Origin of the sequence: Massilia brevitalea (genome assembly GCF_030711405.1) — a bacterium.
GTDB classification, from domain to species: Bacteria; Pseudomonadota; Gammaproteobacteria; order Burkholderiales; family Burkholderiaceae_D; genus Telluria; species Telluria brevitalea.
Genome location: NZ_JAULSI010000013.1, coordinates 1 through 55,435, shown reverse-complemented (window position 1 = coordinate 55,435; position 55,435 = coordinate 1). Strand labels below are relative to the sequence as shown.

General features: G+C 65.7%; 58 protein-coding genes and 1 tRNA gene (1 of these 59 cut by a window edge). 34 read left to right on the top strand and 25 right to left on the bottom strand.

Annotation, left to right across the window (positions count from 1 at the left end; genetic code table 11):
• Nucleotides 1–2,367, bottom strand: the 5' portion of a protein-coding gene (prsT, locus tag QWL29_RS10310) for an XrtA/PEP-CTERM system TPR-repeat protein PrsT (RefSeq protein ID WP_305822800.1). 408 nt of this gene lie to the left of the window's left edge; 2,367 of the gene's 2,775 nt are visible here — the first part of the coding sequence; it begins with the start codon at nt 2,365–2,367; its stop codon lies beyond the left edge, outside the window.
• Nucleotides 2,368–2,572: 205 nt separating this feature from the next.
• Nucleotides 2,573–2,884, bottom strand: a complete 312-nt coding sequence (locus QWL29_RS10305; protein ID WP_305822799.1) for a hypothetical protein — start codon at nt 2,882–2,884, stop codon at nt 2,573–2,575.
• 57 nt (nt 2,885–2,941) lie between these two features.
• Here QWL29_RS10305 and QWL29_RS10300 point away from each other — a divergent pair, with 57 nt between their 5' ends.
• The gene (locus tag QWL29_RS10300; RefSeq protein WP_308635241.1) at nt 2,942–4,147 is read left to right on the top strand and encodes an FAD-dependent oxidoreductase; all 1,206 of its coding nucleotides are present in this window, start codon (nt 2,942–2,944) and stop codon (nt 4,145–4,147) included.
• 18 nt (nt 4,148–4,165) lie between these two features.
• Here QWL29_RS10300 and icmF read toward each other — a convergent pair whose 3' ends face one another.
• Nucleotides 4,166–7,465 (bottom strand): fused isobutyryl-CoA mutase/GTPase IcmF, encoded by a 3,300-nt coding sequence (gene icmF, locus QWL29_RS10295; RefSeq protein WP_305822798.1) that lies wholly within the window; start codon nt 7,463–7,465, stop codon nt 4,166–4,168.
• Between the two features lie 254 nt (nt 7,466–7,719).
• Here icmF and QWL29_RS10290 point away from each other — a divergent pair, with 254 nt between their 5' ends.
• Nucleotides 7,720–8,940, top strand: a complete 1,221-nt coding sequence (locus QWL29_RS10290) for an HD-GYP domain-containing protein (RefSeq protein ID WP_305822797.1) — start codon at nt 7,720–7,722, stop codon at nt 8,938–8,940.
• Here QWL29_RS10290 and QWL29_RS10285 read toward each other — a convergent pair.
• The gene (locus QWL29_RS10285; RefSeq protein ID WP_305822796.1) at nt 8,937–9,977 is read right to left on the bottom strand and encodes a GGDEF domain-containing protein; all 1,041 of its coding nucleotides are present in this window, start codon (nt 9,975–9,977) and stop codon (nt 8,937–8,939) included. The genes QWL29_RS10290 and QWL29_RS10285 overlap by 4 nt on opposite strands.
• A 358-nt stretch (nt 9,978–10,335) precedes the next feature.
• Between QWL29_RS10285 and QWL29_RS10280 the strand changes: the two genes are divergently transcribed.
• The 12 genes from QWL29_RS10280 (at nt 10,336) to QWL29_RS10225 (ending at nt 21,443) form a co-directional block, all read left to right on the top strand.
• Entirely contained in the window at nt 10,336–10,524 is a 189-nt protein-coding gene (locus tag QWL29_RS10280) for a Flp family type IVb pilin (RefSeq protein ID WP_229436074.1), read from the top strand.
• A 61-nt stretch (nt 10,525–10,585) separates the two neighbouring features.
• Nucleotides 10,586–11,152 carry an A24 family peptidase gene (locus QWL29_RS10275; RefSeq protein ID WP_305822795.1) on the top strand — a complete coding sequence of 189 codons (567 nt, stop codon included), beginning with the start codon at nt 10,586–10,588 and terminating at the stop codon, nt 11,150–11,152.
• 95 nt (nt 11,153–11,247) lie between these two features.
• On the top strand, nt 11,248–12,615 hold the full coding sequence (locus tag QWL29_RS10270) for an ATP-binding protein (protein WP_305822794.1): 1,368 nt from the start codon (nt 11,248–11,250) through the stop codon (nt 12,613–12,615).
• Complete coding sequence (gene cpaB / locus QWL29_RS10265) at nt 12,612–13,466, top strand: Flp pilus assembly protein CpaB (RefSeq protein ID WP_305822793.1); 855 nt, start codon at nt 12,612–12,614, stop codon at nt 13,464–13,466. The genes QWL29_RS10270 and cpaB overlap by 4 nt, the downstream gene beginning before the upstream one ends.
• A gap of 25 nt (nt 13,467–13,491) precedes the next feature.
• Nucleotides 13,492–15,006: a type II and III secretion system protein family protein gene (locus tag QWL29_RS10260; RefSeq protein WP_305822792.1), complete on the top strand. Its 1,515-nt coding sequence runs from the start codon at nt 13,492–13,494 to the stop codon at nt 15,004–15,006.
• 9 nt (nt 15,007–15,015) lie between these two features.
• Nucleotides 15,016–15,288, top strand: coding sequence for a hypothetical protein (locus QWL29_RS10255; protein ID WP_305822791.1), 273 nt, complete (start codon nt 15,016–15,018; stop codon nt 15,286–15,288).
• Between the two features lie 133 nt (nt 15,289–15,421).
• On the top strand, nt 15,422–16,597 hold the full coding sequence (locus QWL29_RS10250; protein WP_305822790.1) for a CpaE/TadZ family protein: 1,176 nt from the start codon (nt 15,422–15,424) through the stop codon (nt 16,595–16,597).
• 11 nt (nt 16,598–16,608) lie between these two features.
• Nucleotides 16,609–17,955, top strand: a complete 1,347-nt coding sequence (locus QWL29_RS10245; protein ID WP_305822789.1) for a TadA family conjugal transfer-associated ATPase — start codon at nt 16,609–16,611, stop codon at nt 17,953–17,955.
• Nucleotides 17,956–17,988: 33 nt separating this feature from the next.
• Nucleotides 17,989–18,966 (top strand): type II secretion system F family protein, encoded by a 978-nt coding sequence (locus QWL29_RS10240; RefSeq protein WP_305822788.1) that lies wholly within the window; start codon nt 17,989–17,991, stop codon nt 18,964–18,966.
• A 9-nt stretch (nt 18,967–18,975) separates the two neighbouring features.
• Nucleotides 18,976–19,914, top strand: a complete 939-nt coding sequence (locus QWL29_RS10235) for a type II secretion system F family protein (protein ID WP_305822787.1) — start codon at nt 18,976–18,978, stop codon at nt 19,912–19,914.
• 19 nt (nt 19,915–19,933) lie between these two features.
• Nucleotides 19,934–21,034: a LytR C-terminal domain-containing protein gene (locus QWL29_RS10230; protein ID WP_305822786.1), complete on the top strand. Its 1,101-nt coding sequence runs from the start codon at nt 19,934–19,936 to the stop codon at nt 21,032–21,034.
• A 97-nt stretch (nt 21,035–21,131) separates the two neighbouring features.
• Complete coding sequence (locus tag QWL29_RS10225) at nt 21,132–21,443, top strand: BON domain-containing protein (protein ID WP_305822785.1); 312 nt, start codon at nt 21,132–21,134, stop codon at nt 21,441–21,443.
• A gap of 36 nt (nt 21,444–21,479) precedes the next feature.
• Here QWL29_RS10225 and QWL29_RS10220 read toward each other — a convergent pair whose 3' ends face one another.
• From QWL29_RS10220 to petA, 16 genes are all read right to left on the bottom strand, one after another.
• The gene (locus tag QWL29_RS10220; RefSeq protein ID WP_305822784.1) at nt 21,480–22,244 is read right to left on the bottom strand and encodes a GIN domain-containing protein; all 765 of its coding nucleotides are present in this window, start codon (nt 22,242–22,244) and stop codon (nt 21,480–21,482) included.
• 133 nt (nt 22,245–22,377) lie between these two features.
• A complete protein-coding gene (locus QWL29_RS10215; protein ID WP_305822783.1) occupies nt 22,378–22,584 on the bottom strand; it encodes a hypothetical protein in 207 nt (68 codons plus the stop codon).
• A gap of 27 nt (nt 22,585–22,611) precedes the next feature.
• Complete coding sequence (gene ureG / locus QWL29_RS10210; protein ID WP_305822782.1) at nt 22,612–23,229, bottom strand: urease accessory protein UreG; 618 nt, start codon at nt 23,227–23,229, stop codon at nt 22,612–22,614.
• Nucleotides 23,230–23,243: 14 nt separating this feature from the next.
• Nucleotides 23,244–23,933, bottom strand: coding sequence for an urease accessory protein UreF (locus QWL29_RS10205; protein ID WP_305822867.1), 690 nt, complete (start codon nt 23,931–23,933; stop codon nt 23,244–23,246).
• Nucleotides 23,933–24,433 carry an urease accessory protein UreE gene (gene ureE / locus QWL29_RS10200; protein WP_305822781.1) on the bottom strand — a complete coding sequence of 167 codons (501 nt, stop codon included), beginning with the start codon at nt 24,431–24,433 and terminating at the stop codon, nt 23,933–23,935. Before ureE ends, QWL29_RS10205 begins: the two co-directional genes overlap by 1 nt.
• Before the next feature lie 10 nt (nt 24,434–24,443).
• A complete protein-coding gene (ureC, locus tag QWL29_RS10195; RefSeq protein WP_305822780.1) occupies nt 24,444–26,147 on the bottom strand; it encodes an urease subunit alpha in 1,704 nt (567 codons plus the stop codon).
• The gene (locus QWL29_RS10190) at nt 26,144–26,464 is read right to left on the bottom strand and encodes an urease subunit beta (protein ID WP_305822779.1); all 321 of its coding nucleotides are present in this window, start codon (nt 26,462–26,464) and stop codon (nt 26,144–26,146) included. Before QWL29_RS10190 ends, ureC begins: the two co-directional genes overlap by 4 nt.
• A gap of 9 nt (nt 26,465–26,473) precedes the next feature.
• Nucleotides 26,474–26,776 (bottom strand): urease subunit gamma, encoded by a 303-nt coding sequence (gene ureA / locus QWL29_RS10185; protein WP_305822778.1) that lies wholly within the window; start codon nt 26,774–26,776, stop codon nt 26,474–26,476.
• 9 nt (nt 26,777–26,785) lie between these two features.
• On the bottom strand, nt 26,786–27,646 hold the full coding sequence (locus tag QWL29_RS10180; protein WP_305822777.1) for an urease accessory protein UreD: 861 nt from the start codon (nt 27,644–27,646) through the stop codon (nt 26,786–26,788).
• A gap of 172 nt (nt 27,647–27,818) precedes the next feature.
• Entirely contained in the window at nt 27,819–28,373 is a 555-nt protein-coding gene (locus QWL29_RS10175) for a DUF2939 domain-containing protein (protein ID WP_305822776.1), read from the bottom strand.
• Between the two features lie 154 nt (nt 28,374–28,527).
• A tRNA-Thr gene (locus tag QWL29_RS10170) sits at nt 28,528–28,603 on the bottom strand.
• Nucleotides 28,604–28,630: 27 nt separating this feature from the next.
• Nucleotides 28,631–29,128: a ClpXP protease specificity-enhancing factor gene (locus tag QWL29_RS10165; protein ID WP_305822775.1), complete on the bottom strand. Its 498-nt coding sequence runs from the start codon at nt 29,126–29,128 to the stop codon at nt 28,631–28,633.
• Nucleotides 29,129–29,395: 267 nt separating this feature from the next.
• Entirely contained in the window at nt 29,396–30,007 is a 612-nt protein-coding gene (locus QWL29_RS10160; protein WP_056342583.1) for a glutathione S-transferase N-terminal domain-containing protein, read from the bottom strand.
• Between the two features lie 99 nt (nt 30,008–30,106).
• A complete protein-coding gene (locus tag QWL29_RS10155) occupies nt 30,107–30,868 on the bottom strand; it encodes a cytochrome c1 (RefSeq protein ID WP_305822774.1) in 762 nt (253 codons plus the stop codon).
• 23 nt (nt 30,869–30,891) lie between these two features.
• Nucleotides 30,892–32,307: a cytochrome b gene (locus tag QWL29_RS10150; protein WP_305822773.1), complete on the bottom strand. Its 1,416-nt coding sequence runs from the start codon at nt 32,305–32,307 to the stop codon at nt 30,892–30,894.
• Between the two features lies 1 nt (nt 32,308).
• Nucleotides 32,309–32,923, bottom strand: coding sequence for a ubiquinol-cytochrome c reductase iron-sulfur subunit (gene petA / locus QWL29_RS10145; protein ID WP_305822772.1), 615 nt, complete (start codon nt 32,921–32,923; stop codon nt 32,309–32,311).
• A 253-nt stretch (nt 32,924–33,176) separates the two neighbouring features.
• On the opposite strand from petA, the gene mscL reads away from it, so the two are divergent.
• From mscL to QWL29_RS10125, 4 genes are read left to right on the top strand one after another with little or no spacing between them, the layout of a single operon-like run.
• Nucleotides 33,177–33,641 (top strand): large conductance mechanosensitive channel protein MscL, encoded by a 465-nt coding sequence (mscL, locus tag QWL29_RS10140; protein ID WP_305822771.1) that lies wholly within the window; start codon nt 33,177–33,179, stop codon nt 33,639–33,641.
• Between the two features lie 10 nt (nt 33,642–33,651).
• A complete protein-coding gene (locus tag QWL29_RS10135) occupies nt 33,652–34,839 on the top strand; it encodes a Do family serine endopeptidase (RefSeq protein WP_305822770.1) in 1,188 nt (395 codons plus the stop codon).
• Nucleotides 34,840–34,859: 20 nt separating this feature from the next.
• A complete protein-coding gene (locus QWL29_RS10130) occupies nt 34,860–35,546 on the top strand; it encodes a DUF2461 domain-containing protein (RefSeq protein WP_305822769.1) in 687 nt (228 codons plus the stop codon).
• A gap of 12 nt (nt 35,547–35,558) precedes the next feature.
• Entirely contained in the window at nt 35,559–35,933 is a 375-nt protein-coding gene (locus QWL29_RS10125; protein WP_305822768.1) for a cupin domain-containing protein, read from the top strand.
• 132 nt (nt 35,934–36,065) lie between these two features.
• On the opposite strand, the gene QWL29_RS10120 is transcribed toward QWL29_RS10125, so the two are convergent.
• The 5 genes from QWL29_RS10120 to QWL29_RS10100 all read right to left on the bottom strand — a co-directional run bounded on the left by QWL29_RS10120 (nt 36,066) and on the right by QWL29_RS10100 (nt 39,020).
• Complete coding sequence (locus QWL29_RS10120) at nt 36,066–37,079, bottom strand: NAD(P)H-dependent glycerol-3-phosphate dehydrogenase (protein WP_305822767.1); 1,014 nt, start codon at nt 37,077–37,079, stop codon at nt 36,066–36,068.
• A 27-nt stretch (nt 37,080–37,106) separates the two neighbouring features.
• Nucleotides 37,107–37,550 (bottom strand): SH3 domain-containing protein, encoded by a 444-nt coding sequence (locus QWL29_RS10115; protein ID WP_305822766.1) that lies wholly within the window; start codon nt 37,548–37,550, stop codon nt 37,107–37,109.
• Nucleotides 37,551–37,669: 119 nt separating this feature from the next.
• Nucleotides 37,670–38,128 carry a protein-export chaperone SecB gene (gene secB, locus QWL29_RS10110; protein WP_305822765.1) on the bottom strand — a complete coding sequence of 153 codons (459 nt, stop codon included), beginning with the start codon at nt 38,126–38,128 and terminating at the stop codon, nt 37,670–37,672.
• 204 nt (nt 38,129–38,332) lie between these two features.
• Nucleotides 38,333–38,596, bottom strand: coding sequence for a glutaredoxin 3 (grxC, locus tag QWL29_RS10105; RefSeq protein ID WP_305822764.1), 264 nt, complete (start codon nt 38,594–38,596; stop codon nt 38,333–38,335).
• A gap of 22 nt (nt 38,597–38,618) precedes the next feature.
• Complete coding sequence (locus QWL29_RS10100; protein WP_305822763.1) at nt 38,619–39,020, bottom strand: rhodanese-like domain-containing protein; 402 nt, start codon at nt 39,018–39,020, stop codon at nt 38,619–38,621.
• Between the two features lie 95 nt (nt 39,021–39,115).
• On the opposite strand from QWL29_RS10100, the gene gpmA reads away from it, so the two are divergent.
• From gpmA to QWL29_RS10020, 16 genes are all read left to right on the top strand, one after another.
• Entirely contained in the window at nt 39,116–39,862 is a 747-nt protein-coding gene (gpmA, locus tag QWL29_RS10095; RefSeq protein WP_305822762.1) for a 2,3-diphosphoglycerate-dependent phosphoglycerate mutase, read from the top strand.
• Between the two features lie 3 nt (nt 39,863–39,865).
• Complete coding sequence (locus QWL29_RS10090; protein ID WP_370663687.1) at nt 39,866–41,305, top strand: murein hydrolase activator EnvC family protein; 1,440 nt, start codon at nt 39,866–39,868, stop codon at nt 41,303–41,305.
• An 8-nt stretch (nt 41,306–41,313) separates the two neighbouring features.
• Nucleotides 41,314–42,792 carry a S41 family peptidase gene (locus QWL29_RS10085; RefSeq protein WP_305822761.1) on the top strand — a complete coding sequence of 493 codons (1,479 nt, stop codon included), beginning with the start codon at nt 41,314–41,316 and terminating at the stop codon, nt 42,790–42,792.
• Between the two features lie 297 nt (nt 42,793–43,089).
• Nucleotides 43,090–43,851: a HesA/MoeB/ThiF family protein gene (locus QWL29_RS10080; protein ID WP_305822760.1), complete on the top strand. Its 762-nt coding sequence runs from the start codon at nt 43,090–43,092 to the stop codon at nt 43,849–43,851.
• Between the two features lie 142 nt (nt 43,852–43,993).
• Entirely contained in the window at nt 43,994–44,446 is a 453-nt protein-coding gene (gene gspG / locus QWL29_RS10075) for a type II secretion system major pseudopilin GspG (RefSeq protein WP_229436040.1), read from the top strand.
• Between the two features lie 9 nt (nt 44,447–44,455).
• A complete protein-coding gene (locus QWL29_RS10070) occupies nt 44,456–44,995 on the top strand; it encodes a GspH/FimT family pseudopilin (protein ID WP_305822759.1) in 540 nt (179 codons plus the stop codon).
• A complete protein-coding gene (gspI, locus tag QWL29_RS10065) occupies nt 44,992–45,363 on the top strand; it encodes a type II secretion system minor pseudopilin GspI (RefSeq protein ID WP_305822758.1) in 372 nt (123 codons plus the stop codon). The genes QWL29_RS10070 and gspI overlap by 4 nt, the downstream gene beginning before the upstream one ends.
• A gap of 8 nt (nt 45,364–45,371) precedes the next feature.
• Nucleotides 45,372–45,989 (top strand): PulJ/GspJ family protein, encoded by a 618-nt coding sequence (locus QWL29_RS10060; protein ID WP_305822757.1) that lies wholly within the window; start codon nt 45,372–45,374, stop codon nt 45,987–45,989.
• Nucleotides 45,989–47,128: a type II secretion system minor pseudopilin GspK gene (gene gspK, locus QWL29_RS10055; protein WP_305822756.1), complete on the top strand. Its 1,140-nt coding sequence runs from the start codon at nt 45,989–45,991 to the stop codon at nt 47,126–47,128. The genes QWL29_RS10060 and gspK overlap by 1 nt, the downstream gene beginning before the upstream one ends.
• A gap of 16 nt (nt 47,129–47,144) precedes the next feature.
• Entirely contained in the window at nt 47,145–48,365 is a 1,221-nt protein-coding gene (gspL, locus tag QWL29_RS10050; protein ID WP_305822755.1) for a type II secretion system protein GspL, read from the top strand.
• Nucleotides 48,362–48,883 (top strand): type II secretion system protein M, encoded by a 522-nt coding sequence (locus tag QWL29_RS10045; protein WP_305822754.1) that lies wholly within the window; start codon nt 48,362–48,364, stop codon nt 48,881–48,883. The genes gspL and QWL29_RS10045 overlap by 4 nt, the downstream gene beginning before the upstream one ends.
• Nucleotides 48,880–49,653: a type II secretion system protein N gene (gspN, locus tag QWL29_RS10040; RefSeq protein WP_305822753.1), complete on the top strand. Its 774-nt coding sequence runs from the start codon at nt 48,880–48,882 to the stop codon at nt 49,651–49,653. Before QWL29_RS10045 ends, gspN begins: the two co-directional genes overlap by 4 nt.
• On the top strand, nt 49,653–51,953 hold the full coding sequence (gspD, locus tag QWL29_RS10035; protein WP_305822752.1) for a type II secretion system secretin GspD: 2,301 nt from the start codon (nt 49,653–49,655) through the stop codon (nt 51,951–51,953). Before gspN ends, gspD begins: the two co-directional genes overlap by 1 nt.
• A gap of 6 nt (nt 51,954–51,959) precedes the next feature.
• On the top strand, nt 51,960–53,381 hold the full coding sequence (gene gspE / locus QWL29_RS10030) for a type II secretion system ATPase GspE (RefSeq protein ID WP_305822751.1): 1,422 nt from the start codon (nt 51,960–51,962) through the stop codon (nt 53,379–53,381).
• A gap of 4 nt (nt 53,382–53,385) precedes the next feature.
• Nucleotides 53,386–54,606 carry a type II secretion system inner membrane protein GspF gene (gspF, locus tag QWL29_RS10025; protein ID WP_305822750.1) on the top strand — a complete coding sequence of 407 codons (1,221 nt, stop codon included), beginning with the start codon at nt 53,386–53,388 and terminating at the stop codon, nt 54,604–54,606.
• Between the two features lie 10 nt (nt 54,607–54,616).
• Entirely contained in the window at nt 54,617–55,327 is a 711-nt protein-coding gene (locus QWL29_RS10020; RefSeq protein ID WP_305822749.1) for a type II secretion system protein N, read from the top strand.
• The last annotated feature ends 108 nt before the right edge of the window (nt 55,328–55,435 follow it).

Below are 55,435 nucleotides of genomic sequence, written 5' to 3'. Positions count from 1 at the left end.
GGCCATGTGCGACTCGGCCAGGTACATCTGCACCGTGGCGTCGTTCGGATTCTGCTTGGCCCAGTTGGCGATGCGCTGTTGCGCTTCCTTGGTCTTGCCGGCCCGGCGCAGGGCTTCGGCGCTGCGCATCAGCACCGTGCCCGACTTGGTGATCGCCAATGCCTTGTCATAGGCGGCCACGGCCAGTTCCGGCTTCTTCAGCGTCTGCTGCAGGTCGCCTTCGAGCAGGAAGCCGATCGGCGAGCCCGGGGTCTTCTGCTGCATGTCGCGCGTCAGCGCCAGCGCTTCGTCCTGGCGGCCGCGGCGCATGGCCAGTTCCACCTGGGCCACGCGCGCCTGCAGCAGATCGGGCTGCAGCGCGACGGCTTTCTTCAGCGCGTCGGCGGCTGCGGCGTCGTTCTTCAGGCGCGACTGGGCGGAGGCCAGGCGCATCTGCGCCAGGGCCGACTTCGGCATCATGCCGGCCAGCTTGCTGTAGCTGTCGAGCGCGCCCTGGCCGTCGTCGTTGGCCAGCTGGGCCTGGCCGAGCAGGTCGAGCATGTCGGCGCTGGTCGGGTTCGAGGCCTGGAACTTGCGCGCCAGGGTCAGGGCCTTTTTCTCCTGCTTGGTGCCGAGGTAGTGGGCGCCCAGCTTCAGCACGGCGGGAATCGCGTCCGGGTTCTCGGCCTGCGCCTTTTCCAGCCAGGTGGTGGCTTCGTCCGGCTTTTGCTGCAGCATGGCCAGGTCGGCCAGCGCGGCCATCGCACCGAAGTTCTTCTTGTCCTTCTCGAGGATGGTTTCGAAGCGCTTGCGGGCGGCGTCGGGCTTGTTCTCGCGCAGGTCGAGCTGGGCCAGGCTGGCGGCGGCCGGGAAGAAGGTCGGCTGCAGCTGCAGCGCCTTTTCGAAAGCGGCGCGCGCGGCCGCCACGTCGCCCTTGGCGAAGTACACGGATGCCTTGATGTTCTGGGTCTGCGGATTTTCAGGCTGGACCTGCTCCAGCTTCTCGGCTGCGGCCAGGGCCTTGTCGTAGTGCTTCAGGTTGAGTTCGGCCTGGACCAGGGCGGTCAGGGCGCGCGGCGATTTCGGATCGAGTTCGGCGGCGCGTTCGAGTTCGTTGATGGCCTGGGCGCTGTCGCCCTGGTTCATGCGCGACAGGCCGAGCGAGGTGTGGACCACGGCGGCGTCGGGCGCCAGCTTGGCGGCCTTTTCGAACAGGGCGGTGGCCTTGCCGAAGTCGCGCGCCTGCATGTAGGACTCGCCGGCCAGGGCCAGCAGCTGCGGGTCGTTGGTGCTGTCGAGGGCCGGGGCCAGTGCGGCGACGGCGTCGCCCGGCTGCGATCCCTTGAGCAGGGCCTGGGCCAGGAGTTTACGCGCGTACAGGTTGTTCGGATCGGTCGCCAGGTACTTGCGCAGGTGGCTCTCGGCCGCGCCATTCGCGCCCAGGTTGAGTTCCACGGCGCCGGCTAGCAGGATGCTCGGCATGTGTTCCGGTGCGCTCTTCAGGATCTTTTGCAGCGATTCGCGCGCGGCCGGGTACTTGCCTTCGGTGTAGTCGACCAGGGCCTGGGCATGGACCACGGCCAGGCTGTTCGGCGCGGCCTTGCGGCCGGCGTCGATTTCGGCGCGCGCTTCGGCGTATTTGCCCTGCTCGATGCGGATATACGCTTTTTCGACGTTTGCATTGCGGTCGGCCGGACGCAGGGCCAGCACCTTGTCGAACGCCTTGATGGCGTCGTCGCCCTTGCCGGTGGCGCGCAGCATGCCGCCGCGGAACATCCAGACGTCTGCGTTGTTCGCATCCTTGGTGATCGCTTCGCTTGCATAGCGCTCGGCCGCTTCGCCGTCGCGGTTGACCAGGGCGTAACGCGCCATGCCGGTCAGGGCTGCGCCGTTGTTCGCCTGCAGGGCCAGCGCCGCTTCATACGATTTCTTCGCTTCGTCCTGCTGGTTCTGGGCCAGCAGGGCGTCGCCGCGCAGGGCCAGCAGCGGGGCCGACTTGGCTACCAGTTCCGGTTTCAGCTCTTCCAGCGTTTCCTTGAACTTGCCCTGGGACTGCAGGGCGCGCGCCAGCTGCGGCAGCACGCGCTCGGACGGGGCGCCCAGGCTGGCCGCCTTGCGCAATTCCTTCTCGGCCGAGACCGGATCGACAGTCTCGATGTAGAGGGTGCCCAGCTGCAGGCGCGCTTCGGCATCTTCGGGGCTCTTCGCCACCGCATTCTTCAACTGGATCAGGGCGGCCTTGGTGTCGCCTTTCTGCTGGTACTGCTTGGCCTCGGCCAGCAGCGTTGCAGTGGATTCGTCGCGGCTGCAACCACCGAGTGCGCCGAGCAGGAGGGCGCTCGTCAGGGCGGCGGTGGTCAGGGTGATCTTGGAGACTTTACGGGACATGGGTTCCTCAGGGGTTGTGCAGGTGCCGTCCGAAAGGCGGGCGACGAGTTTCCTCACTAACAATAATACCTCAAGGAATGGGGTGTATCTCACACAAATCCCTGCACAATTTTATTGCTGTTGCATGCACGCGATTTCTCCTGAGAACGTTATTTCTCAGAAGAATTCTTATTCGCAGGTGGGGATGCCTGAAGGCAGTCAAAACCTAGCCGGCGTCACCCTTGCGCAAGCGGCCGAGCAGGGCCTCGACGTTCTCGCCCACCGGCAAGCCATGGCGGCGCAGCAGCTGGATGTGCAGGACCATGTTTTCCAGCACCAGCTTGGCCGACACCGCGAGCAGGGTCATCAGGCGGTCCTCGGTGCTGAAGTTTTCCATCGAGGCCGCCATCTCGCAGAGGTGGGTGGCCACCAGTTCGCGCAGGTCTTCCTCGGCGAAGGGCAGGTCGGCGAAATCGATCGGGTCTTCCTGCTCGACTTCGCGCATCAGTGCGGCGAGGTGTTCGGGTTTGATCGGCATGCGAGACTCCGTCCGTTAGCGGTAGAGCCATTCTAGAACATCCATTAGAATGGCCTGATGATGCCAAATGGAAACTCGCTGGAAGTGGGAGTCGTCGGCGCCGGAACCGCGGGGCTGGCCACGGCCATTGCCCTGGCGCGTGCCGGCCACGCGGTGACGGTGTTCGAGAAGCACCGGGACCTGGCGCCGCTGGGCGCGGGCATCCTGATCCAGCCGCAGGGCATCGCCGCCCTCGACGCGCTCGGCGTCGGCGCTGCCTTCCATGCGGCCAGCGTGCCGGTGACGCGCCTGATCGGTACCTGCCAGCGCAACTGGCGCATCGTCGATATCGACTACGGCCAGGGCGAGGCGCGTGGCGTCAGCCGGACGGCGCTTGCGCAGCTGCTGCTCGATGCGGCGCTGGCGCTGGGTGTGCAGGTGCGCTATGTCAGCCCGGTCGAGCGGGTCGTGGTGCACGGCGCGCAGGCTGCGGTCCTGACATCGGGTGAGGACAGGCGCTTCGACCTTGTGGTGATCGCCGACGGCGCGGCCTCTACATTGCCGGCCCAGGTCGGGCTGGCGGTGGCGTCCACGGTCTACGAATGGGGCGCATTGTGGGCCATGTTCGACGTGGACGACTGGGCCGGCCAGGCCCTGCTCGAGCAGCGCTACGGCGGGACGCGCAAGATGTATGGGCTGATGCCGACTGCACGCATCGGCAATCGATTGCGCCTGTCGCTGTTCTGGAGCCTGCCTTGCGCCGGCTATGCCGCCTGGCAGGCGCGGCCCATCGAGGACTGGACGGCCGAATTGCTGGACCTGTGGCCGGAGTCCTTGCCGGTGGTCGAGCAGATCGTCGGCCACGAGCAGTTTGCGCTGGCCACCTACCGCCACGCACGCGCCCAGCGTTTAGCCAGCGGGCCGGTGTGCGTGGTCGGCGACGCGGCGCATGCGATGAGCCCGCAGCTGGGGCTGGGCAGCACGCTGGCGGTGCAGGATGCGCTGGCGCTGGCCACTGCCGTGGCGGAAGAGGGCGCCATCGCCGGCGCGGCGCTGTATTCGACCGAGCGCCTGTGCGCGGTGCGCAACTACCAGCTGTTCAGCAAGGCGCTGACGCCCTGCTTCCAGGCCGACGGTAACGGCTTGTGGCGCGATTTGCTGTTCGGGCTGGGCCTGAAGCTGCCCGGCATTCCGCAGCTGATGGTGCGCAGCATCGCGGCGCCGCCCCAGCAGCAGGCGAAAAAAATCCCCGCGCCGGCCACGAGGACCTTGCGCGGGGAGTGAGTCCGGCAGGCGCCGGACTTACATATTGCGGCGGTACTGCCCACCCACCTCGAACAGCGCGGTCGTGATTTGGCCCAGCGAGCAGACGCGCACGGCGTCCATCAGCTTTTCGAACACGTTCTGGTTGTCGATCGCGGCCTGCTGCAGGGCGGCCAGGGCGGCAGGCGCCGCGCTCGCATTGCGGGCGTGGAAGGCTTCCAGGCGCGTCAGCTGCGACTGCTTCTCGTCATCCGTCGAACGCGCCAGCTCGATCGTGGCCGGGGCTTCCGCGCCCTTCGGATTGCGGAAGGTATTGACGCCGATGATCGGCAGCGAGCCGTCGTGCTTCTTGTGCTCGTACAGCATCGACTCCTCCTGGATCTTGCCGCGCTGGTAGCCGGTTTCCATCGCGCCCAGCACGCCGCCGCGTTCGGCGATGCGCTCGAATTCCTGCAGCACGGCTTCTTCGACGAGATCCGTCAGTTCGTCCATGATGAAAGAACCCTGGTTCGGATTCTCGTTCTTGGCCAGACCCCATTCGCGGTTGATGATCAGCTGGATCGCCAATGCACGGCGTACCGATTCGTCGGTTGGCGTGGTGATCGCTTCGTCGTAGGCGTTGGTGTGCAGCGAGTTGCAGTTGTCGTAGATCGCAATCAGCGCCTGCAGCGTGGTGCGGATGTCGTTGAAGTCGATCTCCTGCGCGTGCAGCGAGCGGCCCGAGGTCTGGATGTGGTACTTCAGCTTTTGCGAGCGGTCGTTGGCGCCGTACTTGTCGCGCATCGAAACGGCCCAGATGCGGCGCGCCACGCGGCCCAGCACCGTGTATTCCGGGTCCATGCCGTTCGAGAAGAAGAACGACAAATTCGGCGCGAAGTCGTCGATGTGCATGCCGCGCGCAAGATACGCTTCGACAAACGTGAAGCCGTTCGACAGCGTGAATGCCAGCTGCGAGATCGGATTCGCGCCGGCTTCGGCGATGTGGTAGCCCGAGATCGACACCGAGTAGAAGTTGCGCACCTGGTGGTGCACGAAGTATTCCTGGATGTCGCCCATCACCTTCAGCGAGAACTCGGTGGAGAAGATGCAGGTGTTCTGGCCCTGGTCTTCCTTCAGGATGTCGGCCTGCACGGTGCCGCGCACGTTGGCCAGCACCCATTCCCTGATCTTCGCGGCTTCGTCGGTGGTCGGCTGGCGGCCGTTATCTTGAACGAACTTCTCGATCTGCTGGTCGATGGCGGTGTTCATGAACATCGCCAGGATGGTCGGGGCCGGGCCGTTGATGGTCATCGAGACCGAGGTGCTCGGGCTGCACAGATCGAAGCCGTCGTACAGCACCTTCATGTCGTCCAGGGTCGCGATCGAGACCCCCGAATTGCCGACCTTGCCGTAGATGTCGGGACGCAGCGCCGGATCGGCGCCGTACAGGGTGACCGAGTCGAAGGCGGTCGACAGGCGTTTTGCGTCCATGCCGGTCGAGACCAGCTTGAACCGCTTATTCGTGCGGAAGGCATCGCCTTCGCCGGCGAACATGCGGGTCGGGTCTTCGCCCTCGCGCTTGAAGGCGAACACGCCAGCCGTGAACGGGAAGGAGCCCGGCACGTTTTCCAGCATCAGGAAGCGCAGGACTTCGCCGTGGTCCTCGAATTTCGGCAGCGCGACCTTGCGGATGGTGGTGCCGGACAGGGTTTTTTGGACCAGCTTGGTGCGGATTTCCTTGTCGCGGATTTTCACCACATAGTCGTCGCCGGCATAGGCGGCCTGCATGTCGGGCCACATGGCAAGCAGCTTCTTCGCATTCGCGTCCATCGCGTTGTCGCGTTCCATGATCAGGTCGTCGAGGACCACTTCACGGTTGGCGGCGGCCAGCATGCGCTTCGTTTCGCTCAGTTGCTGGCGCTCGCGCGCGAGCTTTACCTGCTTGCCCGTGTTGCGATGGTAGCCGCGCACGGTGTCCGAAATCTCGGCCAGGTAGCGCGCGCGGGCTGGCGGCACGATCACGTGCTTGCCACTCGAATGCTTTTGCTCGGGTGCGGCCAGTTTCGAGGCTTCCAGCTTCAGGCCGAGTTCCGCCAGTTTCGGCAGCAGGCCGTGGTAGAGGGCGGTTACGCCGTCGTCGTTGAAGCGCGAGGCCTGGGTGCCGAACACCGGCATCTGGTCGGGGCTTTGCATCCACAGTTCGCGGTTGCGCTGGTACTGCTTGGCCACGTCGCGCAGCGCGTCCTGGGCGCCCTTGCGGTCGAACTTGTTGATGGCGATGAAGTCGGCGAAATCGAGCATGTCGATCTTTTCCAGCTGCGAGGCGGCGCCGAATTCCGGGGTCATCACGTACATCGAAGCGTCGACGTGCGGCACGATGGCGGCATCGCCCTGTCCGATGCCGGACGTTTCGACGATGACCAAATCGAAGCCGGCGACTTTGCATGCCGCGATCACGTCCGGCAGGGCATGCGAAATCTCGGAACCCGCTTCGCGCGTGGCCAGCGAGCGCATGAAGACGCGCGTCCGCATTTCTCCATTCGCGTTCCACGGATTGATGGCGTTCATGCGGATGCGGTCGCCGAGCAGGGCGCCGCCCGATTTGCGGCGCGACGGGTCGATCGAGATCACCGCGATGTTCAGGCGGTCGTTCTGGTCGAGGCGGATGCGGCGGATCAGTTCATCGGTGAGCGAGGACTTGCCGGCGCCGCCGGTGCCGGTGATGCCGAGCGCCGGAACGCGCATCGTATCGGCCGCTTCGACGATCGCCTTGCGCAGTTGCGGGTCGGCCTTGCCGTTTTCGAGGGCGGTGATCAGTTGGGCCAGTGGACGGTGGCGTTGCTCGATGCTGCCCGTTTGCAGGGCGTCCAGGCTGGTGGGCGCATACGGGGAAAGGTCGATGTCGCAGGCTTCGATCATCGAGCGGATCATGCCAACCAGACCCATGCGCTGGCCGTCTTCCGGGCTGAAGATGCGCGTGACGCCATAGGCATGCAGTTCGGCGATCTCGGACGGGACGATCACGCCGCCGCCGCCGCCGAACACCTTGATGTGGGCGCCGCCGCGCTGCTCCAGCAGGTCGATCATGTACTTGAAGTACTCGACGTGTCCGCCCTGGTAGCTGGAGATGGCAATGCCTTGCACGTCTTCGGCCAGGGCCGCGGTGACGACGTCGTCGACCGAGCGGTTGTGGCCGAGGTGGATGACTTCGACGCCGTTCGACTGCAGGATGCGGCGCATGATGTTGATCGAAGCGTCGTGGCCGTCGAACAGGGAGGCGGCAGTAACGAAGCGCACCTTGTTGGCCAGTTTGGGCTGTTCAGGCAGGTCGAGCTTGGCGGCGGGGGTGATGTCGTTCATGGTGTTCCTTCTGGAAGCGGAAGCGGACAGGGTCGATTTGTACGGTATATGACGTTAACGTTAACGTCAAGTTCGAGGTAGGGGGATGTGATGCGTTTGGCGAAGCCGCCGCCATTCCATAAGCAACTATTTTGTGCATTTTTGCAACACTAGTTGCTCTACTTTATCGACAGGAAGGATATGCAGGAAAGCTGAGCGTTATACTCTGTGGTCCGCCGCGGTGGCGGAGACTAACACCTCGCCTGTCTCCAGCAATGCTCAAGAAAATCGATTCCTCACAGCTGCGCCTCGGTATGGCCATCCACGACCTGGATTGCGGCTGGATGGAGCACCCCTTTGTCCGCGCCCGCTTCGTGCTCACCGGCGAAGACGAGATCCGCAAGATCCTCAAGGCCGGCATCCGCGCGGTAGTGATCGATTGCGCCAAAGGGCTGGACGTGGCGGACGCCCCGACCCTGGCCGAAGTCCAGGCCGCAACCGAGCGCGACGTGGTGGACATCGCGTCCGCACCGGTCAGGCCGGCGCGCGCCAGCCTGGCCGACGAGATGCAGCGCGCGGTGAACATCCGGCGCCAGGCGGTGGGCCTGGTGCGCACCGTGATGCAGGACGCGCGCCTGGGCAAGGCGGTGGAGCTCGACAACGTGAGCCCGGTGGTGCAGAACATCACCGAATCGATCCTGCGCAATTCGGGCGCGCTGCTCGGTCTCCTGCGCATCAAGACCAAGGACGACTACACCTTCCTGCATTCGGTCAGCGTGTGCACGCTGCTGGTGGCGTTCTGCTGTTCGCGCGGCATGGACGAGGACACGATCTACCAGGCCGGCATCGGCGGCCTGCTGCACGACACCGGCAAGGCGCTGGTGCCGGACGCCATCCTGAACAAGCCGGGCCGCCTCACCGACGAGGAATTCGCCATCATCAAGCGCCATCCGCGCGATGGCTACGACATCTTGCGCCAGAACCCGGAGATCGGCACGATCCCGCTCGACATCACGCTGCACCACCACGAGCGGCGCGATGGCAACGGCTACCCCGACCTGCAGAAAGAGGGCGAGATCAGCGAACTGGCGCAGATGGCGGCGATCGTCGACGTCTACGATGCGATCACCTCGGACCGCAGCTACCACAAAGGCATGCCGGCGGCCGATGCGCTGCGCAAGATCTACGAGTGGAGCAAGTTTCACTTCAGCCCTGCGCTGACCCAGGAATTCATGCGCTGCGTGGGTATCTACCCGGTCGGCACCATGGTGATGCTGGAATCCGGGCGCCTGGGCGTGGTGGTCGAACCGCACGAAAGCAACCTGCTCACACCGAAGGTGAACGTGTTCTTCAATACGAAGAGCCAGACCTATATCCGGCCCGAGCTGGTCGATTTATCGCGTGCGCTGGGCTTCGGCGGTGGCGACAAGATCGTGCGCCACGAGTCGCCCGAGAAGTGGCAGGTCGATCCGAACCGCTTCCTGCTGGTCGCTTAAAAGAATTCGGCGGTATCGTTCGAGGCGACGGTCTGCAGCAGGCCTTGCTCGACCAGTTCGTTGTAGTGGCAGGCCTGGTTGCGGCCGTGGGTCTTGGCGAAGTACAGGGCCTGGTCGGCATGGCCGAGCGTGACCACCGGCGAATCGAAAGGGCTGATGCTGACGAAACCGACGCTCACCGTGACGCGGCCGACCTGCGGGAAGTCGTAGCTTTCCACGTTGGTGCGGAAGCGGTCGATGATGCGCCGCGCATTCTCCAGTGTGGTGGCGCGCAGCAGCACCACGAATTCCTCGCCGCCGAAGCGGAATACCCGGTCCTGGGCACGGAACGAGGCTTGCAGCTGGTTCGCGATCAGGATCAGCACTTCGTCGCCGTACAGGTGGCCGAAGGTGTCGTTGACGAGCTTGAAGTGGTCGACGTCGACCACGGCCAGCCACTGCTTTTCTTCTTCGTGATGCTGGCGCCGCTCGGGCTGGCCGGGCTGCGGCGGCTCCGGCTCGCACGGGCATTGCAGCATGCGCGCCAGCTGGTCCTCGAAGGTCTTGCGGTTCAGGAGGCCGGTGAGCGAGTCGCGTTCGCTGTAGTCGAGCAGATTCTGGAAATTCCGGTAGACGCCGACGATGCCGGCCACCGTATGGATGGTCTGGGCCGGGAAGGGCGCCTCGCGCACGATCTCGAGGCAGGTGTCGGCCTTGTCGCCGAACCAGATCGGCAGCCACAGGGTGCGGGTGCCATCGGGCGCCACGGCTTCGGCGCTGGTCTCGCGGGCGGCCAGGCAGGCCGCGAGTTCGGGATAGCTGGAAAGCGGTGCTCCCGGCACGGCGCTGTCGAGCGCATCGTGGACCCGGGCGCCGGCGCCGGCTTCGATGCTGGCGCGAACCCGCACATGGAGCTGGCCGGCGACGTTATAGAGAGATAACACCCGCGTTTGCACGGCGGCGGCCAATTCTTGCACTGCCGCGATCACCGAGATATCGAGCATCGTGTGGTCGCGGTGGCCAGTCATGTCCACCATGTGTTTCAGAAGGGAATCCATGTCATTCTCAGAAATGTAATCTACCCACTCGCCGCAACACGGCGCCCTGCCACTTCTCTATAGAAGGTGAAATTTCCAAAGAGCAAGTGGAATAGCATAAACGTTTTTTGCATTTACAGCAATAATTTCGCCTTTTCTTTTGGCAAAATGGTTGCACGCCATTTTTCGTTTGCGACGGCTCAAACATTTCCCCAAGTAAATAATTCCCATGGGAAAATTTGAGGACACTCAAGTTGCCTTACGGCACTAAACCATATGATGAACTCACTGAAACGGAAACGACAAAGCAGCGTCAGCCGAGTCAGCAGAAGTACTCCGTTTCAGGGTTGTTCTTATAAACCACCATATGGAGTTTGTCATGAAAACGATCTTTACCGCTATCCAAGCTTTCGTTGCAGATGAAGACGGTGTGACTGCCATCGAGTATGGCCTGATCGCTGCCCTGATCGGCGTCGCGATGGCCGGTGCGGCTACGCTGCTGGGTGAGCAGATCGAAACGACCTTTACCACCGTGAAAGACAAGCTGGTCGCTGCACTGGCTCCGTAATTCACTAGGTCTTGCCCTCCGGACTTCGGTCCGGAGGGCTTTTTTTTTGAGGAGCGCAATCATGCCTGTGCAAACTTGGCTTGACCTGATGCTGCTTGTCCTTGCCGTCGGAGCCGCGGTGACCGACCTGGCGATCCGCAAGATCCCGAATCTTCTGTTGCTCGCTGCCTGGTGCGGCGTCTTCGGCCTGCACCTTTCCGGCGCCACGCCTGCCGGTTCCGCTGCCGGCGCGCTTGGCGGCGCTGCAGTCGGCTTCGCCCTGTTCATCCCTCTTTATATGTTGCGCGGGATGGCTGCCGGCGACGTCAAGCTGATGGCCACCGTCGGCCTGTTCTTCGGTCCGGGCCAGACCCTCCATGCCTGCATCCTGGCCTGGTGCGCAGGCGGGATCATGTCGCTCCTGATCATTCTTGCCACCGGACGCTGGCAGCTGGCCTGGAACGCGCTGCGCAAGCTGGTGCTGGCACTGCTGCCCTTGCCGCTGCTGGCCTGGCTGCGCGTCGATCCTGGCCCCGGACCTGGCGCCGGTCCGGACGATGCGCCTGCACAGAGCGCCGGCTCCATGCCCTATGGACTGGCGATCGCGCTGAGCGCGCTCTGGCTGCTGGGGCAGCGTTACCACGGCTGAGCGCCATAGCTTGCTACATCTCAAGGGCGCCAGGGACTGGCTCGCTAGAATTGATGACGTCAGGAAATATTTTGCTGCTGTACGAGGAGAAAGCGATGATCGAAACCTTGTCGTGGAGCCCAGGGACCGCCGCCGAGCGCATGGCGCCGGCCGCGCCGCCGGGCGAGCTGGAGGTAGCGGCAATCCTGCCGCGCCAGGCCAAGTCGGTCAGCGACACCGGGCTCGATGCGCGCCTCGTGGCGGCACTGGCGCTGAAGACCCTGCACGCGACCGGGCGCGCGCCGCTGCCGCTGCTCGCCGGCAGGCTGCGCTTGTCGGTCAGCGTGCTGCGCGAAGTGCTGGCCGGGCTGATGGCCGAACAGCAGGCCGAAGTGGCCTGGTGCGGCGAATCGGACATCGATGTCCAGTACCAGCTGACCCCGATCGGCCAGCGCGCCGCGCTCGAGGCCCTGGCCGAATGCCGCTATGTCGGCCCGGCGCCGGTGACGCTGGCCGCCTGGCGCGCGCTGGTCGAGCGCCAGTCGCTGCGCCAGCCCGGCGCCAGCCGTCCGCGCGCCGCCGACCTGGCCGCGCTGCTGGCCGGCGACGGCCTTGATGCGGCCCAGCGCGACCTGCTCGGCGCGGCCCTGCAGTCGCAGCGCGCACTGCTGCTGCATGGGCCCAGCGGCAGCGGCAAGACGACCCTGGCGCGCAAGCTGGCGCGCCTGCTGCCCGGGGCGGTCGCAGTGCCGCACGCGGTGCTGATCGGCGGGCGCATCGTGCGTCTGTACGACCCGGCCTGCCACCCGGCGCCGCTGCCGCTGGTGCGCCAGCAGGACGAGCGTCGCAGCTGCGATGCGCGCTGGGTAATCTGCCAGCGTCCGCTGGTGCACGTCGGCGCCGACTTCGACCCTGCCGCCTTCGAACTGCGTCTCGATAGCGAACATGGCGTGCTGCAGGCGCCGCCCCAGCTGCAGGCGAACAACGGCATCCTCGTGATCGACGACCTCGGGCGTCAGCGCCTGCCGGCTGCCGAGCTGCTGAACCGCTGGCTGGGACCGCTCGACGGCGGCCCGCTGCGCCTGGGCGGACAAGCCGAGTCCCTGCCTTTCGACACGCTGCTGGTATTCGTCACCAACCTGGCGCCGTCGAGCGTGTTCGATCCGGCCATGCTGCGCCGGGTCGGCTACCGCATCGGACTGGGCGCGCTGCCGGATGCCGGCTACCGCGCGCTGGTGCGGCGCCAGTGCCGCCTGCGCAGCCTGGATTGCCCCGAGAACGTGCTCGAGCACCTGGTAACGCGCCTGCACCGCCAGAGCGGTACGCCGCTGCTGGCCTGCTACCCGCAGGAACTGCTCGGCCGCCTGGCCGACTTCGCCAGCCTGGCCGGCGCCGAGCCGTGCCTGAGTATTGCCGCCCTGGAGCAGGCGTGGAACAGCGTCTGCGCCAGCGTCCCGACCCCTGCCGCAGGAATCGCATCATGAAAAACAAGCGCGCCCTTGCCGTGATGGCAGTTGCCATCCTGTTCGGCCTGACGGCCGTGATCCTGGCCTCGCGCTGGCTGTTGATGCAGCCGGGATCCAATTCCGGCCACATCGTGGTGGCCGCCACCGACATCAGCCTCGGCCAGCGCCTCACGCCGGAGATGCTGAAGCTGGCCGACTGGCCTTCCGACAGCGTGCCAAAAGGCGCCTATGCCGATCCGCAGAAGCTGGCCGGCCGGGTGCTCAGGAGCAGCGTGCTGGCGGGCGAACCGGTCAGCGAAGCCAAGCTGGCCCCGGCCGGCACCCTGGGCGGCCTGTCGGCCCTGATCACCGAAGGCAAACGCGCCATTACGGTGCGCGTGAACGATGTGATCGGCGTGGCCGGCTTCACCCTGCCGGGCAACTACGTCGACATCATCGTCAGCACCCGCAAGGACCCGCAGCCGGGTGAGAACCGCGAGCAGGACATCTCGAAGATCGTGCTCGAGCGGATTCTGGTGCTGGCCGTGGCCCAGGAAGTCAACCGCGACGAAACCAAGCCGCGCGTGGTGAATGCCGTCACGCTCGAAGTATCTCCCGAACAGGCCGAGACGCTCGACCTGGCGCGCAGCGTCGGCACCCTGTCGCTGGCGCTGCGCAACCAGGTCGACCCGCAGTCGGCCCAGACCGGCGGCGCCACCAAGCTGACGCTGCTGCCGGGCGCGACGCCGCCGAAACCCGTGCCGCCGGCGAAACCCGCTGCCGCGCCGCGTCCGCAAAAGCCGGCCGTGCACCGCGTCGCCACACCACCCGCACGCCGCGACTGCGTTGCTGTCATCAACGGCCTGCATTCCTCGCAAGAGTGCTTCTGAACCCTAACGTGTGCCAGGTGAAACCATGAACACGAGTCCTTCGAAAACCCGCCATGCCCATCGCCTGCTGCTCGGTGGCCTGGCGCTGGCGCTGGCCGGCACGGCCCAGGCGGCGCGGCCCGCGGCCCAGGCCGATACTGCGCCGGCCACAGGTGCGCGCAACGAACTCGGTCCGCGCTGCAGCGGCGAGGCTGCGCGCCCGGCCCAGGTTGCGCTTCAAATGGGCAAGTCGACCCTGATGCGCCTGCAGGAACCGGTGCAGAACCGCAGCGTCGGCAACCCCTCGGTGGTGCAGGCGATGCTGGTGGCGCCCGACACCATGTACATCGCCGGCATCGACGTCGGCACCACCAACATGATCGTGCAGGGCAGGAGTGGCCTGTGCAGCGTGCTCGACATCACCGTGGCAATGGACCCGAGCGCCTTGCAAGCCACGCTGACCGCGGTCATGCCCGAGGAAAAGGACATCCGGGTACTGGCCGCCGCCGATTCCCTGGTCCTGAGCGGCACCGTATCGGACGCTGGCGCCGTAGCGCGCGCCGCCGAGCTGGCGCTGGCCTATGTGCGCAAGCCACTGCGTCCGATGAATGCGGTGCCGAAGGAGCTGGCGCCGGACCAGCAGAATGCCGCCGCCAACGGCGGATCGAATGCCGCCAACCTGCGTGTGGTGAATTTGCTGAGCGTGAGCGCGCCGCAGCAGGTGCAGCTCGAAGTCAAGATAGCCGAGGTCTCGAAGACCCTGCTCGAACGCCTGGAGGCCGGCGCCAGCTGGCGCACCACATCCGGCAGCTGGGCTGCCGCCCTGGCGTCGAATTTCCTGACCGGTAATACCGGTGGCGGCCTGCGCCTTGGCAAAAGCAACGGCAACGGCTTCGGCGTCGATGCCGAAACCAAGGACAGCCTGGTGCGCGTGCTGGCCGAGCCGAACGTGATGGCCATCAGCGGCCAGGAAGGCAGCTTCCTCGCGGGCGGCAAGTTCTACATCCCGGTGTCCCAGGACCGCGACAGGGTCACGCTCGAAGAAAAGGAATTCGGGGTCGGCCTGCGCTTCACGCCGACGGTGCTCAGCGGCGGCCGCATCAACCTGCGCGTGGCGCCCGAAGTCTCGGAACTTTCGCGCGAGGGCATCGGCATCAGCGCCGTCGGCCTGTCCGGCGGCGCCATCCTGCCGGTGGTGACGACGCGGCGCGCCAGCACCACCGTCCAGCTGTACGACGGCCAGAGCTTCGCCATCGGCGGCCTGATCAAGAACAACCTGGTGACCAACCTGAAAGGCTTGCCGCTGCTCGGCCAGGTACCGGTGCTGGGCGCGCTGTTTCGCAGCACCGACTTCCAGCAAGACCGCACCGAGCTGGTGTTCGTGATCACCGCGCGCCTGGTCAAGCCGCTGACGGAAACGGCTTACGCACTGCCGACCGACCGCGTGGATGCGCCTTCGCGCGCTGCGCTGATGCTCGGCGGGCGGCTCGAGGGTCCACCGGCGCCGGCCAAGCCTATCGCGCGTCCGGCCCAGAGCGTCGACGGTTTCGAACTCAAATAGGAGGCAGCCATGGCTACCTGCAAGACTATCGCGTGCGTGGCGCTGCTGCTGCTGACCCTGGGCTGCTCGACCGCTCCGCGCTTCAACAAGAACTTCGGCGCTTCGGTACGCGCCAACCTGGCGGCGCAGACCATCGCGCCGCAGAACGCCGCCAACGCCAATCCGGCGCATGGCATCGACGGACCGGCGGCGCGCGCCGCCCAAGCCCGCTACCAGCGCTCCTTTGCCCAGCCGGAGCCGGAGCCGGCGCCGGTCATCAGGATCATGGGCAGCGGGCAATGAGCATGGCAATGCGCGCTTGTGCGCTGCGGGCGCGCAGGCCGGCGCCCGAGACGCCATGGCGGCGTGCCGGGCGCCGGCTGGCGCGTTCGCCTCCCGATTTTCACTTGCAACCTGAGCCTCAACGAGGATCGTCATGAAAGCCCTATTGATCAGCCGCGACAGCCTGCTGTATGCCGATATCGCCTCGCAGGGTGCGGCGCGCGTGCCGCCGCTGAACGTCGCCAACAGCCGCGTCTCGATGCGCGAGGCGCTCGACCGCCCCCTGGCGGAGGCGCCCGGCCTGGTGATCGTGGATGCCGGCGCCGGGGCGCCCGACGACGCCGATCTGCTCGAACGCCTGGCACGCCAATATCCGGAGGCGCAGTTCATGCTGCTGACCGGCGAACATCATACCCAGCTCCTGATCCGCGCCATGCGCGCCGGCGTGCGCGAAGTGCTACAGCTGCCCCTGGCGCACCGCGCCTTCCATGAGGCCATGGACCGCATCGCCGCCGCCGCCGGCGTTGCCCAACTGCGCGAGGGCAAGGTGCTGGCCTTCATCGCCTGCAAGGGCGGCAGCGGCGCTACCTTCATCTCGACCAATTTCGGCTACGCGCTGGCGACGCTGGCCGAGAAAAAGGTGCTGCTGATCGACCTGCACGGCCAGTTCGGCGATGCCGCGCTGTACGTGTCGGACCAGAAGCCGACCATGACCCTGTCCGACGTCTGCGAACAGATTGCGCGCATCGACGGGCCTTTCCTGGAGTCTTGCCTGGTGCACGTGACGCCCGGCTTCGGCGTGCTGGCCGCGGCCGACGATCCCGTACAAACCAAGGAAGCCAAGCCGGAACATATCGATGCCATCCTGCGCGTGGCGCGCCAGCATTACGACTACATCGTGCTCGACGTTGGCCGCCAGATCGACGCCGTGTCGCTGCGCGCGCTCGACAGCACCGACACCATCTACCCGGTGCTGCAGCTGGCGCTGCCCGACATCCGCGATGCGCGCCGCCTGCTCGACATCTTCCGCTCGCTCGGCTACCCGATCGAAGGCATCCGCCTGATCGTCAACCGCTACGAAAAGGGCGGGCGCCTGCGCCTGCCCGACCTGCACGCCGCGCTTGGCTGCGAAGTCGTGCACACCGTCCCCAACGACTACATCGCCGTCACCGACTCGGTCAACCAGGGTGTGCCGGTGCTGGAGCTGTCGCGCGCCAGCGCGGCGGCGCGCAGCCTGGCCGACCTGGTGGAGCTGGTCACCGCGCGCCGCGCGCCCGAAAGCCGCGGCCTGCTCGGCCGTCTGTTCGGCCGCGGCGAAAACGATTACTGAAAGGAGTAGCCATGTCGCTGCGCGAACGCCTGTCCGTTTCCGATGACGAACGCCGTCCCGGAGCCCTTCCCGCCGACGCGTCGAACGGCGCCTACCAGGAACTGAAGAAATCGATGCACCAGATGATCCTCGACCGGATCGACCTGGAGCGCCTGAAGCGCCTGACCACCGAGCAGTTCAAGCACGAACTGGCCCTGCTGATCCAGCGCATCATCGAGGAAGAACGCATCGTCCTCAACCAGCATGAGCGCCACAACCTGGTGCTCGACATCCAGCACGAGATGCTCGGCTTCGGCCCGCTCGAGCCGCTGCTGAACGACCCGACGGTGTCCGACATCCTCGTGAATACCGCCAGCCGCGTCTACGTCGAGCGGCGCGGCAAGCTGGAACTGACCGACATTGCCTTTCACGACAATGCGCACCTGATGAAGATCATCGAGAAGATCGTCTCGCGCGTCGGCCGCCGCGTCGATGAATCGAGCCCGATGGTCGATGCGCGCCTGCCCGACGGTTCGCGCGTGAACGCGATCATCCCGCCGCTGGCGGTGGATGGTCCGCTGCTGTCGATCCGCCGCTTCGGCGCGTCGCCGCTGACGGTGCAGAACCTGCTCGACTATAAAAGCGTGACGCCGCCAATGATCCAGGTGCTGCAGGGCCTGGGCATCGCCAAGATCAACATCCTGATCTCGGGCGGCACCGGCAGCGGCAAGACCACCTTGCTGAACCTGCTGTCGGGCTTCATCCCAGCTACTGAACGCATCGTCACCATCGAGGACGCGGCCGAGCTGCAGTTGCGCCAGCCGCACGTGGTGCGCCTCGAGACCCGCCCGCCCAACATCGAAGGCAAGGGCGAAGTCACCCAGCGCGCGCTGGTCAAGAACTCGCTGCGCATGCGCCCCGACCGCATCATCCTGGGCGAGGTGCGCGGCCCGGAAGCGCTCGACATGCTGCAGGCGATGAACACCGGCCACGAAGGCTCGCTCGCGACGATTCACTCGAACACCCCGCGCGACGCGCTGGCGCGGCTCGAGAACATGGTCGGCATGGCCGGCGTGAACCTGACGCCGCGCGCGATCCGCCAGCAGATCTGCTCGGCCGTGACCGTGGTGGTGCAGGCCTCGCGCCTGATCGACGGCTGCCGCAAGCTGGTCAGCATCCAGGAAATCACCGGCATGGAAGGCGACATTATCTCGATGCAGGAAATCTTCCGTTTCGAGCAGACCGGGGTCGACCGCGACGGCAAGGTGCAGGGCCAGTTCAGCGCCACCGGCGTGCGGCCGCGCTTTGCCGACCGCCTCAAGATGTATGGCGCCGCGATCCCCGATGATACCTTCGACCCCGACCGCATCTTCCAATGAACCGGCAGGCCGCGCCTGCAGTGGAGCCGCACGATGGATGTCCTTTTCTACAGTTTCACCGTATTCCTGTTCGCCGCCGTGATCCTGCTGATCGAAGGCGTCTGGCTGTGGTGGTCGAGTAACCACGGCAAGGCGGCGCAGCGCGTGGCGCGCCGCCTGCAGGTGATGTCGGGCGGCGCCGGACGCTCGGGCGAGCGGATCTCGATCCTGAAGCAGCGCCGCTTCAGCAGCAACGACGCCCTGGACCGCCTGTTGCACGGCATGCCGTTACTGAAGCGCCTCGACGCGCTGCTGGTGCAGGCCGGCAGCAAGCTGACGGTCGACCGCTTCCTCGGCTGCTCGCTGGCGTCGATGCTGGCGGCGCTGCTTGTGAGTGCGCGCTTGCCAGCGCCGCTGCCGGCGCGCTTCGTGCTGGCGCTGCTGGCGTTCGGCCTGCCCTGGATGCTTCTGCGGCGCGCCCGCACGCGGCGCCTGCGCCGCATCGAGCAACAGCTGCCCGATGCTGCCGACTTCATCGCACGCGCGCTGCGCGCCGGCCACTCGTTCACCAACGTGCTGCAAATCGTCGGCAACGAATTGCCCGAGCCGCTCAGCGGCGAGTTCCGCATCGCGCGCGAGGAGATCAACTACGGCGTGCCGATGGGCGAGGCGCTGCACAATATGGCGGCGCGCATTCCGCTGACCGACCTGCGCTACTTGATCATCGCAGTGCTCATCCAGCGCGAATCCGGCGGCAACCTGGCCGAAATCCTCGGCAACATCAGCCACATCATCCGTGGCCGCCTGAAGCTCGCTGCCCAGGTGCGCGTGCTGTCGGCGGAAGGGCGCATGTCGGCCTGGATCCTGGGACTGCTGCCGTTCGGCGTCGCCCTGGTGCTGACGATCGTGAACCCGAAATACGTATCCATGCTGTGGACCGATCCGAGCGGCATCCGCCTGCTCTGGTACGCGGCCGGGATGATCCTGTTCGGCGTGGTCTGGCTGCGCCGCATCATCCGCATCCGCATCTGAGGAACCGCCATGCAAGCCGCCCAACTCACTTTCCTCCTAGTCGTCTTCACGATCGTCTGCGTGCTGGCCGGACTGGCCATGGCGCTGTTCGCGCCGGTTGCCCTGCGCACCCGGCTGCGCCGCTTCATCGGCAAGTCGGAGCCCACCCAGCTCGAGTCGAACGGCTGGGTCGAGAAAGTGGCCAAGGTCACCCAGCCGCTGACCAAGCTCTCGATTCCGGAAGAGGGTTGGGAAAAGTCGGCGCTGCGTACCCGCTTCATGAATGCCGGCTGGCGCAACCCGGTGGCGCCGACCCTGTTCTTCGCCTCGAAAACCGCATTGGCATTGCTTGGGCCGGCCATCATCGGCGTGCTGGTGGCGCTCTCGGTCATCACGCTGGCCGGCAGCAAGCTGCTGTTCCTGCTGCTGCTCACCGCCACGGTCGGCTACTACCTGCCGAACATGATCCTGAACCGCATCGCCGGGCGCCGCAAGCGCGAGATCTTCGAAAGCCTGCCCGACGCGCTCGACCTGCTGACCGTCTGTGTCGAGGCCGGCCTGAGCCTGGAACGGGCCTTCGTGAAGGTGGCCGGCGAAATCCACATCAAGAGCGTGATCCTGGCCCAGGAGCTGCAGATCGTGCTGATGGAGATGCGCGCCGGCTTCAGCAAGGAAAAGGCGTTGCGTAATTTTGCGCTGCGCAGCGGCGTCGATGACGTCGACACGCTGGTGGCCATGCTGATCCAGTCCGAGCGCTTCGGCACCAGCGTCGGCGACTCGTTGCGCGTGTACTCGGAAAACCTGCGCAACAAGCGCCGTGTGCTGGCCGAGGAATGCGCCGCCAAGATCGGCCTCAAGCTGCTGTTCCCGCTCATCTTCTGCATCTTCCCGACGCTGCTGATGGTGCTGATGGGCCCGGCCGTCATCCAGCTCACCCGCACCCTTGCCCAGGTTGCCGCCACGCGCTGATTTCTCTAGGAGCACGATCATGACACCTCGCAGTCTTCTCAAGAACATCTCGGCCGTCTGCGCCGGCGCGCTGCTGCTCGCCTGCGCCGACCTGCAAAGGCAGCCGGAAACCCAGGCCGGCCCGGATGCCGAGTTCGCCTACGGCCAGGGCCGCGCCCATCATCTCGCCGGGCGCTATCCGGAAGCGGTGCAGGCCTACCGCGCCGTGCTGGCCGCCGACCCGCGCCACGTACGCGCCCGCAATGCCCTGGCCGCCACCCATGCGCGCCAGGGCGAGTTTGCCCAGGCGATCCCGATCTGGCGCGCCCTGACCGCCGAGCTGAGCCTGGACTCCGGCCCGGGCAGCGCCTACCTGTTCGCCAATCTCGGCTACGCCTACCTGCTCGGCGGCGACTATCCGCAAGCCGTCACCGAGCTGGAAAAAGCCTGCCTGCTCGACCCGCTGAACGGACGCGCCTGGCACAACCTGGGCGAAACCCTGCGCCGCATGGGCCAGATCGAGCGCGCCGAATTGATGTTCCGCCAGGCCAGCGCCCTGCAAGAACACGATTTCCGCAGCGATTACACGGCCGCGGGCGGCAGCGCCGTGGCGGCGATCCAGGCTGCGGTCGAAGCGCCGCGTCCCGACGCCGAGTGGGCCACGACCCAGGTGCTGGCCGCGGCCGACGGCACCCTCAGCCTGCGCCGGCTGCCGTCGCTGCGTGCGCTGGCCCAGGCATTGCCGGCCGGGCTGCCGTCCCAGCCGCTGCCTTCGCGGCCACGCCATCGCCCTGAGGCGGTGCTGCTGGAAATCCGCAACGGAAACGGCGTGACCGGCATGGCGCGCACATTGTCGCACCGGATCGGCGGTGGCGACCTGCTGGTTACGCGCCTGAGCAATGAGCCGGGCTTCAAGGTGCGGCACACGCGCATCGAGCATGGCGCCGCCTACCGCGACGTGGCCGCGCGCCTGGCCCTGCGTTTCGATGGCGTGGCGCTGGTGCAGGTCGACATGACCCAGCCCGTCGACGTCCGCCTGGTCATCGGCCAGGACCTGGCGCGCAGCAAGCTGGTCCTGCGGCCTGCGCTGCCGCGCGAAGCGGCGCCGGTCGCGCTGGCGGCCCTGGCCAAGGCGCCCTGAAGCATTCCCGCCTCCGGCACCTTTGCTGCGTATCAAACGCAGTTTGCACGCTGACCCGAAAATGGGGCGATACCGTCTCATTCAAGGGAGCGTTGCCATGAAAATTGCACAGCGTTTCATTTCCACTCTCGCCGCCGCTACCGCGCTCAGCCTGGCGGCCTGCGCACCCACTGCGCACCGCCAAGGCACCGGCGAATACATCGACGACGCCGTCATCACCAGCAAGGTCAAGGCTGCCTTTGCCGCCGACCCCACCGTGAAGGCCACCGAGGTCAAGGTCGACACCTTCAAGGGCACCGTGCAGCTGAGCGGCTTCGTCGAATCGCGCGAAAGCGCCCAGAAGGCAGTGCAGCTGGCGCGCGAGGTCAAGGGGGTACGGGAGGTGCGCAACAACACCGTCCTCAAATAGGAAGCGGCGAGGCGACGCCGCACCGGCCGCACTCCTTTAGCGCCAGCTGACCTTGCCCATGCCGTCGGTGCTGGCCTTGCGCTGCGCCGGTTTGCCGTACACGGTGGCCGAACCCATGCCGCTCAGGTTCAGATTTGCCGCCGTGCTGGCGTACACCGTTGCGCCGCCCATTCCGCTGAGGTCGAGGTCGACGGTTTCGGCGCGCAGTTTCTCGGCGTCGAGATTGCCGACGCCGGCCAGGCTTGCACGCAGAGTCCTGGTCTGGCCCGACACCGCCAGCTGGCCGGCGCCGCCCAGTTCCAGGTCCATGCGCTCGGCCTTGCCGGCGTCGATGCTCATGCTGCCAACGCCGCCGAGGCGCGCATCGACCTTGCGGTAATTGCCCTGCATGGTCATGGCGCCGGCGCCGTCCAGCGTCAGCACGATACGCTCGCCGCCGAAGCCGCTGACCGTGCTGGCGCCCACGCCTTCCGAGCTGAGTTCGGCCAGGTTCGGCACGGTCAGTTCGGCGCGCAGCCTGGGCCGGCGTCCGGTGCTGTAGTGGTTGCGGCGTTCGGTGTCGATTTCCAGCGTCTCGCCATGCTGGCGCGTAGTCACGCGCGCCACGTCGGCGCGTTCGCCTGCAATGACGAGCGAAGGCCGGGCGCCCTGGCGCACCACCAGGTCGACCACGCCGTCGAGCTTGATCCGGCTGACGCGGGCATCGACGGCGCGTGTTTCGCGGATCTCTTCGGCGAGGGCGCTGCCGGCGCCCAGCATCAGGGCCGTGGCCATCAGGGTACTGCCGAGCAAGTTGTTCATGGTCGTCTCCGGGCGTGTTTGGATGATGGCACTGTAATGCCGTCCTCCACGCGCGGCGCGGCCCGTGCGACAGGCTGCACGAACGGCGTCACGAACCGCTGAAAACGCCTGCCGGGCCAGCAAGCGCGCCTGTTCAGCGGCGCAGCGCGCGCCGTACCAGCAAACCGGCGCCGGTGACGGCCAGCACCACGACACCCAGGGCAACCCAGCCTTCGTACTCGTGGATCAGGTGCGGCACGCCGGTGTCGTGGGCCTGGGCAGGCCCGGCGCTCAGCACGGCGGCGCAGATCGCCAGCATGATGGCGGCAACAGGGGCAAAACGGCGCAGGGAAAACGGCATGGCGGCTCCTCGGGTGATAGTTGGAAATCAGCGGCCCGCATCGAGCAGGCCTTCGTGGCGGATGAAATCGACGATGGCGTCCACGCCTTTGCCATGGCGCAGGCTGGCGAACACGAAGGGACGCTCGCCGCGCATGCGGGCGGCGTCCGCGCGCATGACCTCGAGATTCGCGCCCACGTGCGGCGCCAGGTCGGTCTTGTTAATCACCAGCAGGTCCGAGCGCGTGATGCCCGGCCCGCCCTTGCGCGGAATTTTTTCGCCGCCGGCCACGTCGATCACGTAGATCGTCAGGTCCGACAGCTCGGGACTGAACGTGGCCGCCAGGTTGTCGCCGCCGGACTCGATCAGGATCAGGTCCAGCTGCGGGAAGTCGGCGCTCATGCGCGCGATCGCTTCCAGGTTGATCGAGGCATCCTCGCGGATCGCCGTGTGCGGGCAGCCGCCGGTTTCTACCCCCATCAGGCGCTCAGCCGGCAGGGCGTCGGCGCGCAGCAGGATGTCCATGTCCTCGCGCGTATAGATGTCGTTGGTGATGACCGCCATCTCATACTGTTCGCGCATCGCCTTGCACAGCATTTCGCACAGGGCCGTCTTGCCGGATCCGACCGGTCCGCCGATCCCGACGCGCAGCAGGTTTTTTTCCATGTTGATGTCCTCGTTCAAGACCGGTACAGGCGGCTGTACTGCACTTCATGCCGCATCGACAGCAGGGCAAAACCCGGCGCCCAGTTCGACAGCGCGGCGTCCGGCATCTCCTGCGCCTGGCGCGCCACCACATCGACCGTCGCGCCCAGCGCCAACAGCATCTTCTGGCCTGCCACCTGGCCCAGCGGCACCGTCTTCACACAGACCAGCACCGCGTTCTCGGCCCAAGCGAACACAGAGCCGAGCAGGGCGGCGGACGGCGGCACATCGAGCGCGGCGGCAGCGCAGGCGTAGGCCGCCGGCAGCGACAGCCCGGCCGCATCGAGCATCTGCACCAGGGCAGGGTCGGCATCCGGCTGTGCTTCCAGTAGCGCCACCAGCAGCTGACGCAGCGAATAGCCCATCTGCAGGGTCTCGGCGCGCAGCTCGGCCGTGTCGCGCGCCGCCAGCCAGCGCTCACTCCAGTACAGTGCCGCGTCGACGTCGCGGGCGGCAAAGGCGCACAGCAGTCGCCACTGCAGCGGCGCGTCGAACCGCCCGACCACCTCGACCAGCTGCGCCGCGATCCAGCGCTGGGCACCCGCCGCGTCGCGTACCAAGCCCTCGTCGATGGCGCTTTCCAGTCCCTGCGAATAGCTGTAGGCGCCGATCGGCAGCGAAGGACTGGCCAGCTGCAACAGGCGTAGCAGGGCGGCGCCGGCGATCATGGCAAGTCCGACGGCCGGTGGATCTTCTGGCGCAGCGGCACCGGCGCCAGCGGATGCGACTCGCCATGGTGATGCCCTCCGCCATACGCGCCGGCCTCCGGCTCGAACGCCGCCAGCTCTTCGGTCACCCGTGCACCCAGCCCGAGCAGCATCTCGCGCAGCACGGCGTCGCTGCGGATGCGCAGCCAGCCCCTGCCGACTTCGGTCTGGGTGTGACGGTTCCCCAGGTGAAAAGCGCAGCGCAGCAGGCCGTTCTCTTGCCCGTGTTCGATGCGGTAGACGGCTTCCAGCTCGGCCACCACGCGCACCACGCGTGTCCCCTCGCCCTGCAGCAGGTCGCCGCCGCGCAGCACCGTCCCGCGCGGACGCAGCACGGCCACTTCTTCGCCGCTCGTCAATGCCGCGCGCAGCCGGCTTTTCTCGCGCAGGTGGAAGGGCAGGACCAGTTCGCCGTCCACCGGCGCCGGTCCATCGATCCTGGTGTGCAGGGTGAGCATCGTCGGCCTCTCAGAACAGGAAGTAGCGCTGCGCCAGCGGCAGCTCGCGCGCCGGCTCGCAGGTGAGCAGCACGCCATCGGCGCGCACCTCATAGGTTTCGGGATCGACCTGCATGTGCGGCGTGGCGTCGTTATGGACCATGTCTGCTTTACCTAGCCCGCGCATGCCGCGCGCCACGATCAGCGGTTTCGCCAGGCCCAGGCGCGTGCCAATGCCGGCATCGAACGCCGCCTGCGAAACGAAGGTGAAACAGGATCTGGCCAGCGCCCGCCCAAAGGCGCCGAACATCGGCCGCGCATGCACCGGCTGCGGCGTCGGGATCGAGGCATTCGGGTCGCCCATCTGCGCTGCCGCGATCATCCCGCCCTTCAGGATCATCGATGGCTTCACGCCGAAAAAGGCCGGCTTCCACAGCACCAGGTCGGCGATCTTGCCCGCCTCGATCGAGCCCACCGCATGCGCGATGCCGTGCGTGATGGCCGGGTTGATCGTGTACTTGGCGATGTAGCGCTTGACGCGCGCATTGTCGTGGCGCTCGGTATCGCCTGGCAGGGCGCCGCGCTGCAGCTTCATCTTGTGCGCGGTCTGCCAGGTGCGCAGGATGACTTCGCCCACGCGTCCCATCGCCTGCGAATCCGACGACATCATCGAGATCGCCCCCAGGTCGTGCAGGATGTCCTCGGCGGCGATGGTCTCGCGCCGGATACGCGACTCGGCAAACGCGATGTCCTCGGCAATCGAGGCGTCCAGGTGGTGACAGACCATCAGCATGTCGAGGTGCTCGTCGAGCGTGTTGACGGTGTAGGGACGCGTGGGATTCGTCGACGAAGGCAGGACATTCGCCTGGCCGACGGCGGCGATGATGTCCGGCGCATGGCCACCGCCGGCTCCTTCCGTGTGGAAGGTGTGGATGGTGCGGCCCTTGAAGGCAGCCAGCGTATGCTCGAGGAAGCCCGCCTCGTTCAGGGTGTCGCTGTGGATCGCCACCTGGATGTCCATGCGTTCCGCCACGCTCAAACAGGTATCGATCGCAGCCGGTGTCGTGCCCCAGTCCTCGTGCAGTTTCAGGCCGATGACGCCCGCCTGCACCTGCTCGACCAGCGGCTCCGGCTGGCTCGCATTGCCCTTGCCGAAGAAGCCCAGGTTCATCGGGAAGGCCTCGGCTGCCTGCAGCATCGAATGGATGTGCCAGGGCCCCGGCGTGCAGGTAGTGGCCGCCGTACCCACCGCCGGCCCGGTGCCGCCGCCCAGCATGGTGGTCACGCCGCTCATGAGGGCTTCCTCGATCTGCTGCGGGCAGATGAAGTGGATGTGACTGTCGATGCCGCCGGCCGTAACTAACATGCCTTCACCGGCGATGATCTCGGTGGCCGCGCCGATCACGATCGTCACGCCGGGCTGGATGTCCGGATTGCCGGCCTTGCCGATGGCCGCGATCATGCCGTCCTTGATGCCGATGTCGGCCTTCACGATGCCCCAGTGGTCGACGATCACCGCGTTCGTGATCACCGTGTCCGCCACCTGCGCATGCACGCGCTGCGACTGGCCCATGCCGTCGCGGATTACCTTGCCGCCGCCGAACTTCACCTCTTCGCCGTAGATGGCATAGTCACGCTCGATCTCGATCACCAGGCTGGTTTCGGCCAGGCGCAGGCGGTCGCCCGTGGTCGGGCCGTACATCTCGGCATAGGCCTGGCGCCCGATGCGGCTCATGACGCCTGCTCCAGCAAGGGGCCGGATACCAGCGCATTGAACCCGTGGACGATGCGGTCGCCGCCCACGGCAATCAAGGTCACCGTGCGCGCCTGGCCCGGCTCGAAGCGCACCGCAGTGCCGGCCGGGATATCCAGGCGCATGCCGTAGGCCAGCCGGCGCTCGAACTGCAGCGCCGGATTGGTTTCAAAGAAGTGGTAGTGCGAGCCGACCTGGATCGGCCGGTCGCCGCCATTCGCCACCTCGACTACAACGGTGGCGCGGCCCGCGTTCAGTTCGATCTCGCCCTCCATGACCAGCAGTTCACCGGGAATCATGCGCTGCTCCTAGACGATGGGCTGGTGTACGGTGACGAGCTTGCTGCCGTCGGGGAAAGTGGCCTCGACCTGCACGTCGGGGATCATTTCGGGCACGCCCTCCATCACCTCGTCGCGCGCGAGGATGCGCGTGCCTTCGCTCATCAACTCGGCCACCGTCTTGCCGTCGCGCGCACCCTCCATGATCGCGGCCGAGATATAGGCCACGGCTTCCGGATAATTCAGCTTCAGGCCACGTCCCTTGCGGCGCTCGGCCAGCAGGGCGGCGGTGAAGATCAGCAGCTTGTCTTTTTCGCGCGGCGTGAGTTCCATGCTGTCCTTTCAGGTATGCCACAGGCGTGGGATGACGGCCTCGCGCTGCAGCAGCACTGGCCGCAGGCGGCGCCAGGCTGCCACCATCACGGCGCGCGCCGTCTCGCTTGATCGGCCGAGATGGCGCACCACCACCATCTGCGGCAGCTGGGTCGCGCCGCTGCGTCCGGTCACGCCGATCTCTTCGCGCAGCTGGCGTAGCTGGCTGGTGTCGAGCGTGACGCCGCAGGCGATGAAGGTGGCACAGACGGTGTGGCCATCCAGGCCGAAGGGGCTGTGCATGCCGGGGCCGGCGCCGTCGATTCCCCCCTGCTCGTGCCAGACCAGCTTCCCTTCGCGCCGGATGCGCGTGGTTTGTTGGATGCGACCGCTGTCGAAGGTCTCGCCGGAAGCGGTGCGCCCGAAGCACAGCACTTCGGTGCCGATGTAGCGCGCGTTCGCCGCCAACGTCACCTCGTGCGTCATCTCGACCTCGGCGTCGCGGTAGAACAGGGTTTCCTGCGGCAGCCATTCGAGCGCTGCGCCTTCCGCTACATCGATGCACACGTCCTGGGTTGAGGCGCGCCCATTCGCGCGATACCACTTGCCGGCGCCGGGCGTGGTGAGCAGAGCATGCGCGTCGCAGCCGGCCGTGATATCGATATCGAGCGCATCGCCGCCGACCACGCCGCCGGGCGGGTGCACGATCACGGCATGGCAGACGCGTGCGCCTTCCGGATGCAGCGGCTTTTGCACGCGCAGCGGTCCGGCATGGCGGCGTTCGGCCAGGATCGTACCGCCCGCACGCTGCACGAAACCCAGGCGCAGGCTGGCCTCCCAGCGGGTACGTGAGTCAAGCGAGAGGGGCGGCAGGGCCAGGCAGTCGTTCATTGCCGATAAGTCAGCAAGAAGCGTGCCGCGCGTCAAAGCGCTCGTCAGGAAGGAAAAGCAGGCGCACGCTGCCCGGAATTGGTGCAGGCCGTTCGCCGGGTGTGCACGGCGCGTGAAGATGGTGCCGGGGCGGTACTGTTGGCCGCTCCAGATCAGCTAGTGGAGAGGGGTCTCAGTTCGCCGTGTTCAGCACCGATTCCGGCAACTCGAGCGCGCTCAGCTGCCAGCTCCAGAGACCGGTGCGCTTCAGGATGAACTTGCCCGCGTCCTGCTGCGACGTCGAGATCGCCACCTTGCTCCAGCCGCGGTAATCGATCGAATAGCCGCTGGTTTCCTTCGCAGCATCCGCATCGTCATTCGCTTGCGGCGCCGGGCGGGTGCCCGGCCTGACCTTGCCGGCCTCCATCATCGCCATCACGCCCGCCGGCGACACGGCGGCATCGACCACCTGGTTGACCAGGGCGGCGCCCATCATCTGCCCCATGGCGGCGATGGGATTATTGGCCATCTCGGCCGATTCGATGTGCTTGTTCATCATCGTCATCATCTGCCCCTTGAAGCTCGCGCGCAGGGCAGGGAAGTCGATGTGTTCGGACAAACCGTCGGCATCTTTCTCGGCGATGGCTGTTTTCATCTGGTGCAGGGTCCAGTAAGGGCTGGCGTAGCTGCTGAGGGCGAGAAGGGCAGCAGCGACGGCAACGGCGGCAAGGGCACGGGTCTTTTTCATGGGGCGATGGTTGAAGTGAAGTCGGAGCGAGTATATCTGTTAAGAAATACCCAAAGCTCACACAAAATTGCACGAACAAAGGCGCCCAAAAAACATAAAGCCCAACCGTGAGGCTGGGCTTTATGTTTTTTGCTTCTTACTTGCTGCTGATGTCTGGTGCCGGCTGCCGGTTTCGAACTGGCCACCTGATGATTACAAATCAACTGCTCTACCAAATGAGCTAAGCCGGCGTAATCTGTACGGCTGGGATTATACCGCTATTTAATCCGCGTCAACGTTGGGCGGCCGCCTTTTTTCGGAGGCTCGTCGCCGCCGTTGTCGGGGGCAGGCGGCGCTTCCGGGGCGGTATCCGGGCTGCTGTCGGGCACTGCGGACAGGGCTGGCGCAGTGATTGGAGCAGGGGCAGATGCGTCTGCTTCCGGCGCCGGCATCTCGGCCGCCGTCGTGCTCACATCGAAGGCCATGCCCTGGCCATTCTCGTTGGCATAGATCGCCAGCACATTCTGCACCGGCACGTAAATCTCGCGCGACACGCCGGCGAAGCGGGCGCGGAAGTGGACTGCATCGTTGTCCATCTTCAGGCTGGATGTAGCGCCGTAGCTGATGTTGAGAATGATTTCGCCCTTGCGCACGTATTCCATCGGAACCGTGGTGGCCGCGTCGACCTTCACCGCAAGATAAGGCGTGAAACCGCTGTCGGTGCACCATTCGTAGATGGCGCGCAGCAAATAAGGCTTGGTAGAGATGTCGGGCATGTGCAAATGAAATCAGTTTGTCCGCAGGATGAGTGTGTAAATAAACCGCCATGACGGCGTTGCATCGTCTCGCCGTACTAACGTACTGTCTTCGACGACGCGCCTTGCCCTGACGATTTCTTTACACACTCGACGCGTAGACACGGTGCCAGGAAAACTTACCCGGCGCGCATACGCGAAGCGCCAGTCTACTGCGATTCGCCAAACGGCGTCGCAGGCTGGCGCTTCGAACAGCCAGGCAAGACGCGCTCACCCAGCCAGACCGTATTAACGGCGCATCACCTTTTCCGAAGGCGTCAGCGCTTCGATATAGGCAGGACGCGAGAAGATGCGCTCGGCGTACTTCATCAGCGGCGCCGCGGTCTTCGACAGTTCGATGCCGTAGTGGTCCAGGCGCCACAGCAGCGGTGCGATCGCCACGTCGAGCATCGAGAACTCGTCGCCCAGCATGTACTTGTTCTTCAGGAACAGCGGGGCAAGCGTGGTCAGGCGGTCGCGGATTTCCGCGCGTGCCTTGTCGTGGGCCTTTTCGTTCGTCTTGTTGCGGTCGCTTTCCAGGACGTGCACGTGAACGAACAGCTCTTTCTCGAAGTTGAACAGCATCAGGCGGGCACGGGCGCGCATCAGCGGGTCGGCCGGCATCAGCTGCGGGTGCGGGAAGCGCTCGTCGATGTACTCGTTGATGATGTTCGATTCGTACAAGATCAGTTCGCGCTCGACTAGGATCGGGACCTGGCCGTACGGGTTCATCGTCGAAATGTCTTCCGGTTTGTTGAACAGGTCGACGTCGCGCACCTCGAAGTCCATGCCCTTTTCGAACAGGACCAGGCGGCAGCGTTGGGAGAACGGGCACGTGGTGCCGGAGTAGAGAACCATCATGGTTTGTCGTTCCTTAAGACACAAAGGGGTGAAGCGCCAAGCGACTCACCCCGAAAAATGATTGCCCGTATTATAGCCAAGCGGGCAATGAAAACGAATTTACTTCACATTTTTCCAGTACGACTCGTTCAAGCGCCAGGCCAGGAACGCGAAAATCGACAGGAAAATCAACACGATAACACCCAGTTTCTTGCGGGTTCCTTGCGCTGGCTCAGCCATCCAGCTCAGGTATGCAACCAGGTCAGCCGTCGCGGTGTCGAACTCGGTAGCAGTCATGGTGCCAGGCGCCGCCTGGTTCCAGCCGACGAACCGATGCAAGGTCTTGCCGGCCTCGTGCGGATCCGGCGCGTCTTCCATTTTTGGCGTGCGGATGCCCTGCAACTGCCACATCGCGTGCGGCATGGCCACGTTCGGCACCACCATGTTGTTCCAGCCGGTCGGGCGGGCGTCGTCCTTGTAGAAGGTGCGCAGATAGGTGTACAGGTAATCGGCGCCGCTGCCGGCCGGCGAGGCCTTGGCGCGCGCGATCACCGACAAATCCGGCGGCACCGCGCCGAACCAGGCCTTGGCATCGGCCGGGCGCATGGCCGTCGTCATCATCTCGCCGACTTTGTCGGCTGAGAACAACAGATTGTTGCGGATCTGGTCGTCCGACAAGCCCAGGTCGCGCAGCCGGTTGTAGCGCATGGCGCTGGCCGAGTGGCAGTTCAGGCAATGGTTGACGAACAATTTGGCGCCGTTTTGCAGCGAGGCCATGTCGCTGCGTTCCGGTGCGCGGTCAAGCGGGAAGCCGCCCTCGGCCGCGAAAACCAGCCCCGGCACCAGGGCCAGGACCGCGATCAGTTTCTTCGTGAAGTTCATGGTTGTCCTTTATCCGGTGGCAATCAGTGCGGCGTGAAGGTCAGGCGCGTCGGCACCGGCTTGAAGCGGCCGGCGGCGCTCCACCATGGCATCAGGAGGAAGAAGCTGAAGTACAGCAGGGTGCACACCTGCGAAATGATCGTGTACGCCGGCGTCGGCAGCTGGGTGCCCAGGTAGCCGAGGGCCACAAAGGAGAGGCCGAACACGGCGTACACCCATTTGTGCCAGTCCGGGCGGTAGCGGATCGATTTCACCGGCGAATGGTCGAGCCATGGCAGGGCGCCAATGATCACCACCGACGAGCCGAACAGCACCACGCCCCAGAATTTCGCTTCCAGCACCTGCGGCAGCATGCCGATGATCAGGAGCAGGGCAACCGCGGCAACGATGACCTTGGTACGGAAGGCCAGGCGCGACTTCAGCCAGATGAAGATCACGTACAGGGCAATCGCCGCCATCAGCACGTACATGAAGTCGGCCGTGGTGGCGCGCAGCACCGAGTAGAACGGCGTGAAGTACCAGGTCGGCGCGATGTGCGCCGGCGTCTTCATCGAGTCGGCCGGGATGAAGTTGTTGTACTCCAGGAAGTAGCCACCCATCTCAGGCGCAAAGAACACGATCGCCGAGAAAATCAGCAGGAACACCGAGACGCCGAAGAAGTCCTTCGTCGAGTAGTAAGGATGCGACGGAATCGCGTCGACCGGATGGCCGTCCGGGCCGATGTTGTCCTTGATCTCGATGCCGTCCGGGTTCGACGAGCCGACTTCGTGCAGCGCGATCAGGTGGGCTGCCACCAGGCCCAGCAGCACCAGCGGCAGGGCGATCACGTGGAAGGCGAAGAAGCGGTTCAGGGTCGCATCCGACACCACGTAGTCGCCGCGGATCCACAGCGACAGATCCGGGCCGATCACGGGAATCGCGCCGAACAGATTCACGATCACCTGGGCGCCCCAATAGGACATTTGCCCCCATGGCAGCAGGTAGCCGAAGAAAGCCTCGGCCATCAGGCACAGGAAAATCGCGAAACCGAAGAGCCAGATCAACTCGCGCGGCTTGCGGTAGGAACCGTAGATCAGCCCGCGGGTCATATGCAGGTAGACGACGATGAAGAACATCGAGGCGCCGGTCGAGTGCATGTAGCGCACCAGCCAGCCCCAAGGCACTTCACGCATGATGTATTCGACGCTGCCGAAGGCCAGGTTGGCATCCGGCTTGTAGTGCATCGTCAGGAAGATGCCGGTCACGATCTGCATCACCAGGATCAGCATCGCCAGCGAGCCGAAGATGTACCAGAAGTTGAAGTTTTTCGGGGCGTAGTACTTGCCCCATTGGTCATTCCAGAGTTTCGACAGCGGGAAGCGGTCGTCGACCCAGGCCAGCGCCTTGTGGCCAACCGGCGCGCTGGCCGGCAGTTTGGTTTCCTTGAACGGGCCGCCCATGTTATGCCTCCCCTTTTTCGTCTTTGCCGATCACGATGCGGTTGTCCGACAGGTACATGTACGGAGGAACATCCATGTTGGTCGGGGCGGGCTTGTTCTGGAACACGCGGCCGGCCAGGTCGAAGGTCGAACCGTGGCAGGGGCAGAGGAAGCCGCCGTGCCAGTTGTCCGGCAGGTTAGGCTGGGGGCCTTCAGAAAAGCGCGAGGAGGGCGAGCAGCCCAGGTGCGAGCAAATGCCCACGGTTACCAGGACTTCCTTGTGCTCGGCGCGGGAGCGAAATTCGTTCTTCGCGTAGTCCGGCATGTCGAGCTGGTAGATTTTCTCGGAGTTCGGGTCGGCAAGCTGCACGTCGTTCTTGGGAAGGCTGGCCAGCATTTCCGGGGTGCGGCGCAAGATCCACACTGGTTTGCCGCGCCATTCCACGACCTTCATTTCGCCCGGCTTGACGTCGGAAATATCCACTTCGACCGGAGCGCCGGCCGCCTTGGCGCGCTCGGATGGCTGGAACGTGCTGACCAGGGCGCCTGCCGTGGCAACGCCGACGACGCCGCCCGCCGCACACGTCGCGACCAGCAAGTTACGCCGGCTTGAATCGACCTGCTTATCATTACTCATACCAACCCCACTCCGTGAAATTACGAAACTTTAGAATCAATAAAGAGCTTGCAGCAACACAAAATTATATGTGAATGGCAATCTTTATTGGAGAAAAAATATTGCGAATAGGGTGAGGTGAGACGATTTGTCTATGCTGCACTGCACGAATATGCGTGTTGCGTGAGAAGCGGCGGAACCCGGGCGTGCGAACGGCATCGAAGCCCTTGCGGTATCATCCCAACAGCTTTTTCAATAAGAACAGGGAGTCCAAATGGCGATGATGGAAGAGTTCAAGAAATTTGCCATGCGTGGCAATGTGGTCGACCTGGCGGTCGGCGTGATCATCGGTGGCGCCTTTGGCCGCATCGTCGATTCGCTGGTGCAGGACGTCATCATGCCGCCCATCGGTAAATTATTCGGCGGCCTCGATTTTGCAAATTACTATATTCCGCTGAATCACCAGAGTACAGCCCTGACGCTGGCCGAGGCCAAGAAAGCCGGTGCCGTGATTGCCTATGGCAATTTCCTCACGATCCTCCTGAATTTCCTCATCCTCGCATTCATCATTTTCCAGATGGTGCGCCTGATGAATCGCTTGCGCCAGCGCGTCATGCCCGAAGAAGAAGCCAAGGCCCCGACCACCCCGGAAGACATTGTGCTGCTGCGCGAGATCAGGGATGCACTGCGTCGCGATCCCCTGCGTACCGACTCCCTGCCAAACAGACCCGAAAACTGACGCCTGAACAGTGAAAGACCTCGCCACCACGACCACCCCGGGCACGGCGCGACGCCTGTGGCTGCTGTTCGCCCAGGCGGTTACGATCGTGCTGGCGATCTATTTCGTTCTCTCCGTATTCCGTCCCGACTGGCTGGGCCGCGCGGCGCCGGTGCAGGTGTCGGTCGGTCCCGGCGCGAAAGCCGTGCCGGTGCTGCAGGCGCCGGCTGTGCCGGCATCTAGCAGCTACCGCGAGGCGGCCGGACGCGCCATGCCGGCGGTGGTGAACATCCTCACCAGCAAAGCCTCGCGCGAAGCCCACCCCATCCTGAAGGACCCCTTTTTCCGCCGCTTCTTCGGCGACCGCCTGCCGCCCCAGGAACAACTGGCCAGCCTCGGTTCGGGCGTGATCGTCAGCGGCGAAGGCTATATCGTTACCAACAACCACGTGGTCGAGGGGGCGGACGCCATCGAAGTCGGCCTGGCCGATGGGCGCAAGGCGGCGGCGAAGGTGGTTGGCACCGATCCTGAAACTGATCTCGCCGTGATCCGCATCAAGGAAGGCAATTTGCCGGTAATGGTGCTGGGCCAGCCGGATGACGCGCGCGTCGGCGATGTGGTGCTGGCCATCGGCAACCCCTTTGGTGTCGGGCAGACTGTGACCATGGGCATCATCTCGGCCGTGGGGCGGAACAACCTGCACATCAACCACTTCGAGAATTTCATCCAGACCGACGCCGCCATCAACTTTGGCAACTCGGGCGGCGCGCTGGTCGATACCCATGGCAACCTGCTCGGCATTAACTCGGCGATCTATTCCCAGACCGGCGGCTCGATCGGCATCGGTTTCGCCATCCCCGTGTCCACTGCGCGCACGGTGCTGGAGTCGATCATCAAGCATGGCCAGGTCGTGCGCGGCTGGATCGGCATCGAATCGCAGGACATCACGCCGGAATTGGCCACCAGCTTCGGCCTCGGGCGCCAGAGCGGGGCGATCATCGCCGGCGTGGTGCGCAACGGCCCGGCCGATCGCGCCGGCGTGCGCCCGGGCGACATCCTGCTGGCGGTCGAAGGCAAGCCGGTGGCGAACACCGGCGAGATGCTGAACCTGGTAGCCCAGCTCGAACCGGGCGCCAAGGCCAAACTCAAGCTGATGCGCGAGAACCGCGAATCGACGGTCGACGTCACCGTCGGCAAACGCCCGCGCCAGCGCCAATAATCCATTTTTCCGGACTTTCCATGCACCTGCGGGACCTGACCCAATACCTCACCGAACTCAAAGACAACAACAGCCGCCCCTGGTTCATCATGAACAAACCGCGCTACGACATCCTGCGCGAAGAGTTCCATGATGTGGTCAGCCAATTGATCCGGGAACTGGCGAAGTTTGACCGCCAGGTGGCCGCCTGCGACCCGAAGAAGGCGATGTTCCGCATCAACCGCGACATCCGTTTTTCCAACGACAAGACGCCGTACAAGACGCGCTTTTCGGCCGGCATCGCGCCGAACGACAAGCGCCGCCCGAGCGCGGGCGCTGGGCCGACCTACTATTTCCAGATCGAAGGCGACGGCACGCTCGGCTTCGGCGCCGGCGAATACTTGCCGCCGAGCCCGCGCCTGAAGGCAATCCGCGAGCACATCGTCAACGATGCGACAGGATTTGCGAAAATATTAAAGAATAAACACCTGCGCGCGACCTACCGCAGCCTGCTTGAGGAAGACCGGCTGCAGCGGCCGCCGAAAGGCTTCGATGCCAGCCACGAGCACATCGAGTACATCAAGCTGAAGAGCTTTTTTGCCTGGACCGAGGTGCCGCTGGCGCTGAACAAGCCGGAGCTGCTGGTGCCGCAGCTGGCGCGCGGATTCGAGGATGCGTTTGCGCTGGTCACCTGGCTGCGCGGCGTGCCATATACGAACGAAGAGTAGAAAGGAGGCGACATGGCCTTGCAACACGCAGCATCGGGTGAGCGGATCGCCTTGGAACGCGGCGAAGACGACATCGCCAATTTCACGTCGATCGCGCTGGCGAAGACCGAACACATGGAACTGATCCGGCTGGTGGTGCCGGTCGACAAGCCGATGCCGGAACACCGGGTCGAGGGCGAGATGACGCTGCTGTGCCTGCAAGGCGAAATTGCCTTCGACGCCCACGGCCGCACCATCGTACTGCGCCCGAACGACATGGTGTATCTGGCCGGCGGCGAACCGCATGCGATCCGCGCCAACACGGATGCGGTGGCCCTGATGACCATCCTGTTGGGTCCGGTGCGCAGCGGTGGCCCGACGAACGATCCGCGCGGGCAGGGCGGCTGATTACTGCGGCGGCGTTGACCGTAGGGTGGGGTCATTGATGCCCCCGGCATCAATGACCCCACCGTACGGGACAGGCCGCAGGCCAGGACTTCCAGCCGCGGGCCATGATCTGGCTGCGGCCATTCTGGCGCTTTACGCCAACTCATTCCTCGGATCGCGCGCCAGCAGCTGCGCCGCCATTTCCTTGGCGTCGTAGCCATCGAACAGCACCGCTGCCACGGCATTCGTGATCGGCATGTCCACGCCCAGCTTGGCCGCCAGTTCGCGCACCGCCTTCGAGCACGGCACGCCCTCGGCCACGTGCCCCAGTTCAGCCACGATGGTCGCCAGCGGCTTGCCCTCGGCCAGCGCCAGGCCCACGCGCCGGTTGCGCGACAGGTCGCCGGTGCACGTCAGGATCAGGTCGCCCATCCCGGTCAGCCCCATGAAGGTGCCCGCCTGCGCGCCCAGCGCCTCGCCCAGGCGGGTAATCTCCGCCAGCCCGCGCGTGATCAGCGCCGCGCGCGCATTCAGGCCCAGGCCGAGCCCATCGGCGGTGCCGGTGGCAATTGCCAGCACGTTCTTCACCGCGCCACCCACTTCCACGCCGATCAAATCGTCGCAGCCATAGACGCGCAGGTTACCGCCGTGCACCGCACCGACCACGCGCTCGCGCAGCGCCGGCGAAGAAGATGCCACCGTCAGCGCACACGGCAAGCCCTTCGCCACTTCCTGCGCAAACGAGGGGCCGGACAAGGCCGCACCCGGCACGCCATCGCCCAGGATTTCTCGCACCACCTGGTGCGGAAGCAAGCCGGTGCCGTATTCGAAACCCTTGCACAGCCACACCACGTTTGGAATGCGGCGGCCCTTCAGGCTTTCCAGCAGCGGACGCAGGCCGGCCACCGGGCAGGCCGCGATCAGCAGCGGCGCCTCGTCGTCCGCGGCATCGCACACATGCGCCAGCGCCGCGTCGACATCGGCGGTGACGCGCAGCGCAGCGGGCAGCGGCTGGCCCGGCAGGTAATGGGTGTTCTCGCGCGCAGCCTCGGTCGCGGCCATTTGTTCGGCGTTGCGGCCCCACAGCAGCACGTCGTGACGCGCGGCCACGGCGATCGCCACCGCGGTGCCCCAGGCGCCCGCGCCCAGCACGGTAATCTTGTTCATGTTCTTGAGTTCTTGCATGGTATCCGTTCAGTTGCCCCAGACCTCGGTGATGCGTACGAAGCCGACGATGCCGTCGCGGTGGCGCACCTGCGCCCAGCCGGTGCCCAGCGTGTCGATCAGTTCCAGCAGGACGCCCTTGTCGGCGGTCATCACGACCGCGGCGCTGTCGTCGGGCGAAGCGCGCACCCTGGCTGCCGCCAGCTTGACGACGACATTGCGCTGCGCCGCCAGGCCCCTGGCTTCGGTCCAGGAAAGTTCGCCTTCGGCATCGCGCACCTTGGCCCAGTCGCCATAGCGCGCCACGACTTCGAGCGGCATGCCGCGCGGCGCGACGTAGCGCTTGACGCCCTTGGCGGACGGCGTGTCGTACAGCACCACCGAGGGTGGGCCGACCGAGCGGAATTCGAAGGCGGATACGGTACCGCATGCCAGCATCAGCAGCACGCTTGCACAGGATCGGGAAAGGGTCATCGCGGGGCCCCGGGTGGTAAAACCAGACGCCAATATGGCAGGAAGGGCAGTCGCATGGCGGCTGCCCGTCGAGGATCTTGCCGCCACCCGTGTGGGCGGCAGCGCTACTACTGGACTGCTTAGTTTGCCGGGGTGGTAGCGGCTTCGGCCATTGCCTGGCGACGCTGCTGGTAGAACACTTCGAAGTTGATCTCGGCCAGGTGCACAGGCGGGAAGCCGGCACGGGTGATCACGTCGGCGATGTTGCTGCGCAGGTAAGGGTAAACGATGTTCGGGCAGCCGATGCCCAGCAGTGGGTCCATCTGGTCGGCAGGGATGTTGCGTGCCTCGAAGATGCCGCCTTGCTTGCCTTCGACCAGGAAAGCAACCTTGTCCTTGACTTTGGCGGTCACGGTGATGGTGACGGTCGACTCGTAGATGCCGTCGGCGATGGCTTCTGCGCCAACGTCCAGCGAGACCTCGATGGTCGGGGCTTCCTGCTCGAGGAAGATCGCCGGGGAATTCGGTTGCTCCAGCGACATGTCTTTCAGGTAGACGCGTTGGATTTGGAATACTGGTTGCAGGTTTTCGTCAGACATGGAACGCTTTCGTGGTGAAGTAAAGGGAGCGGCAACACGCCGCCCCGATGGGCTTGGAGTCAAACGCACCGGCAATTGTATCAAAATCAATTTGGATGCAATAGCTCCGGCGGAGGGCCAATTTCTGGCCATCTTGCGCCGGTGCTGGCTGCCGGAGCGCGGGCCCCGGTCAGGCCCATCGATTCGACCTGTTTGCTGGCCCGATTACTCGCCCTTGAGCAGCGGATCCAGGCGTCCTGCCTGATCCAGCGCATACAGGTCGTCGAAACCGCCCACGTAGGTTTCGCCCACGTAAATCTGTGGCACGGTACGGCGGCCGGTCTTTTGCATCATGATCTGGCGCTGTTCCGGGTCGAGGTCGACACGGATGCGTTCGATCTCGGTCACGCCCTTGGCTTCGAGCAGGCGCTCGGCGCGGACGCAATAGGGGCAGCTGGCGGTGTGGTACAGGACAACATGGGCGCTCATCATTTTTCCTTCCAAATTCTGGTTACTTGGTGACCGGCAAGCCAGCCGCGGTCCAGGCGGTCATGCCGCCTTCCAGGCTGACCACGTCTTCGAAGCCGGCCGCTTTCAGTTGGCGCGCCGCTTTGTCAGCGCGCGCACCGCTCTGGCATACCACCACGATGGTGCGGGTTTTCGATTTTTCAAGTTCAGCGATGCGATTGCCCAAGTCTGCCAGCGGAATATTTTTTGCGTCGCGCAGGTGGCTGGCGGCAAATTCGTCGGCGCTGCGCACGTCCAGCACCAGGGTCTTGCCGCGATTGATGAACTGGGTCACTTGCAGCGCGGTAGCACGGCGGCCCTTTGGCATGAGCGCCGGGAACAGCAACGCACCACCTGAAATGGCAGCAATTGCAACAATGAAGATATTATCGAGGATGAATTTCACAAGGCTTCCATTGGTTGAAGTCAATCCGCGCATTATAAAATAGAAGCCGGACCGGGCATCGGTTGGTTTTTTGCAGACTTTTTAAAGAAGAGCTTATGTACAAGATCGTATTCATGCGCCACGGCGAATCCACCTGGAACCTCGAGAACCGTTTCACGGGCTGGACCGACGTCGACCTCACCGAAAAGGGTGTCAACGAGGCGCGCAGCGCCGGCCGCGTGCTGCGCGAAGCCGGCTTCGCCTTCGACCTGGCCTACACCTCGGTCCTGAAGCGCGCCATCCGCACCCTCTGGCTGGCGCTCGACGAAATGGACCAGATGTACCTGCCGATCATCAACGACTGGCGCCTGAACGAGCGACACTACGGCGCCCTGCAGGGTCTCGATAAAGCCGAGACCGCCGCCAGGTTCGGCGACGAGCAGGTGCTGGTCTGGCGCCGCAGCTACGACACGCCGCCGCCGGCGCTGGAGGCATCCGACGAACGCGTCTCGTTCGCCGACCCGCGCTACGCCGGTCTCGACAAGGCGCAGATCCCGCTCACCGAATGCCTGAAGGACACCGTGGCGCGGGTGATGCCGGCCTGGGACGAGGAAATTGTTCCCGCCATCCGCGCGGGCAAGCAGATCCTGATCTCGGCCCACGGCAACAGCCTGCGCGCCATCATCAAGATGCTCGACAACATCAGCGACACCGACATCGTCGGCCTGAACATCCCGAACGGCCAGCCGCTGGTGTATGAGCTCGACGAAAGCCTGAAGCCGATCCGCCACTATTACCTGGGCGACCAGGAAGCCATCAACGCCGCCATGGCGGCCGTGGCCAACCAAGGGAAGGCGAAATAAGTCTTGCGTTTTCCAGTCAAGAAATCGGCCGGCAGCGCGCTGCTGTGCGGCCTGCTGGCGCTTGCACTGATCCTGCCGCCGGCAGGGTCGGCGCTGGCCGCCGGTAAACCCACCGAACGCAGCCGTCAAAAGGCGGCCGCCGAAGCCAAGCGCGCCGGCATCCAGAAGCAATTGTCGGTGCTGAAGAAAGAAATCAGCCGTACCGAGGACGAGAAGGAAGACGTGGCCGACGATTTGGCCGAGTCGGAAGCTGCGATCTCGAACGCGAATCGTTCCCTGCGCGACTTGGCCAACGAGCAGAGCGAAACCAATGCGCGCCTGCAAGACCTGGCCACCGAACACGGACGCTTGGAGCAAACAATTGTTTCGCAGAAAAAACAATTGTCGGCCCTGCTGCGCGAGCACTATGTGGCCGGCAACGAGGACCGCATCAAGCTGCTGCTCTCGGGCGACAACCCGAACCGCATCAACCGCGATTTGCAGATGATGGCCTATGTGTCGCAGGCCCAGGCGCGCCTGATCGACTCCCTGAACGCGAACCTGGCGCAGGTGCAGGAAAACCGCGACAAGGTCGAGAACGCCAAGACCGAGCTGGAAGAAATCGCCCAGGAGCAGCGCGATCAAAAAGCGGTGCTGGAAAAGGAAAAAGCGCGCCGCGCCACCTTGCTCAGCAATTTGTCGAGCAAGCTGGTGGTCCAGCGCAAGCAGGCCGATACCCTGCAGCGCGACGAGCAGCGCATGAGCGGCCTGGTCGACAAGCTGACCCAACTCATCCGCCAGCAGGCCGAAGCCGAGCGCAAACGCCAGGAAGCCCTGGCCGCCGCTCGTGCCAAGGCCGCGGCCGAAGCCAAGGTTCGCGCCGAAGCACGCGCCGCCGCCAAGGCCGAACGCGAACGCGAGCGCGAACGCCTGGCGCGCGAGGCGAAGAAAGCCGGCAAGCCGGCGCCGAAACCGCTGCCCGAGCCGGAAGAGCCGAAGGTGGCCGAGCAGCCGAAGCAGGAAGAACGCACGCCGGACATCTCGCTGGCGCCAGCCGCGCCGGCCGGGGCCTTTGCCAAGATGAAGGGACGTCTCAGCAGCCCGCTGAGCGGCACCATCGCGGCGCGCTTCGGCGCCAAGCGCGGTGGCGACGGCCCGAGCTGGAAGGGCATGTTCATCAAGGCGCCGGAAGGCAGCGAAGTGCGCGCCGTGGCCGTCGGCCGCGTGGTGCACTCGGGCTGGATGCGCGGCTTCGGCAATTTGATCATCGTCGACCACGGCGGCGACTACCTGTCGATCTACGCCAACAACCAGACCCTGCTCAAACGTGTGGGCGATGCCGTGCGCGGCGGCGAGCCGATTGCCAGCGCGGGCAATACCGGCGGTAACGAAGAATCGGGTCTATACTTCGAGCTCAGGCATCTTGGCAAGGCATTCGATCCGGCGAGCTGGATCAACTTCTAGGGGTAAAGATGGGTAACAGAGCGAAAAACGCGGGGCTGGTCGGCCTGGGACTGGTGGCCGGTGTCGCCCTCACGGTGCAGATGTCGGCCTGGGCCCAGAAAGGCGAGGGCAGCCCGCTGCCGCTGGAAGAACTGCGCCAGCTGGCCGACGTGTATGGCCTGATCAAGAGCGACTACGTGGTGCCGGTCGAGGACAAGAAGCTTTTGTCCGAAGCCATCTCCGGCATGGTCGCCTCGCTCGACCCGCACTCGGTCTACCTCGACCAGAAGGCCTACCGCGAAATGCGCGAGAGCGTGCAGGGCAAGTTCGTTGGCGTCGGCATCGAAGTGTCCAGCGAAGATGGCTACGTAAAAATCGTCTCGCCGATCGAGGATTCGCCGGCCTACCGCGCCGGCATCAAGGCAGGCGACCTGATCACCCGCATCGACAATACCCCGGTCAAGGGCTTGTCGATTGATGACGCCGTGAAAAAGATGCGTGGCAAGCCCGGCACCAAGGTGACCCTGACCATCGCCCGCCGCGGCGACGACCGCCCCTGGGTGGTGCCGGTGATGCGCGAAGAGATCCGCGTCCAGAGCGTGAAGGCGAAGATGGTCGAGCCTGGCTACGCCTGGGTGCGCATCAGCCAGTTCCAGGAAGCCACGCTGCAGGAACTGGCGAGCAAGACTGCCGCGCTGTACAAGGATAATCCCGGCATCAAGGGCCTGGTGCTCGACCTGCGCAACGACCCGGGCGGCCTGCTGCCAGGGGCGATCGGCGTCTCGACCGCCTTCCTGCCGAAGGAAGAATTGATCGTCTCGACCAAAGGGCAATTGCCCGACTCGAATGCGTCCTTCTATGGCCGCCGCGAATTCTATGCGCCACGCGGCGCCGATCCGCTGGCAAAATTGCCGGCCGAACTGAAAAGCGTGCCGATGGTGGTGCTGGTAAATGGCGGCTCGGCCTCGGCCTCGGAAATCGTCGCCGGCGCCTTGCAGGACTACAAGCGCGCCATCGTGATGGGCAGCCAGACCTTCGGCAAGGGCTCGGTGCAGACCCTGCGTCCGCTGTCGGCCGACACCGCGATCAAGCTGACCACGGCGCGCTACTACACGCCGAAGGGCCGGCCGATCCAGGCCACCGGCATCGTGCCCGATTTGGCGGTGGAAGAGACCGCCGAAGGCGACGGCCTGAACGCCCTGCGCGTGCGCGAAGCCGATTTGCAGCGCCACCTGACCGGCGAAAACGAAAAGCCGGACGCGAACAGGGCGCGCGACGAAGCCGAGCAGCGCCAGAAAGCGCTGGCCGCACTGAAGAACCGCCAGCCATTGGAACTCGGCGGCAAGGACGACTTCCAGCTGGCCCAGGCCTTGAATCACTTCAAGGGCTTGCCGGTGAAGACGGTCAAGCCGGAGGCGAAAGAAGCGAAGGAAGCGGAAGCGGCCGAGCCGAAGGAATTGCCGGGTGCGGAGACCAAACCGCCGGAGATCAAGGGCGGTAAAAAGTAATCCTGGCCCTGGCGCTGTTCGGCCAGGGACCGTGACCGTAGGGTGGGCCGGGCCGCGCTAGGCACCCCGTGCCCACGCGGTTACGGGCGTATCCTTTTGCCCGATGCGGTGATGGATCGCCTGCAAAGCAACCATGAACAGCGAACCTGCTTGGCGTTCTGATTCCGCTCTGCGTTTGCGAGCGATGTATCACGGCAGGGAGTGCAAGGTCACGCACGTAACCGCGTGGGCACGGAGTGCCCACCGTACGGTTACCGTTCCTGGTCTCGATCGCCCGCCCGACATATTTCCATTCCCATGAACGACACCCAACTCCTGCGCTACTCGCGCCACATCCTGCTCGACGACATCGGCATCGAAGGCCAGGAACGCCTGCTGGCCGCGCACGCCGTCATCATCGGCGCCGGCGGCCTCGGCTCACCGGCCGCCCTGTACCTGGCCGCCAGCGGCGTTGGCCGCATCACCCTGGTCGACGATGACACCGTCGATCTCACCAACCTGCAGCGCCAGGTCATGCACACGACCGAACGGATCGGCATGCCGAAGGTCGAGTCCGGCCGCGCCGCCCTGCACGCCATCAACCCCGAGGTCGAGGTCATCGCCCTGTGCGAACGGGCGGACGCAGCACGCCTGCTGGAACTGGCCCGCCACGCCAGCGTCGTGCTCGACTGCAGCGACAATTTCGCCACCCGCCACGCCGTCAACCGCGCCTGCGTCGCCACCGGCACCCCGCTGGTGGCCGGCGCCGCCATCCGTTTCGACGGCCAGTTGTCGGTGTTCGACATGCGCCAGGAAACCTGCCCCTGCTACGCCTGCGTCTTCCCGGAAGACAGCGGCTTCGAAGACATTGCCTGCAGCACCATGGGTGTGTTCGCCCCGCTGGTCGGCATCGTTGGCGCGGTCCAGGCTGCCGAGGCGCTGAAACTGATCATGGGCGTGGGCCAGCCGCTGGCCGGCAGGCTCCTGATGCTCGATGGCCGCGCCATGGAATGGACCAGCATCGGCGCCGCCCGCAATCCGGCCTGTCCTGTCTGCGCAGAAAGACCCGCGCACGTTTGACGGTCCCCAAGGACTAGCTCTGCAATACAATGCGTCACCTTGCCAGCGCAGCGCGACACATTCACGATGGTCGCTACCGTCAATCGGCCTTATACTAAGCCGATTGTTCCAATTGTTCCGATCCACTCATCCAAGATTGACTATGCAGATCGTTTCGCACCGTGCAGTTGGCCGCCGTTTCGCGCGCGGCTTCACCCTCGTTGAAATCATGGTGGTCGTGGTCATCATCGGCATCCTGGGCGCCCTGGTGCTGCCGAAGGTGCTGGGCCGTACCGGCGAATCGCGCGTGGTCGCCGCCAAGACCGACATCGCCACCCTGATGCAGGCGCTCAAGCTCTACAAGCTCGACAACCAGCGCTACCCGACCACCGAGCAGGGCCTGCAAGCCCTGACCACGAAGCCGACCTCGGGCCCGTCCGCGAACGGCTGGAAGGAAGGCGGCTACGTCGAGCGCCTGCCGAAAGATCCGTGGGGCAACCCTTACCAGTACCTGCAGCCGGGCCTGCATGGCGAGATCGACGTGTTCTCGTTCGGCGGCGACGGCCAGGCCGGCGGCGAAGGCGAAGATGCCGACGTCGGTTCCTGGCAGCAGTAACGCCTGACCATGGCTGCCGTCGCGGCGCCGCGCAGGGGCACCGGCCGCAGGAAACCTGCCGGCGCCGGCTTCACGCTGGTGGAAATCCTGGTCGTGATGGTCATCATCGGCATCACGCTGGGCATGGTGTCGCTCAATGCGATCCCGAGTCCGCGCCAGGACCTCGACAACGAGGCCAAGCGCCTGACCCTGCTGCTGCAGCTGGCGCGCGACGAAGCCATCGTGCGCAACCGCGAAGTGGCCTTCGAGGCCACGCCCGAACACTACCGCTTCATGGTGCGCAACGAAACCGGCTGGATGGCCATGAACCAGGATGACCTGCTGCGCGAACGGCCTTTCCGCAACGCGCCGCTGCGCCTGCTGCTCGACCCGCCCGTCGCCGCCAACGGCAACCTCGGCAGCGGCGACCTGCTGCGCATCACCTTCGGCCGCGAACCCGTGCACAAGCCTTTCCGTCTTACCCTTGCCACTGGCAACTACAGCGTGGCAATCCAGGCCGACGGCGTCGGCCACTTCACCGTCGTCGAACCTGGCGAAGGCGCCCCATGAACACCCGTGCCGCACGCGGCTTTACCCTGCTCGAAGTGCTGGTGGCGCTGGTCATCGTCGGCACCGCGCTCGGCGCCGGCCTGCGCGCGATCGGCAGCCTGGCCCAGAACAGCGCCGGCCTGCGCGCCTCGATGATGGCGACCTGGTCGGCCGAGAACCGCCTGGTGCAGATCCGCCTGAACCGCGAATTCCCGGAAGTGGGCAAGCGCAATTTCGACTGCGTCCAGGGCGACCTGAACCTCACCTGCCAGGAAGAAGTGCTGGTCAGTCCGAACCCGCTGCTGCGCCGGGTCGAGGTATCGGTGTACGACAAGGCCGCGCCCGAGCGCCGCATCCTGAAACTGGTCCAGCTGGTCCTGAGGCGATGACACCCGGCATGCACAAGACGCGCGGCTTCACGCTGATCGAACTGCTGGTGGCGATCGGCATCCTGGCCATGGTGGCCGTGCTCGGCTGGCGCGGCCTGGACGGCATCGTGCGTGCGCGTTCCTCGCTGACCGAGCAGATGGAAGCCACGCGCGGCATGCAGCTTGCCTTTGCCCAGCTGCAAAGCGATGCCGAGCATGCGGCCGATGCCAGCATCCTTGGACGCCGTCCCTTCCTGCAGCAGAACGAGGGCCGCATCACCCTGGTGCGTACCGTGTTCAACGAAAACGAGCCGGCGCGCCTGCAAGTCATCGCTTATCGCCTGGTGAACGGGCAATTGCTGCGCCGCGAATCGATTGCCACGCGCGACCTGGTCCAGCTCGACGCGCTGTGGCAGGCGGCCATTACCGACGCCGACACTACCCCGCCGGTGGTGCTGCAGGGCGGCATCGAGGCAATGGGCGTGCTGGTCTGGCAGAACGGCGCCTGGCGCGCGCAGGTCGAAACGAATCCGCAAGCGCCGGTCACGAGCGCCTCGGCCCTGGCCGTGACCGGCCTGCAGGTGGTGCTGCGCACGCGCGGCTACGCGCAGCCGCTGACCAAATCCTTCCTGCTGGGGAGCCTCTGATGCGGCCTTGTCGCTCATGTCGTCGGCAGCGCCAGCGCGGCGTCGCCGTGATCACCGCCTTGCTCCTGACCACGCTCGCCATCACCATCGTGGCCAGCCTGTTCTGGCAGCAGCAGGTCGAGGTGCGCTCGATGGAAAACCAGCGCCTGAACCTGCAGACGCGCTGGATCCTGCGCGGCGCGCTCGACTGGTCGAGCGTGGTGCTGCGCCAGGACGCCATCGACCACCGCGACCATACCGTGCTGACCCACGTCTGGGCCACGCCGCTGGCCGAAACCCGGCTCGACCAGTATATCGAGCGCGAGCGGGTCGAAGGCGAAGTATTCGACGCCACCCTGTCCGGCAGCATTACCGACGCCACCTCGCGTTACAATCTCACCAACCTGACCAACAACGGGCGGATCGACCTGGCGCAGATGGCGATCCTGGCGCGCCTGATGACCAATTTGCAGATGAATCCGGCGCTGGCGAAGACCACGGCCAACCTGGTCGCAGCCGGGGCGCCGCCGGCGGTCAGCACCGGCATGGTCGATCCCATCACCGGGCAGGAAGTGGGCGACACCGTCGGCAAGCAGGGCGACGCACCGACCCAGGCCAACAATGCCGAAGACGGCGGCCAGGGCGGTGTCGACAATACCGGCGGTGTCGACGATGGCAGTGGCGGCCTGGGCGGGTCGTCCGGTGCGCCGCCGCAGACCCAGGCCGTGTCGCGCGAAGGCATCGGTACGCCGATCCGCTTCCTGGAAGTCGAGGATTTGTTGGCAGTAAAAGGTTTTACGCCGGAGATGGTGGAAAAGCTGCGGCCCTTCGTGACGGTCTTGCCGGAGGCGACGCCGGTGAACGTGAATACCGCGCCGCCTGAAGTGCTGGCGGCGGTGATCCCGAATTTTTCGCTGTCCGAGGCGAACGCGCTGGTGCAGCGGCGCAGGAGCGCGCCCTGGCGCGATTTGCAGTATTTCATGACCGAGCTCGGCGGGAATACCCCGGTGCCGGGCTCCGTGAGCGTGCATAGCGATTATTTCATCGTGTCCAGCCGCATCCGGCTCGACCGGGGCGCCCTGAACGCCGACGCGCTGATCAAGCGCGCCGCGTCCTTCGGACCCGGCAGCATCACGGTGGTCTGGGTTCGTCAAAACTAGAAGAAAGCGAGACGGTTTGACTACACTTTATATCCGGCATCCCGCGCGCGCCGAAGGCGAAGGCGCCCCGTGCCGCTTTGCCGTCGTGGGCGACGCCGGCGCCATCGAGCAGCAGGGCGAAGGCGCGCTGCGCAACCTGACCGACCTGGTCGCCGCCAGCCGCCGCGTGGTACTGCTGCTGGCCGGCGCCGACGTCAACCTGATTTCCGTGCAGGCGCCTCCGCTGTCCGGCAACAAGCTGCGTGCGGCACTGCCCGGCCTGGTCGAGGAACACATCCTGGGCGACCCGCTCGATTGCGTGCTGATGGCCGGGCCGCAAGCCGGCGACGGCACCCGCCCGGTGGCGGTGGTGCAGCGCGAGTGGATCGAGCCGCTGGTGCGCATCCTGCTGGGGCAGGGCGCGCGCGCCGTGGTGGTCCTGCCGGCCCAGCTGTGCCTGCCGCTGCAGCCGGGCGGCGTGAGCGCTGCCATCGGCGGCACGATTGGCAGCAACGAGCTGCTGCTGAGAACGAGCCAGTACGGCGGCCTGGGCCTGGCGCTGGACGCGAATCCCGCCGCCGCCCTGCAAACCGCGCGCGCCCTCGCCGGCGACGCCCCGCTCACCCTGTATGTGCCGCGCGAGCAGTTGGGCGAGTACGGCGTGCTGCTGGCCGAGGCCGGCCCTGCCACCCAGCTCGAGGCCGACGACTGGGCGCACTGGGTGAACGGCGCCAAGAGTACCGGTTTCGACCTGGTCCCGGCGCTGGGCGCGGCCGGCGCCCGCCAGCGCGACTGGCGCCGCTGGCGCGTGCCGATCGCCCTGGCCCTGCTGGCCGTGGCGGTGAACCTGGCCGGTTTGAACATCGAATGGCTGCGCCTGCGCGGCGAATCGAACGCGGTGCGCCAGCAGATGACGCAAACCTACCGCTCGGTCTACCCGAACGAACCGATTTCCGATCCGGTGGCGCAGATGCGCCAGCATATCCGCCTGGCCCAGGCCGGCAGCGGCCAGATCGGCGCCGACGAATTCCTGTACCTGGCCGGCGCCTTGGGCGACGCAACACGGGAAATGCCGCGCCCGCCCGGAATTACATCAATGGAGTACAAGGAACGGGCACTGCATTTGCGCGTCAAACCGGAAACGGTCGACCCTGGCGGGGTGCAGGCGCTGCGTGCATCCTTGTCGGCACGTCATTTGAATCTCGAAGAAACCGCGCCCGCCAACTGGACGGTGCGCAGCACAGGAGCCAAGCCATGAGTCTGGGCAGCACAATCGGCGGGGTGCGCGAACGCGCCCAGGCCTACTGGATCGCACGCACCGACCAGGAGCGGCGCTATCTCACGACCGGTTTCGCCGTGGTGGTGCTGGCGCTGCTGTACATGGTGCTCGTCGAGCCGGCCGTCGAGGGCCGCGCCCAGCTCCAGCGGTCGGTACCGGCGCTGCGCCAGCAGGCCGCCGAGCTGGCCGGCATGGCCGAGCAGGCGCGCGGCCTGGCCGGGCAGGCGCCGGTGCCGGTCACGCCCATGACCCAGGAAACGCTGAATGCCAGCCTCGCAGCGCGCGGCATCAAGCCCGCTTCGCTCTCGCTCACCGGCGAATACGTGCGCATGCAGGTGAACGGTACCTCGTTCGCCAATTTGCTGGTCTGGCTCGACGCCCAGCGCCGCGAAAACCGTGTTGCAGTACAAGAAGCCACGTTCAGCGCGCAAGACCCGGCCGGCCAGGTCGACGCCAGCCTGACCCTGCGCCAGGACACCGGGATCGGTGCCCGATGAGGCGTATCCTGTTGTGGACAGGCGTCGTTGCGCTTGCAGTGGCCGTCACGGTGCTGGTGTTCCTGCCGGCCAGCTGGCTCGGCAACATCGTCGAGCGTCAGAGCGGCGGCCGTTTGACTCTCGGAGACGCCACGGGTACGCTCTGGAACGGCTCAGCTTTCGTGGGTGGGGCGCCGGGGCCGGGCGGGGCGGTCACGCCGCTGCTGCCCGGGCGTTTCAGCTGGCGCCTGTCGCCGCTGGTGCTGTTCGGCGCGGTGAACATGACGCTGGAAAACCCGCAGGCCCTGGCCCAGCCGGTGCTGGTGGAAGGCAGCTGGAGCGAATGGCAGGTGAGTGCCGGGCAATTGCTGCTGCCGGCGGGGGGGCTGGCCGGGCTCGGTGCGCCGCTGAACACGCTGGCGCCCTCGGGCAAGATCCGGCTCTCCTGGAACCAGCTCGACCTGGTACGCGAAGTCAACAATGTCAGGGTCACGGGCCGTACCGTCCTGAGCATGGACGACATGGGCTCGCGCATGGCGCCGATCCGGCCGCTGGGCAGTTACCAGATGGCGATGGACTGGCGCGGCCCACAGGCCGACCTGGTGCTCTCCACGGTGCGTGGCGCGCTGCTGCTGTCGGGATCGGGGCAATTACAGAACGGACGCCTGCGCTTTTCGGGGCAGGCAGCGGCCGCGGACGGCTACGAAGACACGCTGGGCAACATGCTGAACCTGCTCGGGCAGCGTCGCATGGTGAACGGTAAAAACATAATCGCACTCGAGTTCAGATAATGAAAACATCCTTCCGTCGCACCCCTGGCAGCAGTTCCACCACCCCGGCGCTGCACCGCATCGCCGCCGGTGCCATGCTGTGCTGCACGCTGTTCACGGCCCTGCCCGTGCCTGTGTTCGCGCAGGAAAACTCCGCCGCCCTCAGCTTCGTGAACGCCGACATCGAATCGGTGATCAAGGCCGTCGGCCACTACACCGGCATGACCTTCATCGTCGACCCGCGCGTCAAGGGGACGCTCACGCTGCAGTCGGAAAAGTCGCTGACCAAGAGCCAGGCCTTCGGCCTGCTCACCTCGGCGCTGCGCCTGCAGGGCTATGCGGTGGTCACCACCGGCGAGGGCTACGCCAAGGTCGTGCCCGAAGCCGAGGCCAAGCTGCAATCCTCGCCGACCCAGGTCGGCACCCGCGGCTCGCGCGTCCAGGGCGACCAGATCGCCACCCAGATCTACCACCTGCAATACGAATCGGCCGCGAATCTCACCGCCGTGCTGCGCCCGCTGATTTCGCCGAACAATTCCATCATGGCGAACCCGGGCAACAACAGCCTGGTGATCACCGACTACGCCGACAACCTGCGCCGCCTGTCGCGCATCATTGCCGCGCTCGACGCGCCGGTGGCGGCCGACCTCGACGTGGTGCCGATCCGTAACGGCATCGCCAGCGACATCGCCACCCTGGTCGGGCGCCTGATGGAGCCGGCCGCCGGCGGCGATTCCGGCCGCGTGGCCGTGCTGGCCGATCCGCGCACCAACTCCATCGTGGTGCGCGCACCGTCGCAGGCGCGCGCCAACCTCGCCAAGTCGCTGATCGCCAAGCTCGACCAGCCGACCACCGAGCGCGGCAACATCCACGTGGTCTACCTGAAGAACGCCGACGCCACCAAGGTCGCGCAAACCCTGCGCGCCGTGGTCTCGCAAGACGCTTCGGCGGTGCCGGTGCAGCAGCAGGGCACGACCGGCGGCAACATCCAGGCCGGCGCCCAGGGCGGTACCGGCGGCAACCTCGGCGGCCAGCAAGGCCAGCAGAGCAGCATCGGCATGGGCGGCACCGGCAATACCTACGCCCAGCAGGGCCAGGCCACGGCCACCGGCGCCGGCGGCGGCCAGGGTTCCGGCTTCATCCAGGCCGACGCTTCCACCAACAGCCTGATCATCACCGCGCCGGACGCCGTTTACCGCAACCTGCGCGGCGTGATCGACCAGCTCGACGTGCGCCGCGCCCAGGTCTATATCGAGGCCCTGGTGGTGGAAATGACCTCCAGTAAAGCGTCGGAATTCGGCGTCCAGTGGCTCGGTTTATCGGGCGACAACGCCAGCAAGTACCGCATCGGCGGCATCCAGTCCTTCAATGGCACCGGCAGCAACAACCTGATCAACCTGGCCGCCGCGGCCCGCGGCGGGCTCAGCGGCGAGAACGCCAGCATTCCCTCGCTGCCGGGCCTGACGCTGGGCGTGTTCCGCCAGATCAATGGCGAGCTGGGCCTGGGCGCCGTGGCCAGCGCCCTTGAAAACGGCGGCAACGCCAACATCTTGTCCACACCGAACATGATCACCCTCGATAACGAGCTGGCGACCATCAAGGTAGGTCAGAACATCCCGATCATCACGGGTTCGTTCACCACGGGCACGAGCGGCGCCAATAACCCGTTCCAGACCGTCGACCGCAAGGACATCGGCCTCTTGCTGAAGGTACGCCCGCAGATTTCCGAGGGCGGCGTCGTCAAGCTGTCGATCTATCACGAGAATTCGGGCATCGACAGCTCCATCACGCGGACCGAAGGCATCGTGACCACGGTGCGTGCCATCGAAAGCAATGTCCTGGCCGACGACGGCCAGATCATCGTGCTCGGCGGCCTGATCCAGGACAACTCGAACTCCGGCGAGGAAAAGGTACGTGGGCTGGGGGACATTCCGGTGCTCGGCAACCTGTTCAAGTATCGCTCGCGTACCCGCGACAAGACCAACCTGATGGTGTTCCTGCGCCCCGTCGTGGTGCGCAGCAAGGAACAGAACAACAGTATCTCGATGGACCGCTACGAATACATGCGCGCCTTGGGTATTTCCTCGCAGCCGCAGGACGATACGATCCTGATGCGCAACCTCGGCGCGCCGGTCCTGCCTCCCTTGAACAATGGCCAGCCTCCGGCAGGCGGCGACATGGCAACCTTGCCGCCGCCGGCGCCGCCGCCGGTCCGTCCAGGCGCCGCAACCGGTACGGGAACGGCCCAGCCGGCCCAGCCGGCAGGCCAGCAGGCGCCTGTGCCCGAGTACCGTCCAGTGCAGCCATCGAACCAGAATTGATGAGCCATGACTAATTTGTTGCCTTACGCCTTTGCCCGCGACCACGGGGTGCTGGCGCGCGCCGGCGACGACCCGGCGCAAAGCGTCGAAGTGCTGATCTCGAACAGCACGCCGCCGGCGGCGATCGCCGAGGTGTCGCGCCGTTTCGGGCGCATCGCGCTGCGCCGCCTCGACCGCAGCGAACTCGACGACGCCATCGCCAGCGCCTATTCGTCGGCCGGCGGCGACGCCAACCAGGTCGCCGACGAATTCGACGCCGACCTCGACCTCACGCGCCTGCTGCAGGACGTGCCGGCCATCGAAGACCTGCTCGAATCGTCCGACGACGCACCCGTCATCCGCATGATCAACGCGCTGCTCACGCAATCGCTGCGCGAAGGCGCGTCCGACATCCATATCGAACCCTTCGAGCAGACCTCGGTCGTGCGCTTTCGCATCGACGGCGCCCTGCGCGACATCGTGCGTCCACGCAAGGGCATCCACGCCTCGCTGATCTCGCGTATCAAGATCATGTCGCAGCTCGACATCGCCGAGAAACGCCTGCCCCAGGATGGCCGCATCACCCTGCGCATCGGCGGCAAGCCGGTCGACGTGCGCGTTTCCACCTTGCCGACCGGCCACGGCGAGCGCGCCGTGCTGCGTCTGCTCGACAAGGAAGCCGGCCGCCTCGATCTCTCGCACCTGGGCATGAGCCCGGACCTGCTGCCGCAGTTCGACAAGCTGATCAACCAGCCGCACGGCATCGTGCTCGTTACGGGCCCGACCGGTTCCGGCAAGACCACCACGCTGTACGCCGCGCTGTCGCGCCTGAACGCCTCGACCACCAACATCATGACGGTGGAAGACCCGATCGAGTACGACCTGAACGGCGTCGGCCAGACCCAGGTGAACGCGCGCATCGACATGACCTTCGCCAAGGCCCTGCGCGCCATCCTGCGCCAGGACCCGGACGTGATCATGATCGGCGAGATCCGCGACCTGGAAACGGCGCAGATCGCGGTCCAGGCTTCGCTCACCGGCCACCTGGTGCTGGCAACCCTGCATACCAACGACGCCGCCGCCGCCGTCACCCGTCTGCTCGACATGGGCATCGAACCCTTCCTGCTGTCCTCGTCGCTGCTGGGCGTGATGGCGCAGCGCCTGGTGCGCAAGCTCTGCCCGCAGTGCAAGAAAAGCGATGGCGTGCAATGGCATGCCGTCGGCTGCGAGCGCTGCGGCCACACCGGCTACCAGGGCCGTGTCGGCGTCTACGAGCTGCTCGAAACCGACGAAAAAATCCGCGCCCAGATCCACAACCAGGCGTCCGAGGCCGACATCCGCGCGGCCGCGCAGTCGAGCGGCATGCGAACCATGCGCGAAGACGGCGAACGCTGGCTGCGCGAAGGCGTCACCACGCAGGCGGAACTGCTGCGCGTGACGAAGGACTGAGGCCATGCCGGCATTCCGTTACGAAGCCGTCGATGCAGGCGGCGCCACGCGCAAGGGCGTGGTCAATGCCGACAGCCCGCGCGCCGCGCGTGCCGACCTGCGTACCCAGGGGTTGACACCGCTCACCGTCGAAGCGATTGCGGCCCAGGTCGATGCCTCCGGCGCCACCCGTGCGCGCGGCATCGGCGAGCGCCTGTCGCAAAACGAACTGGCGCTGTTCACGCGCCAGCTGGCCAGCCTGCTCGAAGCCGGCCTGCCGCTGGAGCAAGCGTTCACGGCGCTGCTCGAACAGGCCGAAAAGCCATACCTGCGCGACCTGATCGCCTCGATCCGCTCGGAAGTGATGGGCGGTATCTCCTTCTCGGCGGCACTGTCGCACCACCCGCGCGACTTCGCCGAAATCTACCGCGCCCTGGTGGCCTCGGGCGAGCAGATCGGCCAGCTGGCACGGGTGCTGTCGCGCCTGGCAGACTACATCGAGCGCCGCAATGCCTTGGTGCAGAAGGTGCGCCTGGCCTTTACCTATCCGGCCATCGTCACCGTGGTCGCGTTCGCCATCGTGATCTTCCTGCTCACCTATGTGGTGCCGCAGATCGTCTCGGTGTTCGCGAATACCAAGCAAAAACTGCCGCTGCTCACGGTGATGATGCTGGCCGTGTCCGACTTCATGCGGGCCTGGGGCATCGTGCTGGGCCTGGCCCTGGTCGGCGCCTGGTTTGCCTGGCGCAATGCGCTGAAGAATCCCGTGCTGAAACGGCGCTGGCACACCTGGCTGCTGACCGCGCCCATCTACGGCAAGTTCGAGCGCAGCCTGAACACGGCGCGTTTCGCCAGTACCCTGGCGATCACCACCGGGTCCGGCGTGCCGATCCTGCGCGCCCTCGACACCAGCCGCGAAACTTTATCGAACGTTGCGATGCGCGAGCTGGTCGAACAGGCGACGGGCAGCGTGCGCGAAGGCGTCAGCCTGGCGCGGGCGCTGTCGGCGCAAAAGCATTTCCCGCCGATGCTGGTGCACATGATCCGCGCCGGCGAGATCACCGGCGAACTGCCGGCCATGCTGGAGCGTGCCGCCAACTCGCAGCAGGCCGACCTCGAGCGCCGCACCCTGACCATTGCCGGCCTGTTGGAGCCGGTGCTGATCCTGGCCATGGGCCTGGTCGTGCTGCTGATCGTGCTGGCCGTCCTGATGCCGATCATTGAAATCAACCAGCTGGTGCGCTAACAAGGACATCATGAAGCGTTTGCCCCTCCTTCTCACCCTGCTTGCCCTGGTCTTCCTGGCGGTTTCGGCCACCTATTGGGGCATGCAGTTGTACAAGCCGCAGCAGCGCGCGATCGCCGCTGCGCCGCCGGCCGGCATTCCCGAGCCGGCGCCCGATGCCGCCGCCACCCTGTTCGGTGGCCAGGCCGCCACGGCCGTCGTCACCAACTACCAGTTGACCGGCATCGTCTCGGCCGGACGCGACAGCGTCGCCATCATCGTCGCCGACGGCCAGCCGCCGAAAGCCCTGAAAGTCGGCCGCGAGCTGGCCCCGGGCGTGACGATCAGCGAAGTGCATCCGCGCTACGTGATGTTGTCCGACGGCGGCGTCATGAAGCGTGTGGAACTGATGGCGGACACCAAGCCGGCGATCCCGCTCTCGGGCGCGGCCATGCCGCCGCAGGCGCCGGCCATGCAGGCCGCCCCCGTCGGCGCCATGCCGGCGGTCGAACCGCAAACCGCGCCGGGCGCCGTGGTGCGCGGCCCGCCGCCGCCGGGAGAAGTCGACCCGGTGGTGGGGCCGAACGAAGAACCGCCGCAGGAAACCCCACCATCGCCGGCCGCCGCCAACTACAACCAGGCCGTGCAGGGCAACAACGTGCCACCGCCGCCAGCCGAGCCGCAAATGCCCCCGCCCACGCGCGTGATGGGACAGCCGTCCAGCGAGCAGCCGACGCAGTAACAAGATCTCCAGGCGCGAGCGAAAGGTCCGCGTTCCCGCAGACTATAGCCAGGCCAGCGGCCACAACCGTATCTATGGACTCCACCCGTTTTGCAAGAAGAAGATTGA

Excerpts from the sequence above, each read along its gene's own strand:
- QWL29_RS10305 (WP_305822799.1), bottom strand. The coding sequence starts at position 2,884 with ATGCCGATCAAACCCGAACACCTCGCCGCACTGATGCGCGAAGTCGAG.
- QWL29_RS10300 (WP_308635241.1), top strand. The coding sequence starts at position 2,942 with ATGATGCCAAATGGAAACTCGCTGGAAGTGGGAGTCGTCGGCGCCGGA.
- icmF (WP_305822798.1), bottom strand. The coding sequence starts at position 7,465 with ATGAACGACATCACCCCCGCCGCCAAGCTCGACCTGCCTGAACAGCCC.
- QWL29_RS10290 (WP_305822797.1), top strand. The coding sequence starts at position 7,720 with ATGCTCAAGAAAATCGATTCCTCACAGCTGCGCCTCGGTATGGCCATC.
- QWL29_RS10285 (WP_305822796.1), bottom strand. The coding sequence starts at position 9,977 with ATGGATTCCCTTCTGAAACACATGGTGGACATGACTGGCCACCGCGAC.
- QWL29_RS10280 (WP_229436074.1), top strand. The coding sequence starts at position 10,336 with ATGAAAACGATCTTTACCGCTATCCAAGCTTTCGTTGCAGATGAAGAC.
- QWL29_RS10275 (WP_305822795.1), top strand. The coding sequence starts at position 10,586 with ATGCCTGTGCAAACTTGGCTTGACCTGATGCTGCTTGTCCTTGCCGTC.
- QWL29_RS10270 (WP_305822794.1), top strand. The coding sequence starts at position 11,248 with ATGATCGAAACCTTGTCGTGGAGCCCAGGGACCGCCGCCGAGCGCATG.
- cpaB (WP_305822793.1), top strand. The coding sequence starts at position 12,612 with ATGAAAAACAAGCGCGCCCTTGCCGTGATGGCAGTTGCCATCCTGTTC.
- QWL29_RS10260 (WP_305822792.1), top strand. The coding sequence starts at position 13,492 with ATGAACACGAGTCCTTCGAAAACCCGCCATGCCCATCGCCTGCTGCTC.
- QWL29_RS10255 (WP_305822791.1), top strand. The coding sequence starts at position 15,016 with ATGGCTACCTGCAAGACTATCGCGTGCGTGGCGCTGCTGCTGCTGACC.
- QWL29_RS10250 (WP_305822790.1), top strand. The coding sequence starts at position 15,422 with ATGAAAGCCCTATTGATCAGCCGCGACAGCCTGCTGTATGCCGATATC.
- QWL29_RS10245 (WP_305822789.1), top strand. The coding sequence starts at position 16,609 with ATGTCGCTGCGCGAACGCCTGTCCGTTTCCGATGACGAACGCCGTCCC.
- QWL29_RS10240 (WP_305822788.1), top strand. The coding sequence starts at position 17,989 with ATGGATGTCCTTTTCTACAGTTTCACCGTATTCCTGTTCGCCGCCGTG.
- QWL29_RS10235 (WP_305822787.1), top strand. The coding sequence starts at position 18,976 with ATGCAAGCCGCCCAACTCACTTTCCTCCTAGTCGTCTTCACGATCGTC.
- QWL29_RS10230 (WP_305822786.1), top strand. The coding sequence starts at position 19,934 with ATGACACCTCGCAGTCTTCTCAAGAACATCTCGGCCGTCTGCGCCGGC.
- QWL29_RS10225 (WP_305822785.1), top strand. The coding sequence starts at position 21,132 with ATGAAAATTGCACAGCGTTTCATTTCCACTCTCGCCGCCGCTACCGCG.
- QWL29_RS10220 (WP_305822784.1), bottom strand. The coding sequence starts at position 22,244 with ATGAACAACTTGCTCGGCAGTACCCTGATGGCCACGGCCCTGATGCTG.
- QWL29_RS10215 (WP_305822783.1), bottom strand. The coding sequence starts at position 22,584 with ATGCCGTTTTCCCTGCGCCGTTTTGCCCCTGTTGCCGCCATCATGCTG.
- ureG (WP_305822782.1), bottom strand. The coding sequence starts at position 23,229 with ATGGAAAAAAACCTGCTGCGCGTCGGGATCGGCGGACCGGTCGGATCC.
- ureE (WP_305822781.1), bottom strand. The coding sequence starts at position 24,433 with ATGCTCACCCTGCACACCAGGATCGATGGACCGGCGCCGGTGGACGGC.
- ureC (WP_305822780.1), bottom strand. The coding sequence starts at position 26,147 with ATGAGCCGCATCGGGCGCCAGGCCTATGCCGAGATGTACGGCCCGACC.
- QWL29_RS10190 (WP_305822779.1), bottom strand. The coding sequence starts at position 26,464 with ATGATTCCCGGTGAACTGCTGGTCATGGAGGGCGAGATCGAACTGAAC.
- ureA (WP_305822778.1), bottom strand. The coding sequence starts at position 26,776 with ATGGAACTCACGCCGCGCGAAAAAGACAAGCTGCTGATCTTCACCGCC.
- QWL29_RS10180 (WP_305822777.1), bottom strand. The coding sequence starts at position 27,646 with ATGAACGACTGCCTGGCCCTGCCGCCCCTCTCGCTTGACTCACGTACC.
- QWL29_RS10175 (WP_305822776.1), bottom strand. The coding sequence starts at position 28,373 with ATGAAAAAGACCCGTGCCCTTGCCGCCGTTGCCGTCGCTGCTGCCCTT.
- QWL29_RS10165 (WP_305822775.1), bottom strand. The coding sequence starts at position 29,128 with ATGCCCGACATCTCTACCAAGCCTTATTTGCTGCGCGCCATCTACGAA.
- QWL29_RS10160 (WP_056342583.1), bottom strand. The coding sequence starts at position 30,007 with ATGATGGTTCTCTACTCCGGCACCACGTGCCCGTTCTCCCAACGCTGC.
- QWL29_RS10155 (WP_305822774.1), bottom strand. The coding sequence starts at position 30,868 with ATGAACTTCACGAAGAAACTGATCGCGGTCCTGGCCCTGGTGCCGGGG.
- QWL29_RS10150 (WP_305822773.1), bottom strand. The coding sequence starts at position 32,307 with ATGGGCGGCCCGTTCAAGGAAACCAAACTGCCGGCCAGCGCGCCGGTT.
- petA (WP_305822772.1), bottom strand. The coding sequence starts at position 32,923 with ATGAGTAATGATAAGCAGGTCGATTCAAGCCGGCGTAACTTGCTGGTC.
- mscL (WP_305822771.1), top strand. The coding sequence starts at position 33,177 with ATGGCGATGATGGAAGAGTTCAAGAAATTTGCCATGCGTGGCAATGTG.
- QWL29_RS10130 (WP_305822769.1), top strand. The coding sequence starts at position 34,860 with ATGCACCTGCGGGACCTGACCCAATACCTCACCGAACTCAAAGACAAC.
- QWL29_RS10125 (WP_305822768.1), top strand. The coding sequence starts at position 35,559 with ATGGCCTTGCAACACGCAGCATCGGGTGAGCGGATCGCCTTGGAACGC.
- QWL29_RS10120 (WP_305822767.1), bottom strand. The coding sequence starts at position 37,079 with ATGAACAAGATTACCGTGCTGGGCGCGGGCGCCTGGGGCACCGCGGTG.
- QWL29_RS10115 (WP_305822766.1), bottom strand. The coding sequence starts at position 37,550 with ATGACCCTTTCCCGATCCTGTGCAAGCGTGCTGCTGATGCTGGCATGC.
- secB (WP_305822765.1), bottom strand. The coding sequence starts at position 38,128 with ATGTCTGACGAAAACCTGCAACCAGTATTCCAAATCCAACGCGTCTAC.
- grxC (WP_305822764.1), bottom strand. The coding sequence starts at position 38,596 with ATGAGCGCCCATGTTGTCCTGTACCACACCGCCAGCTGCCCCTATTGC.
- gpmA (WP_305822762.1), top strand. The coding sequence starts at position 39,116 with ATGTACAAGATCGTATTCATGCGCCACGGCGAATCCACCTGGAACCTC.
- QWL29_RS10085 (WP_305822761.1), top strand. The coding sequence starts at position 41,314 with ATGGGTAACAGAGCGAAAAACGCGGGGCTGGTCGGCCTGGGACTGGTG.
- QWL29_RS10080 (WP_305822760.1), top strand. The coding sequence starts at position 43,090 with ATGAACGACACCCAACTCCTGCGCTACTCGCGCCACATCCTGCTCGAC.
- gspG (WP_229436040.1), top strand. The coding sequence starts at position 43,994 with ATGCAGATCGTTTCGCACCGTGCAGTTGGCCGCCGTTTCGCGCGCGGC.
- QWL29_RS10070 (WP_305822759.1), top strand. The coding sequence starts at position 44,456 with ATGGCTGCCGTCGCGGCGCCGCGCAGGGGCACCGGCCGCAGGAAACCT.
- gspI (WP_305822758.1), top strand. The coding sequence starts at position 44,992 with ATGAACACCCGTGCCGCACGCGGCTTTACCCTGCTCGAAGTGCTGGTG.
- QWL29_RS10060 (WP_305822757.1), top strand. The coding sequence starts at position 45,372 with ATGCACAAGACGCGCGGCTTCACGCTGATCGAACTGCTGGTGGCGATC.
- gspK (WP_305822756.1), top strand. The coding sequence starts at position 45,989 with ATGCGGCCTTGTCGCTCATGTCGTCGGCAGCGCCAGCGCGGCGTCGCC.
- QWL29_RS10045 (WP_305822754.1), top strand. The coding sequence starts at position 48,362 with ATGAGTCTGGGCAGCACAATCGGCGGGGTGCGCGAACGCGCCCAGGCC.
- gspN (WP_305822753.1), top strand. The coding sequence starts at position 48,880 with ATGAGGCGTATCCTGTTGTGGACAGGCGTCGTTGCGCTTGCAGTGGCC.
- gspD (WP_305822752.1), top strand. The coding sequence starts at position 49,653 with ATGAAAACATCCTTCCGTCGCACCCCTGGCAGCAGTTCCACCACCCCG.
- gspE (WP_305822751.1), top strand. The coding sequence starts at position 51,960 with ATGACTAATTTGTTGCCTTACGCCTTTGCCCGCGACCACGGGGTGCTG.
- gspF (WP_305822750.1), top strand. The coding sequence starts at position 53,386 with ATGCCGGCATTCCGTTACGAAGCCGTCGATGCAGGCGGCGCCACGCGC.
- QWL29_RS10020 (WP_305822749.1), top strand. The coding sequence starts at position 54,617 with ATGAAGCGTTTGCCCCTCCTTCTCACCCTGCTTGCCCTGGTCTTCCTG.